55 protein-coding genes and 2 pseudogenes (1 of these 57 running past the window's edge) are annotated in these 57671 nt (G+C 36.4%); 15 read left to right on the top strand and 42 right to left on the bottom strand.

What is annotated here, in order from left to right:
- The 23 genes from mnmG to HT679_RS04495 form a co-directional block, all read right to left on the bottom strand.
- Position 1, bottom strand: a 1-nt sliver of a protein-coding gene (mnmG, locus tag HT679_RS04605; RefSeq protein ID WP_173213258.1) for a tRNA uridine-5-carboxymethylaminomethyl(34) synthesis enzyme MnmG. 1913 nt of this gene lie to the left of the window's left edge; only 1 of the gene's 1914 nt is visible here; its start codon straddles the left edge of the window (only 1 of its three bases is visible, at position 1); the stop codon falls past the left edge of the window.
- A 9-nt stretch (positions 2–10) separates the two neighbouring features.
- Entirely contained in the window at positions 11–469 is a 459-nt protein-coding gene (locus tag HT679_RS04600; protein ID WP_173213256.1) for an NUDIX hydrolase, read from the bottom strand.
- 140 nt (positions 470–609) lie between these two features.
- Positions 610–1731 carry a tRNA 2-thiouridine(34) synthase MnmA gene (mnmA, locus tag HT679_RS04595; protein ID WP_001282946.1) on the bottom strand — a complete coding sequence of 374 codons (1122 nt, stop codon included), beginning with the start codon at positions 1729–1731 and terminating at the stop codon, positions 610–612.
- Positions 1732–2153: 422 nt separating this feature from the next.
- Complete coding sequence (argH, locus tag HT679_RS04590) at positions 2154–3548, bottom strand: argininosuccinate lyase (protein WP_173213254.1); 1395 nt, start codon at positions 3546–3548, stop codon at positions 2154–2156.
- 28 nt (positions 3549–3576) lie between these two features.
- Positions 3577–4773, bottom strand: coding sequence for an argininosuccinate synthase (locus tag HT679_RS04585; RefSeq protein WP_173213252.1), 1197 nt, complete (start codon positions 4771–4773; stop codon positions 3577–3579).
- Positions 4774–4789: 16 nt separating this feature from the next.
- A complete protein-coding gene (locus HT679_RS04580) occupies positions 4790–5596 on the bottom strand; it encodes an ABC transporter substrate-binding protein (RefSeq protein WP_173213250.1) in 807 nt (268 codons plus the stop codon).
- 171 nt (positions 5597–5767) lie between these two features.
- Positions 5768–6573 (bottom strand): IS5 family transposase gene (locus HT679_RS04575; RefSeq protein WP_173213449.1). Its coding sequence is split into 2 segments (ribosomal slippage): positions 5768–6196 and positions 6199–6573, totalling 804 coding nucleotides; the frame shifts between segments, so codons are not numbered across the junction.
- A gap of 32 nt (positions 6574–6605) precedes the next feature.
- Positions 6606–7202 carry a response regulator transcription factor gene (locus HT679_RS04570; RefSeq protein WP_023945190.1) on the bottom strand — a complete coding sequence of 199 codons (597 nt, stop codon included), beginning with the start codon at positions 7200–7202 and terminating at the stop codon, positions 6606–6608.
- Complete coding sequence (locus HT679_RS04565; RefSeq protein ID WP_173213248.1) at positions 7183–8757, bottom strand: ATP-binding protein; 1575 nt, start codon at positions 8755–8757, stop codon at positions 7183–7185. Before HT679_RS04565 ends, HT679_RS04570 begins: the two co-directional genes overlap by 20 nt.
- Before the next feature lie 89 nt (positions 8758–8846).
- Positions 8847–10865, bottom strand: a complete 2019-nt coding sequence (locus HT679_RS04560; protein WP_023945194.1) for an FtsX-like permease family protein — start codon at positions 10863–10865, stop codon at positions 8847–8849.
- Positions 10866–10876: 11 nt separating this feature from the next.
- The gene (locus tag HT679_RS04555; protein ID WP_023945195.1) at positions 10877–11611 is read right to left on the bottom strand and encodes an ABC transporter ATP-binding protein; all 735 of its coding nucleotides are present in this window, start codon (positions 11609–11611) and stop codon (positions 10877–10879) included.
- 263 nt (positions 11612–11874) lie between these two features.
- The gene (gene slmA / locus HT679_RS04550) at positions 11875–12051 is read right to left on the bottom strand and encodes a salivaricin M family lantibiotic (RefSeq protein ID WP_057487960.1); all 177 of its coding nucleotides are present in this window, start codon (positions 12049–12051) and stop codon (positions 11875–11877) included.
- Between the two features lie 93 nt (positions 12052–12144).
- Positions 12145–12327: a salivaricin M family lantibiotic gene (gene slmA, locus HT679_RS04545; RefSeq protein WP_078156164.1), complete on the bottom strand. Its 183-nt coding sequence runs from the start codon at positions 12325–12327 to the stop codon at positions 12145–12147.
- A gap of 80 nt (positions 12328–12407) precedes the next feature.
- Positions 12408–12575, bottom strand: a complete 168-nt coding sequence (gene slmA / locus HT679_RS04540; protein WP_240148716.1) for a salivaricin M family lantibiotic — start codon at positions 12573–12575, stop codon at positions 12408–12410.
- Between the two features lie 30 nt (positions 12576–12605).
- A complete protein-coding gene (slmA, locus tag HT679_RS04535; protein ID WP_240148715.1) occupies positions 12606–12776 on the bottom strand; it encodes a salivaricin M family lantibiotic in 171 nt (56 codons plus the stop codon).
- Between the two features lie 31 nt (positions 12777–12807).
- On the bottom strand, positions 12808–12996 hold the full coding sequence (gene slmA / locus HT679_RS04530) for a salivaricin M family lantibiotic (protein ID WP_057487957.1): 189 nt from the start codon (positions 12994–12996) through the stop codon (positions 12808–12810).
- A 914-nt stretch (positions 12997–13910) separates the two neighbouring features.
- Complete coding sequence (locus HT679_RS04525) at positions 13911–16028, bottom strand: peptidase domain-containing ABC transporter (protein ID WP_078156163.1); 2118 nt, start codon at positions 16026–16028, stop codon at positions 13911–13913.
- An 11-nt stretch (positions 16029–16039) separates the two neighbouring features.
- Positions 16040–18985, bottom strand: a complete 2946-nt coding sequence (gene lanM, locus HT679_RS04520; RefSeq protein ID WP_173213246.1) for a type 2 lanthipeptide synthetase LanM — start codon at positions 18983–18985, stop codon at positions 16040–16042.
- A 313-nt stretch (positions 18986–19298) separates the two neighbouring features.
- On the bottom strand, positions 19299–19940 hold the full coding sequence (locus HT679_RS04515; RefSeq protein WP_173213244.1) for an ABC transporter ATP-binding protein: 642 nt from the start codon (positions 19938–19940) through the stop codon (positions 19299–19301).
- The gene (locus HT679_RS04510; RefSeq protein ID WP_173213242.1) at positions 19937–22045 is read right to left on the bottom strand and encodes a bacteriocin-associated integral membrane family protein; all 2109 of its coding nucleotides are present in this window, start codon (positions 22043–22045) and stop codon (positions 19937–19939) included. The genes HT679_RS04515 and HT679_RS04510 overlap by 4 nt, the downstream gene beginning before the upstream one ends.
- 285 nt (positions 22046–22330) lie before the next feature.
- Positions 22331–22918: a hypothetical protein gene (locus tag HT679_RS04505; protein WP_173213240.1), complete on the bottom strand. Its 588-nt coding sequence runs from the start codon at positions 22916–22918 to the stop codon at positions 22331–22333.
- A 502-nt stretch (positions 22919–23420) separates the two neighbouring features.
- Positions 23421–24149 carry a hypothetical protein gene (locus HT679_RS04500; protein WP_173213238.1) on the bottom strand — a complete coding sequence of 243 codons (729 nt, stop codon included), beginning with the start codon at positions 24147–24149 and terminating at the stop codon, positions 23421–23423.
- Positions 24150–24164: 15 nt separating this feature from the next.
- Entirely contained in the window at positions 24165–25010 is an 846-nt protein-coding gene (locus HT679_RS04495; RefSeq protein ID WP_173213236.1) for an ABC transporter ATP-binding protein, read from the bottom strand.
- Between the two features lie 180 nt (positions 25011–25190).
- Between HT679_RS04495 and HT679_RS04490 the strand changes: the two genes are divergently transcribed.
- On the top strand, positions 25191–26054 hold the full coding sequence (locus HT679_RS04490) for a helix-turn-helix transcriptional regulator (protein ID WP_173213233.1): 864 nt from the start codon (positions 25191–25193) through the stop codon (positions 26052–26054).
- A 50-nt stretch (positions 26055–26104) separates the two neighbouring features.
- Here the strand turns inward: HT679_RS04490 and HT679_RS04485 are convergent, their stop codons facing one another.
- Positions 26105–26725: a LysM domain-containing protein gene (locus tag HT679_RS04485; protein ID WP_173213231.1), complete on the bottom strand. Its 621-nt coding sequence runs from the start codon at positions 26723–26725 to the stop codon at positions 26105–26107.
- 241 nt (positions 26726–26966) lie between these two features.
- Between HT679_RS04485 and sdaAB the strand changes: the two genes are divergently transcribed.
- The 3 genes from sdaAB to HT679_RS04470 are packed head-to-tail and all read left to right on the top strand — an operon-like array spanning position 26967 to position 29173.
- Positions 26967–27638 carry an L-serine ammonia-lyase, iron-sulfur-dependent subunit beta gene (gene sdaAB / locus HT679_RS04480; RefSeq protein ID WP_000838912.1) on the top strand — a complete coding sequence of 224 codons (672 nt, stop codon included), beginning with the start codon at positions 26967–26969 and terminating at the stop codon, positions 27636–27638.
- Positions 27639–27646: 8 nt separating this feature from the next.
- The gene (sdaAA, locus tag HT679_RS04475) at positions 27647–28519 is read left to right on the top strand and encodes an L-serine ammonia-lyase, iron-sulfur-dependent, subunit alpha (RefSeq protein ID WP_173213229.1); all 873 of its coding nucleotides are present in this window, start codon (positions 27647–27649) and stop codon (positions 28517–28519) included.
- A gap of 21 nt (positions 28520–28540) precedes the next feature.
- Positions 28541–29173, top strand: coding sequence for an HAD family hydrolase (locus tag HT679_RS04470; RefSeq protein WP_173213227.1), 633 nt, complete (start codon positions 28541–28543; stop codon positions 29171–29173).
- A gap of 304 nt (positions 29174–29477) precedes the next feature.
- Here the strand turns inward: HT679_RS04470 and HT679_RS04465 are convergent, their stop codons facing one another.
- The 3 genes and pseudogenes from HT679_RS04465 to HT679_RS11655 all read right to left on the bottom strand — a co-directional run.
- Entirely contained in the window at positions 29478–31328 is a 1851-nt protein-coding gene (locus tag HT679_RS04465; protein ID WP_173213225.1) for a nucleoside-diphosphate sugar epimerase/dehydratase, read from the bottom strand.
- 85 nt (positions 31329–31413) lie between these two features.
- Positions 31414–32214, bottom strand: coding sequence for a glycosyltransferase (locus HT679_RS04460; RefSeq protein ID WP_191994093.1), 801 nt, complete (start codon positions 32212–32214; stop codon positions 31414–31416).
- A pseudogene (locus HT679_RS11655) lies at positions 32194–32341 on the bottom strand (glycosyltransferase family 2 protein); the annotation flags it as partial. The gene HT679_RS04460 and the pseudogene HT679_RS11655, both read right to left, overlap by 21 nt.
- Positions 32342–32398: 57 nt before the next feature.
- On the opposite strand from HT679_RS11655, the gene HT679_RS04455 reads away from it, so the two are divergent.
- The 8 genes from HT679_RS04455 (at position 32399) to HT679_RS04420 (ending at position 40036) form a co-directional block, all read left to right on the top strand.
- Positions 32399–33565 (top strand): MFS transporter, encoded by a 1167-nt coding sequence (locus HT679_RS04455; RefSeq protein WP_173213221.1) that lies wholly within the window; start codon positions 32399–32401, stop codon positions 33563–33565.
- 360 nt (positions 33566–33925) lie between these two features.
- Positions 33926–35422 carry a gliding motility protein gene (locus HT679_RS04450; protein WP_173213219.1) on the top strand — a complete coding sequence of 499 codons (1497 nt, stop codon included), beginning with the start codon at positions 33926–33928 and terminating at the stop codon, positions 35420–35422.
- 42 nt (positions 35423–35464) lie between these two features.
- Entirely contained in the window at positions 35465–35890 is a 426-nt protein-coding gene (locus HT679_RS04445; RefSeq protein ID WP_173213217.1) for a hypothetical protein, read from the top strand.
- A gap of 139 nt (positions 35891–36029) precedes the next feature.
- Positions 36030–36830, top strand: a complete 801-nt coding sequence (locus tag HT679_RS04440) for a hypothetical protein (protein WP_173213215.1) — start codon at positions 36030–36032, stop codon at positions 36828–36830.
- A 265-nt stretch (positions 36831–37095) separates the two neighbouring features.
- Entirely contained in the window at positions 37096–37422 is a 327-nt protein-coding gene (locus HT679_RS04435) for a PadR family transcriptional regulator (protein WP_100104776.1), read from the top strand.
- Positions 37409–38002, top strand: coding sequence for a DUF1700 domain-containing protein (locus tag HT679_RS04430; protein WP_173213213.1), 594 nt, complete (start codon positions 37409–37411; stop codon positions 38000–38002). Before HT679_RS04435 ends, HT679_RS04430 begins: the two co-directional genes overlap by 14 nt.
- Positions 37995–38909 (top strand): DUF4097 domain-containing protein, encoded by a 915-nt coding sequence (locus HT679_RS04425; protein WP_173213211.1) that lies wholly within the window; start codon positions 37995–37997, stop codon positions 38907–38909. Before HT679_RS04430 ends, HT679_RS04425 begins: the two co-directional genes overlap by 8 nt.
- A 62-nt stretch (positions 38910–38971) precedes the next feature.
- Positions 38972–40036 (top strand): DUF6574 domain-containing protein, encoded by a 1065-nt coding sequence (locus HT679_RS04420; protein WP_173213209.1) that lies wholly within the window; start codon positions 38972–38974, stop codon positions 40034–40036.
- Between the two features lie 71 nt (positions 40037–40107).
- Here HT679_RS04420 and HT679_RS04415 read toward each other — a convergent pair whose 3' ends face one another.
- From HT679_RS04415 to HT679_RS04385, 7 genes are all read right to left on the bottom strand, one after another.
- Positions 40108–40968 carry a DUF4299 family protein gene (locus tag HT679_RS04415; protein WP_173213207.1) on the bottom strand — a complete coding sequence of 287 codons (861 nt, stop codon included), beginning with the start codon at positions 40966–40968 and terminating at the stop codon, positions 40108–40110.
- A 227-nt stretch (positions 40969–41195) separates the two neighbouring features.
- A complete protein-coding gene (locus tag HT679_RS04410; RefSeq protein ID WP_173213205.1) occupies positions 41196–42182 on the bottom strand; it encodes a rhodanese-related sulfurtransferase in 987 nt (328 codons plus the stop codon).
- 195 nt (positions 42183–42377) lie between these two features.
- Positions 42378–43571, bottom strand: coding sequence for an OFA family MFS transporter (locus tag HT679_RS04405; protein WP_173213203.1), 1194 nt, complete (start codon positions 43569–43571; stop codon positions 42378–42380).
- Between the two features lie 538 nt (positions 43572–44109).
- On the bottom strand, positions 44110–44358 hold the full coding sequence (gene blpZ, locus HT679_RS04400; protein WP_112444786.1) for an immunity protein BlpZ: 249 nt from the start codon (positions 44356–44358) through the stop codon (positions 44110–44112).
- Positions 44359–44437: 79 nt separating this feature from the next.
- On the bottom strand, positions 44438–44656 hold the full coding sequence (locus HT679_RS04395) for a hypothetical protein (RefSeq protein WP_173213201.1): 219 nt from the start codon (positions 44654–44656) through the stop codon (positions 44438–44440).
- Positions 44657–44661: 5 nt separating this feature from the next.
- Complete coding sequence (locus tag HT679_RS04390; protein ID WP_173213199.1) at positions 44662–45036, bottom strand: immunity protein; 375 nt, start codon at positions 45034–45036, stop codon at positions 44662–44664.
- A 51-nt stretch (positions 45037–45087) separates the two neighbouring features.
- A complete protein-coding gene (locus tag HT679_RS04385; protein ID WP_164226314.1) occupies positions 45088–45315 on the bottom strand; it encodes a Blp family class II bacteriocin in 228 nt (75 codons plus the stop codon).
- A gap of 309 nt (positions 45316–45624) precedes the next feature.
- Between HT679_RS04385 and blpA the strand changes: the two genes are divergently transcribed.
- Genes blpA through blpC form a run of 3 tightly spaced genes read left to right on the top strand, consistent with a single transcriptional unit; the run spans position 45625 to position 49347 of the window.
- Positions 45625–47778 (top strand): peptide cleavage/export ABC transporter BlpA, encoded by a 2154-nt coding sequence (gene blpA / locus HT679_RS04380; protein ID WP_173213197.1) that lies wholly within the window; start codon positions 45625–45627, stop codon positions 47776–47778.
- A gap of 10 nt (positions 47779–47788) precedes the next feature.
- Entirely contained in the window at positions 47789–49150 is a 1362-nt protein-coding gene (locus HT679_RS04375) for a bacteriocin secretion accessory protein (RefSeq protein WP_173213195.1), read from the top strand.
- A gap of 56 nt (positions 49151–49206) precedes the next feature.
- Entirely contained in the window at positions 49207–49347 is a 141-nt protein-coding gene (gene blpC / locus HT679_RS04370; RefSeq protein WP_173213192.1) for a quorum-sensing system pheromone BlpC, read from the top strand.
- Between the two features lie 106 nt (positions 49348–49453).
- Here the strand turns inward: blpC and HT679_RS04365 are convergent, their stop codons facing one another.
- The 8 genes and pseudogenes from HT679_RS04365 to HT679_RS11650 all read right to left on the bottom strand — a co-directional run.
- The gene (locus HT679_RS04365) at positions 49454–50788 is read right to left on the bottom strand and encodes a GHKL domain-containing protein (protein ID WP_173213190.1); all 1335 of its coding nucleotides are present in this window, start codon (positions 50786–50788) and stop codon (positions 49454–49456) included.
- A gap of 3 nt (positions 50789–50791) precedes the next feature.
- Entirely contained in the window at positions 50792–51541 is a 750-nt protein-coding gene (locus HT679_RS04360; protein ID WP_164226697.1) for a response regulator transcription factor, read from the bottom strand.
- Positions 51538–51885, bottom strand: a complete 348-nt coding sequence (locus HT679_RS04355) for a LytTR family DNA-binding domain-containing protein (protein WP_112444768.1) — start codon at positions 51883–51885, stop codon at positions 51538–51540. The genes HT679_RS04360 and HT679_RS04355 overlap by 4 nt, the downstream gene beginning before the upstream one ends.
- Before the next feature lie 718 nt (positions 51886–52603).
- Positions 52604–54079 carry an ABC transporter substrate-binding protein gene (locus tag HT679_RS04350; protein WP_050242677.1) on the bottom strand — a complete coding sequence of 492 codons (1476 nt, stop codon included), beginning with the start codon at positions 54077–54079 and terminating at the stop codon, positions 52604–52606.
- Positions 54080–54333: 254 nt separating this feature from the next.
- Positions 54334–55257, bottom strand: a complete 924-nt coding sequence (locus HT679_RS04345; RefSeq protein ID WP_000818348.1) for a carbohydrate ABC transporter permease — start codon at positions 55255–55257, stop codon at positions 54334–54336.
- A 12-nt stretch (positions 55258–55269) separates the two neighbouring features.
- Positions 55270–56199: a sugar ABC transporter permease gene (locus HT679_RS04340; protein WP_007284784.1), complete on the bottom strand. Its 930-nt coding sequence runs from the start codon at positions 56197–56199 to the stop codon at positions 55270–55272.
- Between the two features lie 390 nt (positions 56200–56589).
- A complete protein-coding gene (locus HT679_RS04335; RefSeq protein ID WP_173213447.1) occupies positions 56590–56850 on the bottom strand; it encodes a hypothetical protein in 261 nt (86 codons plus the stop codon).
- An 18-nt stretch (positions 56851–56868) separates the two neighbouring features.
- A pseudogene (locus HT679_RS11650) lies at positions 56869–57117 on the bottom strand (hypothetical protein); the annotation flags it as partial.
- Between the last annotated feature and the right edge of the window lie 554 nt (positions 57118–57671).

The following is a 57671-nucleotide window of genomic DNA, read 5'->3' as shown; positions in this document are numbered from 1 at the left end:
TGTTTCTCTCCTATTCCGCAAGATGAATGTGTCTTAGTTGGCCGTCCCAATCTGGTAGGGCTGTTTTTAGAAAGGCTGGAACTAACTGGAAATCCTCAAGTTTATCCAAATCAATCCATTCACAGGGCTGCCTTTTCTCATCTTCCTGCATGATGGTCAATGGGGCATCTTCAAGCAAATCCACCAGATAATGAAACTCGATATTGTGATAGGAAACACCGTCCTGTTCAAAACGATTTTCAACCACGAAAGCTAGTTGCCCAGCTTGAGCTTTAACACCCAGTTCTTCCCTCACTTCACGAACTACCGCGTCTTCCGTGCTTTCATTGACTTGAATCGCACCGCCAATAGTATAATACTTGCCCTTATCTTTGGTAACTAGGAGCTTACGATTTTGAAGAATCAAGGCTGTCACCCGAACTCCAAAAACTGTATTTCCTGTTTTTGTCCGAAAGTCTTGTTGAATCATTCTTGTCCTTTCCCTTAAACGACACAAAAACAGTCAAAACTCCAAAGAAGTGCAGGACAAAAAAGCCTGCAACATCCATGAGCTTTGACCATCATTTCTATTGCTTTTATTATTGTAGCAAATTGAGAAAATTTGTCAATCTAAATGTACTGACAAACTTGTCCATCGCGGTAAGCATTGTCAATCAAACCACCACCGAGACACTCTTCGCCATCGTAAAAGACAACTGCCTGTCCTGGTGTGATGGCACGCTGAGGTTCCGCAAAGATAACCTCTGCCTTGTCTCCTTTGACATGTACTGTCACCTTAGAGTCGGGCTGACGGTAGCGGAATTTAGCCGTACATTCTAGCGTAAATTCCTCTGGCATCTCACGAGTAAAGTGAACCTGACTGGCCTCTAGGCTGGTTGACATGAGCGAATCATGGTAGAAACCTTGGCCGACATAGAGAATATTCTTGCTTAGGTCTTTTCCGACAACGAACCACGGCGCGTTGTCACCACCGTGTTGCCCACCAATACCGAGACCGCCACGCTGACCAATTGTATAATACATAAGACCTGCATGCTCGCCCATATCGCGTCCATCCACTGTCATCATACGACCAGGTTGAGCTGGCAGGTAGTTGCTGAGGAAGTTTTTAAAGTTCTTTTCTCCGATAAAGCAAATCCCTGTCGAGTCTTTCTTCTTGGCAGTCGCAAGGCCTGCTTCTTCTGCGAGTCTGCGAACTTCAGGTTTTTCCAAATGTCCCAGTGGAAACATGGTTTTTTGAAGTTGTTCTTGCGAAAGTTGGCTGAGGAAATAGGTTTGGTCCTTGCCATTGTCCACGCCACGAAGCATGTGAACGATGCCATCCTCATCACGCGCCACTCGAGCATAATGCCCAGTCGCTACATAGTCTGCCCCCAAGGTCATGGCATAGTCCAAAAAGGCCTTGAACTTAATCTCCTTGTTACACATAACATCTGGATTTGGCGTGCGTCCCGCACGGTATTCCGCTAGGAAATACTCAAAAACGCGGTCCCAGTACTCTTTTTCAAAATTGACAGAGTAGTAAGGAATGCCAATCTGGTCTGCCACCGCAGCCACATCCTTGTAATCTTCGGTCGCCGTACAGACGCCGTTTTCATCTGTGTCGTCCCAGTTCTTCATGAAGATGCCAATCACATCGTAACCCTGCTCCTTGAGAAGAAGAGCCGTCACCGACGAATCAACACCACCACTCATCCCCACGACAACACGTGTTTTAGAGTTATCACTCATGGTAAGTCTCCCATCTATTCGTTTATTTATACCCCTCAAAATTCTATTTACTATGACTTTCAATAGAATTTATTTGAGTATAGTCATTTCGTTTGCTTTTAGTAGTAAAATGGTCTGGGAGACCATTTTAGCCTATCATCTTAAAATGAAAATATGATAGGTAACGAGTCGCAGGCATAACTTGAGTTCGCTCAATCAGTCTGGGAGACTGATTGAGGTTATAAATAAGACAAGCTCAGCTTGCATCTCATTTCGAGTTAACGACGTAATAAAAGATAAACGAAATGACTAGTTCACGATTGAAGGTCGTGTGTGCTTCACGATTGAAGGTCGCTTGAGCAGTATTCATTATAACATGCTTGATTAGAGAAGACAAGAAAGAGGTTGTCAATCGACCAACCTCTTATTCTGAACCTATCAATCTAGCACTTTTTAGCTTCATTCGCTTTCTTAGCAACTGCAATCTGGTATTTCACTTGGTCAAATCCTGTACCTCCCAAGGAATTTCTTCTTTGAACAGCAGTTTTAGGTTGTAAGTAGACATAAATATCCTTGGAAATGAGGGAATGATAGGTTTGCAATTCCTCCAAAGTCCAATCTTGAATATTTTTAGCAGACTTGATAGAGTCTAGCACTAATCTTCCTACAACCTCATGAGCTTCTCTAAATGGCAAACCTTTCCCTGCCAAATAATCTGCTAACTCAGTTGCATTTGAAAAGTCCTTCTCGGTAGATTCTTGCATTTTTTCCTTGTTCACCTGCAAGCTGGATAACATACCTGCCAATACATCGAGGGAATTTAAAATCGTTTCAACCGTATCAAACATCCCTTCCTTATCCTCTTGCAAATCCTTATTATAAGCTAAAGGCAAGGACTTCATGACTGTCAACAGTCCAAACAGATTCCCATAAACTCTACCAGTCTTTCCTCGAATCAACTCAGCCATATCTGGATTTTTCTTTTGGGGCATAATAGAGGAACCTGTTGTAAACGTATCTGACAAGGTAATGAATTGGTACTCAAAACTACACCAATTGATCATTTCTTCGCAAAAACGACTCATATGCATCATGAGTATGCTGGCATTGGATAGAAATTCTAAGATAAAATCACGGTCACTAACAGCATCCAAAGAATTTGTATAAGGCTGCTTAAACTCCAGCAAATCGCTAGACAATTGGCGATCAATGGGGAAAGTCGTTCCTGCCAAAGCTGCCGCACCTAGAGGGCATAGGTCTGTATGCTTCTGGTTAAATTCAAAACGTTCACTGTCTCTCTGAAACATATTGTAATAAGCCATCAGGTGATGGGCAAAACTAATAGGCTGAGCATGTTGCAGATGGGTATAGCCCGGCATGATCGTCTCCACATGATTTTCTGCCAAGTCTAATAAAACACCCTTGAGATGAGCCAGTTTATCTAGGACATGGCCTAGTTGCTCCTTGAGATACAAGTGCATATCTGTCGCAACTTGGTCATTTCGAGAACGAGCTGTATGTAGCTTCCCTGCAAGGGGACCAATTTTTTCTGTCAGTAACACTTCCATATTCATATGAATATCTTCGTTTCCGATATCAAAGTCAAGTTGGCCTGCCTCTAGCTCTTCTAAAAGCTCTTTCAACCCTTCTTGAATCTTTTCTGACTCATTCAAACTCAAAATGCCCGTCTGACCCAACATCTGAACGTGGGCTAAAGAACCAATCACATCAAATTTAGCTAATTTCTGGTCAAAAGATATACTCGCACCAAAGCGCTCTACCCAGTCTTCGACAGTACCTTCAAATCGACCACCCCATAATTTTGTATTCTTAGCCATATCACATCCACCTCTCTATCCAATCGCCCTATTTGGCACTTTTTTGAACCTCAGAATGAACCTTGGTTGGAAGTCCCCACAACTTAATAAAGCCAACAGCCGCATCTTGGTCAAAGGTATCTGCACTAGTATACGTCGCCAAATTTTCATCGTAAAGAGAATTTGGTGATTTCCGAGCCACGACCTGAGCGCTTCCCTTATACAGTTTGACTTTTGCAGTCCCATTGACAACTTTTTGAGTCTCTTTAATATAAGCAATCAAGGCTTGTGTAGCCGGACTAAACCACAAAGCATTATAAATGAGATTTGATAATTCATTTTCTATGATTGGTTTAAAATGAGCCACTTCTCTCACAAGCGTCAAATCCTCAATGTCCTTATGAGCTGTCAGCAGAGTCACTGCCCCTGGGCACTCATAGATTTCTCTTGATTTAATCCCAACCAAGCGATTTTCCACGTGGTCAATCCGTCCGACCCCATGTTTTCCAGCTATTTCATTGAGTTTTTGAATCAAATCTGCCAATTTTAACACTTCTCCATTGAGGGAAACTGGAACACCTTCACTAAACTCAATATCAATGTATTCTGGCATATCTGGAGCTTGCTCTGGAGAAGTTGTGATGCCAAAGGCTTCCTCTGGAGCCTGATTCCATGGATTTTCCAAAATACCACATTCATTGGCACGTCCCCAAAGATTTTGGTCGACAGAGTAGGGATTATCAAGGTCAGCAGGAACAGGTACCCCATTTTCCTTAGCATAATGAATTTCTTCCTCCCGAGACCATTTCCATTCACGAACTGGCGCAATCACTTTTAAATTGGGATCCAAGGCTGCAATCGATACTTCAAAACGCACTTGGTCATTCCCCTTACCAGTACAACCATGAGCAATTGTAGTCGCTCCTGTCTGATGCGCTATTTCAACCAATTTTTTAGAAATAAGAGGGCGGCTCAAGGCAGATACCAAGGGGTACTTTTGTTCATAGTAGGCATGTGACTGGAGAGCCACTAGCACATAATCTGTAGCAAATTCGTCCTTAACATCAATAACATAAGATTCGACTGCCCCAACCTTAAGAGCCTTATTATGGATGAAATCTAAGTCTTTCCCTTCACCCACATCCATACAAACTGCAACAACATCATAATCTTTCTTTAACCAGGTAATAGCAACTGATGTGTCCAAACCGCCAGAATAGGCCAAAATTACTTTTTCTTTACTCATGTTCTTTTCCTTCTTTCTATTTTTCAATGGACGCTTTAAAGGCATCCTCAATGAGTTTGTCTAATTCTCCAGACTCCTTCAACTTTTGAATGGTTTTATCGACTGCTTCTTTCAATTCCTTGCTATCTTTTTTCATGGCAACCGCATAGGAATCATCTTGCTCTTTTTCAAAATTGAGGTCTGCGATTGCTAAATCAGGATTATTTTCCACAAATCCCTTGGCAACTGGTTCTTCAAAGATAACGGCATCCACTTGTCCTGATTTTAAATCTGTGATTAAATTCCCATTTTTAGGCAGAGATACGAGGGAAGAATTTTGTAGCAAATCTTTCGCCATCGTCTCTTGAATCGAACCTTTCTGTGCTCCGACCTTTTTCTGCGCCAAGTCGTTTACAGACTGATAAGTGGCTAAATCAGATTTTTTGACAATGAGCTTATTTTTTGAAGTATAGTAGGGAGTTGAAAAATCGAACACCTTGCCCCGTTCATCTGTCTTAGAAACACCAGATATGGCAAGATCGGCTTTTCCTGATTGAACACTAGCCAGTACATTGTCAAAACTCATGGGAGATAGTTCCAATTCGACACCTAGTTCTGTTGCGATAGCCTTGGCTAATTCGATATCTGAACCCACAATCTGATTTTTCCCATCAACCACTTTTTGGTATTCAAATGGAGCAAAATCTGGATTGAGGGCTACAACCAATTTCCCTTTGGACTTGATGGCTTCAATTCCAGCCGATTGATTGTTACTACAAGCAAATAGTAGGGGGAGCATCACTAAACCAAACATCGTCATCAACACCTTCTTCATCTTATTCATAACAAAGCCTCCTTTATGTTTATTCCTTTTGTTTGTATAAATAATACTCCTATACTCATCATTTGTCAAGCCTAAATTGAAAAAATTTTCAATTTGAAACAAAAAAACCTAGAAATACTACATAAAAATGTCATTCCTAGGCGTATTTATGCTATTAGACTTCCTGCGAAACTAGAATCCTAGTTCACGGTTGATAATTTCAGCAATTAAATTTATTCGTAATCCAAAGCGTTTACGTCGATTTCGATAGGTTGTTGAAAACATTTTAAACGTTTCTACTTTGGCAAAAACATTCTCAACCTTGATTCTCTCTTTAGATAGCACATGATTATAGGATTTATCTTCAAGAGTTAGTGGCTTAAGTTTGCTTGATTTCCTCGGAGTTTGCGCTTGTGAATACATCTTCATGAGCTCTTGACAACCACTGTCAGCCAAGATTTTACCAGTTTGTCCGATATTTCTGCGGCTCATTTTGAACAACTTCATATCGTGGCAATAGTCCACTGCAATATCCAAAGAAACAATTCTCCCTTGGCTTGTGACAATCGCCTGAGCCTTCATAGCATGACATTTCTTTTTACCAGAATAATTGGTTAGTTGATTTTTTTAGGACGATTGATTTTTACCTCTGTTGCATCCACAATCACCGTATCCTCAGCACTAAGATGAGTTTTTAAAATCGTAAAACCACTTTGAAGAAGAGTCACTTCAACCCATTGACTCCGACGGATTAAGTTGCTTTCGTGAATGCCAAAATCAGCCGCAATTTGTTCATAAGTTCGGTATTCTCGCATGTATTGAAGAGTAGCCATGAGGAGGTCTTCTAGGCTTAACTTAGGGGTTCGTCCACCTTTTGCGTGTTTAAGTTGATAAGCTGTTTTTAACACAGCTAACATCTCTTCAAAAGTAGTGCGTTGAACACCAACAAGGCGCTTAAATCGTGCATAACTTAATGGTTTACTTGATTCATAATTCATAGTTTTATGCCAATTTGGCATAAAAGATAATCTTACTCTGGAGAGAAATATCCTAAAAGTTCTGCTTTATGGATTGCCTCCTGCCTATTATTAACACCTAGCTTTGAAAATACATTTGCCAAATGATTCGAAACAGTCCGCTTACTTAAAAATAAGGTTTCACAAACCTCATCAATTGTTAAACCATTTCTAATCGATTCTAACACTTCTATCTCTCGTTCAGACAAGATATCCACGATTTCTTCTACCGAAAAATACTTTTTTCCACTATATATACCTTTTAATTGAGTAAGAAGCTTATCTGGATCGATACTTTTATCAATAAAAGCATAGGCTCCCATCTTCTGAGCTCGATACTCATAAATTTTTTTGCTATACCCTGTTAAGATAACGATTTTAATACCTCGTTCTTTTTTTATCATTTCTTCTGCCAAGGCTAATCCATCTGTTTCATAAATACTAGTCAAATTAATATCTATCAAAATGATATCGTATGGACTATAATCAATATCATCTACTGATTGAAAATTTTCAACTAAATCAACATATTCAATTGTTTCTGATAACTCTAAAATCATTTTTATGCTCTGACTAAACAACTTGTGATCATCAATTAATAAAATTTTCATAGCATAGCTCCTTATCTATTGGTAATTGAATTTCTACTTGAAACATAGCATCCATTGTCTGAATTTCTATTGTTCCACCTAAAACACTAACACGATTTTCTAAATTCTTTAACCCATAACCAAGATGGTTACTAGAAATATCATAATTATTTTTACAAGATAAATAAATAATATCGTCAGATACAGAGAGAGATAACCAAATAGTATGTCCTGATGAATATTTAACAGCATTAGTCACTAATTCTTCAATAAAGCGATAAAGAATCTTATCATACGGTTCCATTAGAAAAAAATCAGACTGAAAATCTGTTTCAACTTCTTTCATAGTCTCATATCTCCTCAATATTCTATCAATTAATGATGTATATTTTTTAGTTAACTCCTCATTGCCACTACTCATTGGTTGATAATAATCCATTCTCTCTCGGATACGTTGAACTAGTTCATCTGAGACATATCCAATCTGAGTTCTAAACTTCTCATCTTCTCCATATTTATTAAAATTTTTAATAGCCATCACACTTTGTAATACTTCGTTATGAAGAAATTCTGCGAATTGTTGCTCTATATCTTCATTAGCTAACAAATTCTTCACCATCTTATTTCTTTTCAAAAATAAAGCTTCTAAATAATCTTTTGCACCCGTTAGCCGCTTACCTCTAAATAATCTAATAAATTCTTCCGTTAGAAATCCAACAATCAGCACAAGTAAATTAAAACAAATAAAACTTTGTTTTAAATCTAGTCTTGCAATAATAAATGTAGCAATTAAAAGGATACTTACCCCCAGTAGTACTTTTAAACTTGCCTCAATATATAATAGTTTCAACTCATCTATCTTTTTTTGAAAACTCATATAAATTGTTTTCAAGTGGAACGAAACAAGTACCAAAAAAATTTCTACATACCATAAAAAATTTAAAATACCAATATCAGCCGTGTTAATATATAAAATGACATAAGTAACGGGTAGAAAAAATGAAAGGAAGGTTAAATTTTTCCTCTGGTAATTTAAAAAAGATTTCAACTCTTTTTTATACATCATTAACAGAACAATAGGTAAGCAAGAAATGAAAAATGATGTAAATATAGATAAGAATAAAAAGAGAGGCTCACTAAAAAAATAAGATATCTCTGTAATAATCGTAACAATAAAAGTTACAAAAAATAGTTCCTCACCTATTTTTTTACCTAACAGAATAATAGATACTGAACTATAAACTAATAGAAAAGAATTAATGGGATGAAGCAGATCTAAAAAATGGAATAATGTGTGTTCAACATTCAAACTCAGAGCCAATTGCCAACTAATTAAAAATAGAGATAGTAATAGCCACAACTTTAATTCACTATATTTAAACTTTAAGAAATTACAAATATAAGTAGAAATAATCAACAAAATAATAAAAACAACTGCAAATTTTTGAGTAAAAGTTGATGAAAAGTCAAATGGAATTTTAAGGTATATATAAACCATTAATATAAAATGATTTATTAAAGTGCTCCACCATAACAATAATGAGTTATCAGAAATATTCTTTAACCACGTCTTCATATTTAAAATTTCCTACTATGATTTTTTGTTATCATTATATCACAAAACCAGAATAAGGATAGCTAATATCCCATTCTGGTTTTCACTCATTAGATCTGATTACTGGCCCTCACACAAATTTTATAGGTAAAATAGATATAAATTGTAAATAAACCAATCATAAACAATAAATATTTTACATCAATTACAACTGTTGTATTTGCAAAATTTTCAAAGTAGCCTAATAAGCTATTACTAAGTGAACAACTCAATGGAATAGCTATTAGCAACGGTATTAGAAAATAGGCGAGAATCTGTTGAAAAATAATTTTTTTATTTTGCATTCTTTGATTTCCTAATAAATAAAGTATATTGTAATCATTAACACTTTCTAATGCATTTGTGGAAGCCTGCAACGACAGAATACTCAATGTGATAACTGTAAAAATAACTCCAACAAAAATTAGAACTAATACAATGACTCCCATAACTCCTAGATATAGTTCTGCTGATCGAACTTTTGTTTGATATACAAAATCAGCTTGATTTCCTTCTTGATCCGTAAAATAATAATTTTCAATCCAGTTCTCTAAAAATGATTCAACATTTCGTTTATCAATCCCTTTTTTATATAAGGCTACATAATGTAAACTGTTAATAGTCAATTTTTTCGCTACTTTATCAGGGACTATCAATGTCCCTCGATCATTATTTTCTACTGTAGTAACAAAATAAACATTTTCCAAAGGACTTTTAGAACTTGACCTTAACTTTACATCGGAAACAGTCAATTCGTTAGTTTTAGAGAGAAATTCCCTAATCTGCTTCCTAGTGCCTTTATAGTTTGCATTTATTAAAAATTCATTGTCTGACAAACTGACTTCTTTTTTCCCTTGAAGTCTTAATAAAGAATTATAATCAGTAAGCGAAACAATATTAACGAACGAGCCTCCTAATTCTTTATCTAAATCCCATAAATTGCTTGTATCAATAATATCTTTATAAGTCAATTCACTTATATAAGTTGGATACTCAAACTCTTTATCAATAATCGAAAAGTCAAAACCATCTTCTTTTAACTTATTCTTTACATCTATATTGTTATGATGGTATTTTTCTCCCTTAAACATCTGCACATCAATATCATAAGGAATAAATTTATTTAAATCATTACTCAATGAACTGTAGGCACTACCACTAAAAATCAATAAGCTAGTTGCTAATGCCAAGGAAAGCGATAATACCGATATGGTCACCGAATTACGATCTGCTTGCTTAGATAGTTGTCTGAGTTTAAATGAATTATATTTCTTGAAATACCAATTTGGCAATGAATAAGTTAAGCGGATCAAAGAATGACTTAATGTACTGTAAAAAATAAATATAACTAGTACAAACAGTGTTATAAGTAACATTCCCCAATTTCTAAGAATTGAAATATGTGTATAGTCTGATAAATAGACACATCCAAAGCAAATAACTAGTGCCGACAAGATAAATAGTAGCAATTGCCATTTTGTTTCTCCTTTCGAAAAAATAGAACTTTTAACACCATTTTCTTGAATAAGAGAAATAATAGCTTGCTTTCTAAAGGTAACTATGTCCATCACACCAATGATTACACTTGTTGCTAAATATGATATTCCTAATAAATTAACTGATTTCATGTCTAGAAAAAACATATTACCAAAATAATTCCCCATAAAAAAATTAGATGCAATATGTGCTAGAACAATCAATACTCCTAACCCTAAGATAAATCCTGCAAGCAAAGCAAACAGATTAACAACCATTGTCTCACAGAAAAGCGTTCCTACAATATGACGTTTTTTCATCCCCAATGTTGCGTATAGACCTAGCTCTTGTTTTCTTCGACCTAATACGAAACCAGTGGAGTAAACAACTAAAAAAGCAATTGTACTCAATACAACATAAGATAATAGTCCCATATATTGTGTCATAATGGTTGTCATCATCTCCTTAGCACCTGATAAACTTTGCATAACAGGATGACTTGGCAAAGCATTAAATGCATAGAGTAGACTATAAATTAACGTTAAACTAAGAAAATAAACTGTGTAGGTCTGTAAATTTCTTTGAACATTTCTGAGAATTAATTTTGGATACATCCTACTTCTCCTTATCGTGTATGTTTATAAATTTTTTGTAAGTATTCTTCATTTGATAAAGAATGGCGGTACATATCTGCTGTAACTTGTCCATCCTTTAATAGAATAATTCGTGATGAATACTTAGCTGCTGCCGGATCATGTGTCACCATTAAAATGGTAATGCCAAAAACTTGATTAATCTCTTGCAGAAGAGCCATTAAATTTTCTGAGTTAGCCGAATCTAAAGCACCTGTTGGTTCATCTGCAATAAGCAGTTTAGATTCATCAATTAGAGCACGTGCGGTGGCAACACGCTGTCTTTGTCCTCCTGATAATTGATTGGGAAATTTATTTCGTAATTGACCAATTGATAATTTTTCTAGGATATTTTCTATTTTTAAATGACAATCAGCAACTTTTTTCCCTTGAATTTGTAATGGTAAGACAATATTCTCATAAACTGTTAAAGTTTCAACTAAATTATAAGATTGAAAGATATAGGAAATATTTTGTGAGCGATAGTTTGCCAATTGATTATCTGTTGCATTGATGATATCAAATCCCTCAAAGGAAATATCACCTGACGTCGGCTTATCGATTGTTGAAATACAGTTTAACAAAGTTGTTTTTCCACTGCCGCTTGCTCCCATAATAGCAAGAAATTCTCCTGTCTTTACAGAGAGATTAACATCCGATAAAGCATGAACTAGGCTATCTCCCTCCCCAAACTCTTTATTTAAATTTTTTACAACTAATTGTGACATAAATATTCCTCCATTTCTATTTTACAAGACTATTATAATCAATCTGAGCTTTAATATCATGAGTAATTCGTGCATAATCTCTCTAAAGACAAGTAAAAAAGCCATAAACTAGTATGGCTTTTTAAATATACATCATTTTCGTTCTTTTCGTTTTTTCATAACGTAGACGATACCAATAATAGATGCTCCTAGAATCAATACGGGAGCATAAAACTCAAGTGTTCCAATAATTCCTTCCATCTTACTCTCCAATCTTGTTCATTCTATCTACAGCGGACATTTGGTGACGTACATTCATAAGAAAGCGTGAAAGCCCACCCACAGCGACCTTGACTAGTCATTCGAATTGCTGTTCTGAGTCCAGCTGCAGAATTACCTGCTAATTCTTGATTGTCAATTTCATGACGCAAGCTATCAACTTCTACATAATTTTCTTCCATTTTGTTTCTCCTATAATTTATCATTTAACTCTATATCTGTCAACTATAACAAGGAAAATTTTCACATCTCAAGAAACATATATACTTCCTAAATTAACAATTAACATTATTACTTGTACATTCATAAGAACATGTGAAACATCGACCGCAGCGACCAGCTAGAGTCATTTTAAATGCTGAATACCAGCCTCCTGCACCAGAAGTTCCTTCCAATTCTTGAGCGCTAATTTCAAAGTCTAAAGTGTCAATTTCTGAATTATATTGCTTGTTTTCCATATTGTCCCTCGCAAAACTTTCCTTGTTTATAATAAATTTAACAAATACTATTTATCAGAATAAAATTTTCTAATCCTTAGTTAACCGCATTTTACATGATTACTAGTACATTCAAATGAACCAGTAAACCATCGACCACAACGACCTGCTAGACTTAATTGAACTGCCGTAAACCAACCTGAACCTGATTTGCCTGAAAGCTCCTGCTCGTTTACCTCAAAATCCAAATTATCAATCTCTGATGACATTTTCTTTTCTTCCATCATTTTCTCCTATTTTTATTTACCACAACTTACGTTGTTACTAGTACATTCAAATGAACCAGTAAACCATCGACCACAACGACCTGCTAGACTTAATTGAACTGCCGTAAACCAACCTGAACCTGATTTACCTGAAAGCTCTTGCTCGTTTACTTCAAAATCCAAATTATCAATCTCTGATGACATTTTCTTTTCTTCCATCATTTTTCCCCCATTTTTATTTACCACAACTTACGTTGTTACTAGTGCATTCAAATGATCCTGTAAACCATCGACCGCAACGACCTGCTAGACTTAATTGAACTGCCGTAAACCAACCTGAACCTGATTTGCCTGAAAGCTCTTGCTCGTTTACTTCAAAATCAAGACTATCAATTTCTTCACATTTATGAATATGTTTAGTCATAAACAACTCTCCTTTCTTTTTTTAAGATAATCATCTTTACACTACTAAGTATACATCGCTAAATAGCTTTAGTAATGAGTAAATCGTGCAATAATATTGAACGATTTAAAAATTAAAAATGGTAATACAGATTGATTAGCTAGATATTCTAATATAGCGATAGACTCCGTGTGAAATATCTTTTTCTATCTATGTCAAGCTAGCTTGAACAATTAAATTGGAACAATCAATTTAGCTCTATGACAATGTATCTATCATAATTCTCACACCTTCAGCATACTGCTAGTAGAAAATAAAGTTGGAGGCTATATTGATGTCACAACGGAGTATTTCTTTGGAAATTCCATAATCTTGTCGTTTTTTTCAGAAAAATAGAAATAATCTGTTCTTAAAGTTCGTATTAGAAAATTAAAACTTACCTTGTTTCAAGCTCTCAATCAAGAAACAATAGAAACCATTTTGAGTAAAGTGTTGATCGGTGGCAATTCGACTAGTCATAACCACCCGTGAAAACGGGTGGCTTGTACACTGGCTATAAGCCGTTTCTCTCCAGCGGCGTCTAAAAACGCTCGCTGAACTTCGTTCAGGTCATGCTATATTATTTGACTAATTTTTCTCACAGAGAAAAACTGGCTTGAAACCACAATTAAAAGGACTGAGTCCTGTGCAATACAGGATTCAATCCTTAGCATAAATTAATAGTTCAACTTTTGAGGTCATTACACCTTGACGAAGTAGAATTCTTTTCAATTTTTACATTTTCCAATATTTTTAGTGAGTGATACTATAAAACTAAACCCCATACTTCTGAGACATAAGTTTATTCTTACTTTTCTTGGAAGTGTGATACAAATGATAAGCATAATCAACTCATTTAATGCAAAATAACTTAAACTTGAAATTTTTTATTAAAATTAATAATTCATTTGATAAAGTTGACTGTATAAACCATCTCTATTATTTAATAGCTCTCTATGCGTCCCTCTCTCAGAAATTTTTCCATTGTCCATAACAAAAATCTGATCAGAGTCAATAATTGTAGATAAACGATGTGCAATCAAGATTATAGTAATATTCTGCTCTTTAAATTTTCTCATTATTTGTTTTTCGTTTACATTATCTAAATAGCTTGTCGCTTCATCTAAGAGCATAATTCGAGGTTTCTTGACTAATGCTCTAGCCAAAATAATTCTTTGACGTTGCCCACCAGACAAATTCAATCCCATCTCCGAAACTAGCGTATGATATCCCATAGGCATATTTTGGATTTCATCGTGAATATTTACTAATTTACAAATTTCCTCTACTTCTTCTTGTGAAATAATATTATCACCTATAATATTTTCAAGAATAGTTTTATTAAAGAGTGTCATATCTTGAGGTACAATTCCAATTTGTTGACGTAAGTATTTTTTCTCAAATTTATCATAATCTATATTATCAAACAATATTTCTCCTGAACTTGCTGGATATAGACCAATTAATAACTTAGATAGAGTGCTTTTCCCAGAACCAGATGATCCGACAATTGCAACCTGCTCTCCTTGTTTTATTTCTAAAGAAATATTTTCTAAAACCTTTTTACTATCTTTTGTATATGAAAATGATACATTTCTTAATTCAATATCGCCTTTTAAATCAAATTTTAATTCTCCATTTTCCTCCATGTCTTCTTCTAAAATTTCAACTATCCTAGCTAAAAACGTTTTACTATTGTAAAATGATACTACTGTTTCAAAAATATTATTAGTTTTACTGAATAAAAGAGTACTTAAAGAATAAAGTGCAAATACACTTCCTATACCAACACTACTATTTGATTGTAAAGCAACAAACAGCAATATAAAAGGTGAAATAAATGTGATAATAGTAAATAACGAATTCACAAATCCTGAAAAAATTTCACTACATTTATATCTATATATATTTTTATCAAATAAACTCTTCCACTGCTTATATGTCTGGTCTTCAAAACCTTCCATTTTAATTCCCATCATAGAATAAACCATTTCAATCTGTTTATTCTGTAAGTCATTTTGAGAAATTATAAATGACTTATTTCTTTGTTCTAAACTCTGTCTGGTCAAGAATAATATAAAAAGATTCAAAAAAAACAATAGAACAGCTAATAAGGATATAATATAATTAAATCTAGCAAAATAGATTAAAATGCAAATAGCAAACCCTATATCTAAAATCCCAAGTATAAACTGATTTGTAAATAACTGTCTGATTCTAGACAAACCATTTATTGAGTAGATTAAATCTCCGCTACTTCTAGTAGAAAAAAATTTATAAGGTAACTTAAAGAGATTACTTATCACATTATTGTTTAGTCGCTCATCAATAGCACTTGTCAATATAATTGCAAAATATCTCTGGCACAACATGATAATAAAATATATGGAGACAAAAACTAAGAATCTAAGTAATAAATCGAATTGTTTAATAAAAACTCCCTTTGAGACTTCGTTTAAAATTTGTTGCATCCATAGAGGAAAAATAAAATTTACTCCATAACTACCTAGTGTTAAAAAAAGCAATGGAATAAAATATGGCCAAGTTTTTAACAACTGTTTATAAACTACTTGAAAGTTTTCTTTACTCTTTCTCCTAGATACTTGTGAACTATCTACTATACTGATTAGATACTCTGAAAAACCTTCTGAAAATTCTTCCAAACTATATCTAATTCTACCAAGTTCTGGATCGACAACCCATACAAATTTTTCGTTTACCTTCTCAATTACTACAAAATGTTTACTTTGCCATAAGGCAATTGCTGGAGTCAAAATTTTAGAGAAATTTTCAATTTGTTCTTTGGGATAACGAAACGACTTAATAGAAAATCCAATATTTTCTAATATATCAATTAAGTTTCCAAAATTTGTTCCATCCCTTCCTGTTTCCTGAATATTACGTAAATCTTTGACAGAAATCTCATGATCAAAATAACTTGATACCATTGCTACACAACATAAACCGCACTCTGTTTTTTGATGCTGTTCTATAAATGGTACTCTTCTCTTCATTACATTCCTCCTTAATTTAATAATAGCAATTCATTAAGACATTTTCTACCCGCCTTATAATTAGCCATCAATATTCCCATTTCACCTGTCAAAACACCCCAATCATCAGTTTCATAGGTCATTTTTTCTAATAAATATTGATTGCTTTCCTGATGTATCTCATTTTCAAATTGATTAGTTTGAACAGGTAAAATTGAATCCAAAATCACCAAATTACCCACATTCCCATGACAAATTGAATTATCCAAATTTAATCCATTAATTAGTATATCTCTGCTGTAATACTCCACTTCTTCCGATAACAACTTATCTGATAACCCATTAATTAACAAATAATGCTTAGCTTTTACAATACCAACAATACCATTACACCAGGAGTAGTATTTAGCATTTTTTCTTACTTTTAGAACTTTATTGAGATTTAGTTCCTCTCTCTCTTTCCTTAAATAGTCTTGTACACACTGAATAATCATTTTTCTAATATTTGAATCTGTACTTAAACTTAAACTATATTTATATAGCTGAACAATTACACCATAATTCCCGTGAGCATACCCTGGATCTTCTGAAATCCATACCCCTTCTTCGGCATATATTTTAAGCAGACGTTGAACAATTAGTTTCATCAACTTATCTGTCAAATTTAATATATCTAAATTTCCTTTAAATGTACTATTGACTTTCAATAAAACACCTAAAATACCAGAAATCCCACCGATAATATCTAAATTATCTAAATTTGAAACTATATCTTTAGTTCTAAAAATGGTTTCAAAGATACATGTTTCAATCTCCAAAGGAATATCTTTATTACTCTCCTTTAATACACACAATGCATATAGATAGCCATAAATTCCGGTAAAAGCTCCAACATTTTGATATGTAATATCAGAACTAAAATCCTTTATGTAGTTAACAGTGTATTTCATTACTCCAGGAAAAAGTTCTTCTAACTCCTTGATTTTTAAACTATTGATTCCAAGTAAAATGCCTGCTGTACCTGAATATAAATCATACTTCATAGGTGATATATCATAATTTTTATCCATAGCTAGCATTGCTAACCAGCTAATTTCGCCATTATGTTCAAACCTACTAGATAATAGTCTTTTTACAAATAATTCTCTTCCAAGATCTTTTCTTTTAGAAGCTTCAATATTTTTTACAAATAATTCGGTCCCCATAAAAGACATATTAATAATTCTCTTCTGACGAACTAAGTTTGAAGTAGATGCTATTTTTATTCTATTTAAAATTTTCTCTACAATACTTTCGCCCTCAAGTGATAAAATATATTCCTTAACTCCATTTGAAATATTATTATTAGATGAATCGGAATAAAAAATTGGGACATCATCATTTTTCAATTGATTAATCTCATCATGAATCATTTTACTATCAAATTCATTGGAAATATCACCATATTCACATAATCTAAGAAAATACATTTCAAAATCATAACGATTTTTTAAGAGTTCTGGGTGATGACTAGTCTCTAGCAACTGTACATATATATTGGTATTTCTATAAATGTATCTCGTTTCACAATTATTAAAATATTTCTTAATCATTTTTGAGATAACTGACTTATTATCAACAAAAATTCTATAAATCTCTTCAAATCCCTGTTGAACTTGAGGTAAATAATTAGAACAAGAGACATTCTCACCCTCGTATCTAACAGTACTGGGAAAGCTTCCAACCTCTTTAAAAACTTTTTCAATTCTGATTTCATCAGTGCCAACATTAGACAGCTGATGTGTTAAATAGGGAGATTCTCTTCTTGCACCAGAATTTAATGCACCTATTTCCATTCCTTTGTTATTATTAATTGAATATAGCGTCATTGGCAAAATACCTGTACTATATACTGAGTTAGCTACAAAGTCATACATTTTATGTATAGATGTATTAATTGTCTCATTTTCACTAAAATGAAGAATTGTTTCATTATCAATCAAATAAGGAAATCTCCCAGATGCTAATACATTTTCTCCATGATAATCTTTGGCACCAAACAAATGTAAAAATGCTAGAATTTTCCCCATATTTTCGAAATATATTTTTACATCTTCTAAAGTAGAACATTCTTGAATTTCAATCATTTCTACATAGCTATATCCTTTCTTAGTTAAAGTCTTAGGGATAAATAATGTATTCGAGATTCCAAATGTCTTTTCAAATTCTTCTGCAAATAATTTTAAATTAACATCCAATATCATATTACGAGGTTTATACACAATATCCTTATCTTTGAAATTTAATATACAAACTGTCTTGCCTTTAGAATGAGTATCACCTGCATTAAAATTAATTTTGGATAATTGTAAATTCGATACTTTAAAATAATTCTGAATATCTTGAATGTCGTCTTCTAAATTATTTAAAATTTCTTGAATATAAAAACTTATATTTTTTAATTTTTGATCTAATACCTCATATAACATTGGATATCTTTTATAAAAATCAACAATATATTCTTTATCTCGTAATAAAGTGTCTATATAGTATTTATATCTATCCTCACTACTCTCCCCCAGAAGTTTTGAATTTCTGCGTAAATCATTAATTTCTAAAACAACTGTACGATAACTAATATTCATACAAATCTCAAAAAAATATGTTTCAATACCTTCTATAAAAGTCTGTTTATCAGAAATATAATTCTTAGTTTCAACAATACTATAAATTTTTTGGACATATTTATAACACAATGGTTTATATAAATCTAACCAATTGATTCTAGTCTTAAGCCTTTGCTGTGGAGTATATAACATCCATTCACCTTGTTCTAGCGCTTCTTCAATAAATAAATCTTTACTTTCATCATAGTCATTATATAGTTGTTCCCATTCATTGAGCCCTTTCCCTGAAACATTCTTTAAAAATGTATCTAACTCCTGAGAATTATTGACATTATTAAATAGTTTTATCCATTTATCTGTAATTGCTGACATAGTAATTCCTCCTTATAATTACTTTAAGATTATCAAATTTTCAAGTAATGGTAATGAGTATTCTATGCACTTTTGAGATTGAGAGACCCAATTTGTAAAATTAAACTAGACAGAAAAAGCCATCTATGTTAGGCTCAGATAAACACCACATTTGTCTGAAAGAAACTAACATAAATGACCTATACTCAATAAATAGAATTCCTAGGAAATCATCGAATTATCAATCACCCTACCAAGTTTTTCTGAGTTACATGAAAAATCTAACTTAATTTGACAATTTAGTATTCACTCAGTCAAAATAAGCAGAACTAACTCATTCCCCCTTGCCCAATTCAATGACGCGATGACATTGTTGGGCTACATAAGCATCGTGGGTCACAATAATGACTGTTTTCCCCTCTCGATTCATCTCTAGGAGAAACTTCAAGACCAAATCTCTATTTTCAGGGTCCAGAGAACCTGTTGGTTCATCGGCTAAAATCAGCTGACTGGGTTTTAAGATGGCTCTAGCAACTGCAATTCGTTGTTGTTCGCCACCAGACAACTCGGAGACCTTTTGGTGCAAAGTAGCTGACAAACCTACTCTCTCTAAAATCTCTTCCACCTTTTTGAGTTTGTCTTTCTTAGACAATTTCACATATTTCAGCGCCAGCATAAGATTGTACTCGACCGTTTCATCATCAATCAGGGCAAAATTTTGAAACAGATAAGAGATATGTTCACGGATTATTGTTTGCGACTTAGCAGAATTAACCGCTAGATTTGTCTGACCAAAAATCTCATACCGTCCGCTATATTCACCATCTATCAAACCTAATAAATTTAACAAGGTCGACTTACCACTACCACTCTTGCCAACAATGGCTACCAAATCCCCCTGATCAATCCTGAGAGATAAGTTATCCAAAATCACTTTTCCCCCAATGGTTTTGGTAATATTTTCCAACTCAATCATAAGATGCCCCCTTTCAATAACTCTACTAGACTTCTTTTCTCCATCCTAGAAGCCAAGCCTAGCACAAATAGTATATCCAAACATGTAAAACCTGCAAAAAGTAGGAGTGGCAAGAGCGCATGGGCAAAGAAAATCAAGACTAGAAGAGGCAGACTATAGCCCAGCAAGAGCAGAACGAGGAGAGGACGGTAGCGATCGACCAGTTTCCACCCCATAAACTTCTTGGTAATGATATCCCTGCGCTTCAACAAGAAAGTAGTAACGAGTAAAAAGTAGGAGACAATCATACTGAGAAGAGCAAATAAGGCAAAAAGAACGTTAAAATTACGAACAGAATCCCGATAGGTATCAACTATCCCCTCTTGAATTGCTTGAATCGATGAAAATTTTAAATAATTTCCATCTGACAATTTCTCAACTAACTCTGTAATCTCTTTTTGATGTTGAACCGTATTTTCAATTTTAATCGGATTATTTAAGCCAGTTGTTGACAGGGAGGCTTTCTCATCCCACATCATATCAGAATCATTGACCAAGCTAATAATTGGATTGGAGAGATTTTCCTTTCGCTTATCACTATATGGGAAAAATGACCAATCTCCTTCATAATAGGCAATCTCGACATCCATCTCCTCTATCGTTCGTTTTTGCTGCTCTTCATACTTCATCGAATGAAAGGCAATTAACTTCCCCAAGAGCTGATTTTTATCTTCTTCACCTTTCGTACTTGCTGGCATCAAAATAACTTTTTTAATACCGGTATCTGGTAGCTTGAATCCCTTGCTCTTTAGAAAATTGCGATTGGCATAGTAAACATCCACCGTATCTGTTAACTGATATTGCTGAATCTGTTCTGATTGGACAAAATTTTTTACAGGAAGACTGCTACTCTGCACATAGCCCGCCTGCGTTTTTTCTACCAAATTCTGATAAAATCGATAGAAATAATCTGTAGATTTCCCTGACCCTGCTAGCTCTTCTTGCCACAGGTTATCATTGAGTTTGAAGGTTTCCAAGGTCAGGTAATTTCCTTGGCTTACCCACTGTTGCTGATAAGCCAATTCTTTGTTTTCTTGTTCTAAACTTCTGCCCACCCCAATCAGTAAGGCCGTCAGTAAAATAGTTGTCCCTATTTTCATCACATAATTGAAAATGAGACCAAGTTTGACAGATGAAAAACCTTTCAACATGGAACTGACTGTCATTTTCTGAATCATCAGGTAGGTCAGCCAACTGATGAACAAATACAACTGTAAAAGTAGAAATTGGGATAAGAGTAAACTTGGGAACAAAAGTTTTGGTCTATAGTCCAGCACTAAAAATAGTCCCAAGTCAATGATAAGACTTCCACCCAAGAGAAGATAAAAATTAGTCTTTACAAAACCAGCTAAAATCGCCCTGCTTTGAAAACCAAGTAACTTTTGAACCCCCACTCGTTTCATCTCCATCATCGGCTGATAAACTGTCATTAAAATCACAAGTAAGATTGCCAAGATAAAGATAATGATAGATAGTAACAACTCTTGATTTAGCACTCCAACCTGACTTCGGTAAGTGGGTTCTAATAAAATCGTCTTATCTATCTGGAAAAAATCACTCCACTTTTGTAGAATGGTATCGCGATCTATCTCTTTGCTGGAGGTAATCATGTAGCGCCCATTTACAGTATGGGATTTATCCTCAATATAGGATTGGAAGGTCTGGAGTCGAATGAGTTTCACCTTTAAAAAGGTGGGAATGGTTCCTAGATTATTGGGAAGATCCTGGTTGCTGTAGACCCCCTTCTCATTCTTTGAAAAATCAAGAGAAGTCAGACCGAACTCCTGATAGGGGAAGGTTTCCTTATTAAAAACACCAGCCTTGACGGCTTCATCGCCATTATCTACTTTGATAATAGAGACCTTGTCTTGATTTGCAACCTCTTCAAAAAATTGGAGAATCGTTTCTGTCGGTTTAGTGACATCTTTCAAGTACAAGTCAAATGAATAGGTTGTCTTGCCCATCTCCTGAATCCGCACTATTTCACGTGTAACATTTACATTCAGGACAAAAAACGTAGTACACAGCAAGAGCAGGAGCATACAAAGATGACTGATTTTTTTCATAGAGATACCTCCCGTGAAGAGACGAAAGCGATATAGGTACAATTGCTTTTTATTTTTTACTAAATTTTAAGTAGGTGTAAATAAATCCTGCACTTATAGCCAGAGTTGTCCACCATTTAAAATCAATATGCAAAAGTGAAAAGATTATAAAACTGATGATTAGCGAGGCTAAAATATAAACAATGATTAAAATTTTATTTTTCATAGGAATTGCCTTTCTGAATGGATTCTAGTATTTACAGCTTATTTGTAAAGTTTACAATAAGCTGTTAGAGCAATTGTCAATCAGAATGTCCTTTTATCTGTCAATAATCCGAGAAAATCTTGTCGTTTCAAGTCTGAGAAATGTTTGGTAGAGAGACTTCCTCTTTGAAGTCCATCATCTCTAACCTGTAAATAATAGCTATGTTGGCTTGTTTTAATTGTCAAAAAATCGCCCAATATAAAAACTTTTTTCCAGTTGCGAATCTCAAATTCTTTTATCTCTGATTTTGGAATGCGGATAAGTCCTTGTCGCAAATCACGATGATGCTCACTTGTGAAAGTCATCCCATTCCCAATATTTCTTATCAGTAGTTCATCTGGAGTCACCATCACCAGCGCTATTTTAGTTAAGAAAATTTCAACTGTTGGTGGTAAAATAGCCAAATCAAACCAAGGATGTAGGTAGCGATACGCTAAGAAATACTGAGGCTCCTCACCCAATCCTAGTTGTTTATATAAGGCCTTGACCTCACTATCTAACCTCGCTTCAAAAGACACATCCGAATGCGCTTCTTCCTTCTTCTGATTAAAATAACGCATCCAGACTAGAAAATATATAAAGACTATAATAAATATTCCTGATAAGAGATATTTTACATTGTAGTTCATCACTTAACCTCCTGATTCACGACTCTGCCTAAAACAGAGGCCTATTTATTTTGAAAATAGTTCCATAACAACTTTAAATAAGACGGGTGTCATTGTATCAAGCTAGAATTCTTTCTTTTCTAGCTGCATCATAATTATTTGCTGAATACAAAGTTAAGGGCGCTGGATTTGTTAACGCTTACACAACTCCTGTTTTACCTGTATTATAAATCAACATATATAACCTGTCAAGCAATTAAAGAAAAATATTAAATATTTTCAAGTAGTTTCAGTCTTGAATACAATCAAGTTGAAAGGAATACCGTGTGGTTTTTGAATTTTTGAAGTTTCATAGGTCAGTTTGTTGGATAATGTTATAAGAAAATTCATGCTCATCAATAGAAGGCTTAATTCCCCTACAATTATCTGTTTACCTCTGTTATACATTCTAATTTTCTTTAGTCAGTGCAACATCTTTTTATTTTTTGCTAGATTTTGAGACGGTAAATAATACTAAACGAAACTAAAATGAATACTCCTTGCTTTTCTTGAGAGTGAAAAAATACAATAAAATGATTGTAGTGATTACCACAAGATACTGACTAATAGACATCGTATTTGAAGCAACAAATACAGGTAAGGAATAAAAAGGAAGAAGTTCAATTGCTTTGATAAACAAATCATTACTAGTATTCATCATAATCGTATTTAATATATTAGGGATAAAGAGTAGTAAAGCTACTAAAATACCAAATACCAAGCCACTTTTCAATTTGTATAAATAGAAAATGTAAGATAATAGAAAATAAAATAGGACTAACAAAATTGTATTGACTACAATGGCTACTATAAAATCTAATCCTAAAGCACCTGGAACACCCAATTTACTTACGATGACTAGTAACACAATACCATTCAAAGCATAAATAATGGAAACTGAGATGGCATATAGAAAATTAGACAAGACGTAAATCATCCGATTTTTCTGTTGATTATAAAATAAACTTATCGTATTGTGGGAAAAATCCCTGCTAATAATTCGGTTAGCATGTATAACAGCCATTAACATACCGAGCATAGCATAAAAGTTTGAAATATGCTTAATACCAAGCGATGTCCCTTGAGTATTTAGAATAAAGAATGTAACCAATATCGGCGGTATAAACGAGATAATCAAACCGAGATATATTACGCCTGATGAATATAAATCCCTTATATTTTCTTTAAGAAAATTCAATTTATTTAATTTCATGATTATAACCTTCCTTTATTTTGAACGATTTAGATAAATATCTTTAAGCGTCTCTTTTTTAGTTTCAAAATCAACTACTTTAATAGAGTTTTCGTTAAAAAATTTAAAAAGCTCACTACTTTGAATATTTCCAGACATAGTAATTCTCAGTCCCTCTTCCTGAACAATATCCCCAAATTCTTGTTTGGTAATGAAAATGTCTCTATCTATAGCTGATGAAAAAGCTATCTCAAACAAGCAATTATGACTATCTTTTCCTACTTTTTGGAATGTCAAAAGCCCGTTCTCCAATAAAAGAACTCTCTCACAAATTTCTTCAATATCTTCTAATTTATGACTCGATATTAAAATTCCCACATTTTCATGTAAAGCTAAATTTTTTAGAACCGCTAAAACTATTTGTGACGATTCAATATCTAAACCATTAGTCGGTTCATCTAAAATCAATATATCAGGTTCCGTAACGAGAGTTAGAAGCAAGGCTAATTTTTGTTTTGTACCCAAAGAATAGGTCTTTACTTTTTTATTAATAGACTGAGTCAAATCTAACTCTTGGATCAAACTTCCAAATCTTTCTTGATTGTAGTCAACACCATATAAATTTGACAAATATTTTAAATTCTCTAAACCTGTTTTAGATAAAAATAATTTTGGTTCTTCGATTAAATACCCAACATTATCACTACTTATAATATTCCCTGAAGTCGGTTGATTATTCTGAACAAGAATTTTCATCAATGTACTCTTACCAACTCCATTTCTCCCTACTAGACCAACAATTTCACCCTTGTTAAGTGCAAAATTTATATCTTTGAGAATGATTGAATGACCATAATGCTTACTTACATTTATAACTTCCATTTTTTATTCCTCCCTGTATTTTGTATCTACAGTATACCTCTTCTTTACTCTGTTTTAAAATTAGTTAACTTTTTTCACACATTATTTTAGTTTTCTTTTTTACTATTCCTGTTACTATGATACAATATTTTTAATTGGATTTTATTATTTGTTAACTTTTTTCACGAAAAGGAGAAAATCATGCGTTATGATTTCGGAAAGGTCTATAAAGAAATACGTGAGTCAAAAGGCTTAACCCAAGAAGAGGTCTGTGGGAATATCCTCTCAAGAACCAGCCTATCAAAGATTGAAAGCGGCAAGGTAACTCCCAAATATGAAAATATGGAGTTTCTTCTCCGGCAAATCAATATGAGTTTTGAAGAGTTTGACTACATCTGCCATCTATATCAACCGAGCCAACGAACAGAAATCATGCAAACCTATCTCAATATGAGCTCAATCCTAGGAACTAGTGAACTCGAAAAACTATTTCAAAAATGCCAAAACTATCTCAATACCCGCCACGACCTGCCTATAGAAGAAATAAGGGATATGCTGGAAATTGTCATTCATATCCGTCAACATGGTACAGAGCAACTGTCAGACCAAGTGAAACAGACTGTCAAAAAACTTTGGGAAAAAATTGAAAAACAAGGTACATGGTATGAAAATGATCTAAAAATCCTCAATACCATCCTTTTCAGCTTTCCTATTGAACACCTCCATCTCATTACTGGAAAAATCTTGCAACGCTTGGAAGTCTATAAAAACTATCAACATTTATATGACTTACGAATGGCAATCCTACTCAATCTGTCCACCATTTACTTATACCATCAAGACAAAAACATGTGCCAACAAATCTGCTATACTTTACTAGAGGATGCCAAGAAAAAGAAGCACTACGATAGGCTTGCTATCTGCTATGTCCGTATCGGAATTTGTAGGGATGATGCTAAATCTATCCAAAAAGGTTTCTCACTTCTAGAGCTGACCGAGGAAACTTCTATGCTGTCTCATCTCAAAAAAGAAGTGGAGAACTATTATCAAGCGAAGGACATATAAAAAGTCGAGGGATTTCCTCGACCTTTTCATATTATTCTGTTCGTTATTTCTTAATACCAGCCGTTATTAAGCCAGAAGTTTTTAGCGGCTGTCCATGAACCGTAACGTCCTGCAACGTAGGCATCTGCTACACGTTCTTGGTTTTCAGCTGAGTAGTCACCGTTCAAGTATGAATCTGTCAATTGGTAACGTCCGATATAACGTCCGTTTGTAGCTGTATAGCTACCACCTGATTCTTTTTGAGCGATCCATTCTTTGGCTTCTGCTTCAGATCCGCTTACAGTTGAAGCAACTGTTTCTTCTGCTACTGTTTCGCTTGCTACTGGAGTTTCCTCCTCTACTTCTGTAGTTTCTGCTGCTGGAACTGAAACAGTTTCATCTTGAGCAGCTGGTGCTGCATAAGTCGTTGAAGCTGGTGCTACTGGAGCTGCTGGACCGTCGATAACCAACTCTTGACCAACATAAATCAAATGAATGTTGTCAATGTGGTTGTTTTCTGCCAATTTTTCAACTGTTGTGTTGTGAGTTTCAGCGATTTCTGAAAGTGTATCACCTTCTTTAACAGTGTAAGTTGATGATTCTTGGGCAGATACAAATGATGGAGCAAATACTGCAAACAAGGCAGCTACTCCTGCAAGAGTTGTTTTAATCTTTTTAGTTGTTGATTTCATATTTGAAAATTCTCCTTCTTTCTATAGTTCTATCATACCCTTTAAATATTACCGTTTCTTGACACTTTTATGTAGAAATATTACAAAATTATTTTTTATTTCCCTAAATAAGGTGTTTTTTGTCATAAAAGATACTATTTTTATGCTATTTGAGGTATTAGAAAGGTTTTCATCCGCAATTAAAGTCAAGACCCTCATTCTTTGATATAATAGAGATAAGAATTTTTATAAGGGGAAACTGATGAAATCACTTCGTTTTCAATCTGTCTTTGATATCATCGGACCAGTTATGATTGGCCCATCTAGTAGCCATACAGCTGGTGCTGTTCGTATTGGGAAGATTGTCTCTTCCATTTTTGATGATACTCCGACAGAAGTCGAATTCCAACTTTTTAACTCATTTGCCAAGACCTATCGTGGTCACGGAACAGACCTAGCCCTTGTTGCAGGTATTTTGGGCATGGATACAGATGATCCTGAAATCCCAAACAGTCTGGAGATTGCCCACAAACGTGGTATCAAGATTGTCTGGACTATTCAAAAAGACAGCAATGCTCCGCATCCTAATACCACTAAAATTACCGTCAAAAATGCTCACAAGACCATCAGTGTGACTGGTATTTCTATCGGTGGCGGTAATATTCAGGTAACCGAACTCAATGGCTTTGCCGTCTCTCTCAATATGAATACACCGACTATCATCATTGTTCATCAAGATATTCCAGGTATGATTGCCCTCGTTACGGAGGCCCTTTCACGCTATGGTATCAATATCGCCCAGATGAATGTCACTCGTGAAAAAGCTGGTGAAAAAGCCATTATGATTATCGAAGTTGACAGTCGCAACTGTGATGAGGCTATCGAAGAAATTCGAAAAATCCCTCATCTCCACAATGTCAATTTCTTTAAATAGGAGGAAGCATGTTTTATTCTATCAAAGAATTGGTCGAGCAAGCTGATCTGGACTTTCAAGGAAATGTCGCAGAACTCATGATTACAACAGAGTTTGAATTGACCGGTCGCGAACGTGAAGAAGTCTTCCTTCTCATGGAACGCAATCTGGAAGTCATGAAAGCATCTGTCCAACTTGGCCTCAATGAAAATAAATCTCGTAGTGGCCTGACAGGTGGAGATGCTGCCAAACTGGATCACTACATAAAAAATGGAAAAACTCTGTCAGATTACACAATTCTCTCTGCTGCCCGAAATGCTATCGCAGTCAATGAACACAATGCTAAAATGGGCTTGGTCTGCGCTACTCCTACCGCAGGAAGTGCCGGTTGTCTCCCTTCCGTTCTCACTGCTGCTATTGAAAAATTAGACCTTAGCCACAAGCAACAGCTGGATTTCCTCTTTGCTGCCGGTGCCTTTGGACTAGTCATCGCAAACAATGCCTCTATCTCAGGTGCTGAGGGTGGGTGTCAAGCTGAGGTTGGTTCGGCCTCTGCTATGAGTGCTGCTGCCTTGACTCTGGCTGCAGGTGGAACACCCTATCAAGCCAGTCAAGCTATTGCCTTTGTCATTAAAAACATGCTGGGCCTCATCTGTGACCCTGTGGCTGGTTTGGTCGAAGTTCCCTGTGTTAAACGCAATGCCATGGGAGCTAGCTTTGCTTTCATTGCAGCAGACATGGCCTTGGCAGGTATCGAATCTAAAATCCCTGTTGATGAAGTGATCGATGCCATGTACCAAGTAGGAGCAAGCATGCCAACTGCCTTTCGTGAAACAGCTGAAGGTGGACTCGCTGCCACCCCTACTGGTCGTCGCCTCCAAAAAGAAATTTTCGGAGAATAAGCTTATCAAATAGGAGAAACCATGACCTCTATCACAGCGATTTTTTTCGATCTGGATGGAACACTCGTCGACAGTTCTATCGGGATTCACAATGCCTTTACTCATACTTTTAAGGAACTGGGGATGCCTAGTCCTGATGCCAAAACGATTCGTGGTTTTATGGGACCGCCTCTCGAAAGTAGTTTTGCGACCTGCCTGTCCAAAGACCAAATTTCTGAAGCCGTGCAGATATATCGTTCTTACTATAAGGCAAAAGGCATCTATGAAGCTCAACTCTTTCCTCAGATTGTAGACTTGCTTGAGAAGTTATCGAGCAATTACCCTCTTTATATCACCACTACAAAGAATACATCTACTGCTCAAGATATGGCAAAAAACTTGGAAATCCATCATTTCTTTGATGGCATTTATGGTTCTAGCCCTGAAGCACCCCATAAGGCAGATGTCATTCACCAAGCCTTGCAGACACATCAACTAGCACCAGAACAAGCCATCATCATCGGAGATACCAAGTTTGATATGCTGGGAGCTCAAGAAACAAGTATTCAGAAATTGGCCGTCACTTGGGGATTTGGAGAGCAAGCAGACTTGCTAAACTATCAACCTGATTATATCGCCCACAAACCCTTAGAGGTTTTAGAGTATTTTCAATAACATAGACTGGGCAACAACTCCATTTCAGAAGAAAATGAAGTAATACTCAATGAAAATCAAATAGCAAACTAGGAAACTAGCTGCGGGCTGCTCAAAACTCTGTTTTAAGGTTGTAGATGGAACTGACGAAGTCAGCTCAAAACACTGTTTTGAGGTTGTGGATAGAACTGACGAAGTCAGTAACCATATCTACGACAAGACGACGTTGACGTGGTTTGAAGAGATTTTCGAAGAGTATAAGTCTCTACATAACAAAACGCATACTACCAAGGTTTCAAGACTTGATAATATGCGTTTTTCTTTTTTATTCAACGTGGGTTGTTTGATTGGCAAAGGCGATAATGGCCTGCTTCAACTCATCTCCACTGAGAGTGCGGAACTCTTCAATCTTTTGATCGATGGATTCTAAAGGCATGACATTAACCTTACCAACGAAAATCTTATCCATAACTTGGTTATCAACAAGTTCGGTTGATACCAAGAGTTCTTCGTAGAGTTTTTCACCTGGGCGGATTCCAACTTCAACGATTGGAATTTCGCTTTCGGTGTGTCCACTTAGAAGGACCATTTTCTTGGCCAAGTCATAAATCTTGACTGGTTTGCCCATATCAAGGATAAAGACTTCTCCATCTTTAGCATAAGCACCAGCGTGAATAACCAAACGGCTAGCTTCTGGAATGGTCATGAAGTAACGGGTCATGCGGAAGTCTGTCACCGTTACAGGACCACCTTCAGCAATCTGGCGTTCAAAGACTGGAATGACACTACCACGGCTACCAAGAACATTTCCAAAACGAACTGCACAGTAGGTTGATTGGCTACGTTGGTTAAAGCCAGTAACAATCAACTCAGCCACGCGCTTGGTTGCTCCCATAACATTTGGTGGATTAACCGCCTTATCTGTCGAAATCATAACCATCTTAGGTACTTTAGCTTCATCAACAGCCTTAGCAACATTGTAAGTTCCACGGATATTGTTTTTGAAGGCTTCTTTTGGATTGCGCTCCATCATAGGAACGTGCTTGTGGGCTGCCGCATGATAAACAATAGCTGGCTTGTACTGCTCAAAGACTTGCAACAGACGATCATAGTCTTGAATATCTGCAATCACTGGCACATAATCAATCCCTTGGAACTTACGAATCAATTCATGATAAACAAGGTAGATTGAGTTTTCCCCATGACCGAGCAAGACGATGCGTTCAGGATTGAAACGACTAACTTGGCGACAGATTTCCGAACCGATTGAACCACCAGCTCCTGTAACCAAGATTGTTTTTCCAGTTAGTTCTGCGCCCAGACGCGATTCGTCAAGACGAATTTCCTGACGCCCCAAAAGGTCTGTAATATCAATCTTCTGGAAGCCTCCACCTGCTTGGTGAAGGCCTTGAACAACGGTTTCAACCTTAGGCATCTTGTAACATTTGACACCCAGCTTATTACACATCTGCAAGATACGCTCATATTCTGACGGGTCAAGTGACGGAATCGCAACGATAACACGCTCGATTTGATGACGTTTGGCTAATTCAGGCAGGTTGTCATAAGAGCCTAAAACAGGGATTCCACCAAGTTTTTGACCCTTTTTCTTAGAATCCTTATCCAAAATACCGACAAGTTCTAATTCACTAGTTGGATGTTGGTAACTATCCATAAAGAGAGCTCCACCATCACCGGCACCAATCAAGAAGGTCCGACGGTGTTCCCCATCACCACTGCCTTTTTTTCGTCTTGAATAGATTAGTTGCCAAGTAATCCGTGGCAATAAAATCAAGAAGGTACTCAACAAGATAAAGAGAATGATGAAACGGATTGAAAAGAGTGGCAAGAAGGCATAGCAGATACTATATGACAAGACGCTGCTGGCAGTCACACCAAAAAAGATTTTCATGAAATCCGTAATCTTGCTGTAACGACTAATACTAGCGTTCAACCCCCAAAATGCAATCATCAATTGATAGAACAAGAAGGCCAAACTCGTATAGATGATGTAGTCAACAGGTGCTGGATTAATCAAGCCGTAAAATAAAATATAAGATACAATGATGGAAACCACCATACTGAAAATATCAAATATTCCCCAGAAAACCTGCTTTTGTTGTTTATTTAAAATTTCCACCAGATCAATCACATAATCTGTTAGTTTTTTATTCATGTCAATCTACTCCTCCTTAAAAGAGCTGGATATTTATATTGTTATTATAACACTTTTTCTAAAGTTTACGATTTGCTACAATCTTTTACTTGCTTTTTCGTAACAGTTTCATAAAAATAAACTGTCGGACAAATCCTGGACAAAGAGCAACAACCATCTGAATGGCAACACTCTTGGCATACTCCATGTAAGAAATCTGCCCTCTCTTCAGCATTCGTTGACGAGCCTGACGATAGAGTTTGAGGTAACGCAGTCCCCCACGACGCTCAAACATCCCTGCTCCGACACGAACCTGACACAAGATTTGATCCAGATTCCCAGTCTTAGCTCCTGCAGCAATCATATTGAGCCAGAGGAGGTCATCTTCCATATAAAGTCCATCCTCATAGTTGCCTGCCTTGAGAACCATGTCCTTCTTGAACATGACAGTCATGTGGTTAAAGGCACTTCTCATCCTTTGATAAGCCACAATATCTGCATGTTGAGTCGGAACACGACGGTAAGAAACAATCTCATCAGGATTATCAATAAACTCTGCAATATGTCCACCTAATAGGTCGAGCTTGTCCTTCTCCATTAGCTGAACCTGTTTTTCAAAACGATCTGGAACAGCTATATCATCTGTATCCATACGAGCGATGATATCATACTGACACTGCAAAACACCCTGTCGAAGAGCCAGACCCAAACCTTGATTCTGCTCAAGAGGATAGCGTTTCACTGGAATATCAGACTCAGCTTCAAGCTGGTCTAATACCTGATAGAGCTCAGGTGTCAAAGGCCCATCCTCAACCAGAACCAATTCGCTCGGTTTCAGGGTCTGATTTTGAACACTCTCAATAGCATCCTTTAAAAATGTCGGATTTTCCTTGATATAGACCGACATCAATACGCTGATTTTTTGCTTTTCAGACACAGTTTTTCTCCAATGTATAGATTTCCTTCCACTATTTTATCATAATTTTCAAGACTTTCCCATTTTTATCTTGAAAGCCAGAAACCTTACTTGACATTATAAGGAAAAAACCTTAAAATAAGCTGTTATTAAAATCAGCTAGAAGAGGTATTATATGAAAAAGCAATCACTCTTTTTTGTTCCAGGTATTATCCTGATTGGTGTTTCCTTGCGGACTCCTTTTACTGTTTTACCCATTATTTTGGGAGATATTTCGCAAGGTCTGGGGGTAGAAGTTAGTTCACTTGGTGTCTTGACCAGCCTTCCTCTCCTCATGTTTACTCTCTTCTCGCTATTTTCTACCCGACTGGCTCAGAAAATTGGCTTGGAGCATCTCTTCACCTACAGCCTCTTCTTCTTGACCATCGGTTCTCTCATTAGACTAATCAATCTGCCTCTGCTCTATCTAGGAACCTTGATGGTTGGGGCAAGTATCGCAGTCATCAATGTTCTGCTTCCTAGTCTTATCCAAGCCAATCAACCAAAGAAAATTGGTTTTCTGACTACCTTATATGTAACCTCTATGGGGATTGCAACGGCTCTGGCCTCCTATCTGGCTGTGCCTATTACACAAGCCAGTTCTTGGAAAGGACTTATCATCCTCCTCACCCTGCTCTGTCTAGCAACTTTTTTGGTCTGGCTCCCAAATCACCGCTATAATCACAGACTAGCTCCACAAACCAAACAAAAAAGCAAAACAAAGGTCATGCATAATAAACAGGTCTGGGCAGTGATTGTCTTTGCAGGTCTTCAATCCTTGCTCTTTTACACCGCTATGACCTGGCTACCTACCATGGCCATCCATGCAGGCCTTTCCAGTCACGAAGCTGGCTTACTGACTTCTATCTTCTCTCTGATTAGCATTCCTTTTTCAATGACCATCCCAAGCCTGACAACCAGCTTGTCAACTCGTAACCGTCAGCTCATGCTCACTCTGGTCTCACTAGCTGGTGTGGTCGGCATTTCCATGCTCTTTTTCCCAGTCGGTAATTTCTTTTACTGGCTTACCATCCATCTCCTCATCGGAACCGCAACCAGCGCCCTCTTCCCTTATCTCATGGTCAATTTTTCACTCAAGACAAGCGCTCCTGAAAAGACAGCCCAATTGTCCGGTCTATCTCAAACAGGAGGCTATATCCTAGCAGCCTTTGGACCAACCCTCTTTGGTTACAGTTTTGACCTTTTCCACTCTTGGGTACCAGCTGTAGCTGCCCTCTTGCTGGTGGATATCCTGATGACTATCTCACTCTTTATAGTAGATCGCGCGGATAAAATTCTTTAATTATTCTAAAATACTTCTCAGATATAAATAATGCAAAGCCAGACTCTGTCTGGTTTTTTAGCTTCATTCCTTTTCAAATAAAGAGAAGTATCCAGCCAACCACTGCCCCTATCTAAAAAAATGGTATAATATTATTAGACAAAGTCCTAGATACAACTTGTTTAGATTAGAACAGTATGGGAACCTAAAAAATTATTACTTTTTGGAATTGAAGTCCGGCATAGTTATTGATAGACCAGAGATCTATCTGAAGTAAAATCTTGAATCAACTTTAACTGTTTCAACGCCATTAAGAAGAGTTAATTTGATAAAAAATCTCAATTGTCCAAGGACTATAAAAACATTTAAGGAGAAATTGATATGTTCGCAAAAGCTGGAGACGTCTATTGCGTTTACAATACCCATCTAAAAAAATACACAGCTTGTCAAATAACGAAGTTAGAAGAGAAAGGAGAAAAGCTAAAGGCTATCCTTCTGTCATTAGACTGGGTAGGAGAACAACCTCTTAAAGAAGAAGAACTATCCTCATTGAAGCCACTCTACAAAGATTTTATGTACTGGGAACGAGGCCTACACCTAAGTTATGTAGATATTAATGTCCCAGCCAATTATATTTTTATCGGAAATAGATCACCTTTAACGACTGAAAGCACCAATGCATATGAGGTTTCTTGGGGAAATGGCTACGACGTTTATAGGCAACTAAAATGGCAAGAAATACCAAAAGAAAAAAGAGACTTCTTTAAAAAGGCGGATAAGAGCAAGGAAAAGGTCCTATTTCTAGGGGAAGAATGTGCTATTTCTAGGCAAAATCTGAATAGTAAACTGACAGAGTTTGATGATGCTCTGGAATTGAAGGTTTTCCCTTGCTTGTCTGAACTGATCTTAAACAAATGGCCTCAAAATTTATACGAGTATCTACAGTTCAATCCATTTTTGAAGGTGATGAAGCTTGAAAACCATGAACAAACAAAGTTAGATTTCTCTCATACATATCTACGTAGACTGACCCTTGATATGACCGGCGTAAAGGAACTTCAATTAAACGATGATTTGGAAGAATTAATTTTAATTGGCGACTTTAACGAAAACTGTCAGATCCAAGCCAAAGAAAATGGAGCTAATTTACGGTTACTGCTTCATAAATCTGTGCCCATAGTCCAGGGATTAAAAGATTTAGGGGCTCTACATTGCTCAGGTATTCTGGAAATCGATTTTGCACAAGTCTTGAGTTGCTATCCTAAACTTAGGGAATTGAGATTGTGGGGAAAACCAGGAAACATCCGTAATTTCTATAAATTATCAGAATTCAAAGAACTAGCCGTTTTTTCAACCGTCGACCTGTTTGGCTTTACCGCAAAAGATATTCCTAGACCAGAAGATTTACCGAAACTAAACATGTTTTGGATGAGTAGCTTACCCGAAGATGCCGCTAAAGTAGCTAAAACATATTATAAAAAACAACAAGAAAAGGGACTAAATCTCTGGATTCAAAAACCTAGAAAATCTGAATGGCTGGCACAAAACTTGAACAATCCATTTCGTTCATGGGATGGGCAAGAGAATATTTCAGCCGCAAACGCAAAAAAGGCAGCTACTCTATATAAAAAGACGAGAGCTGGTATTAGCAAGCTCGTTAAGAGTTCAGCTGACGAAATGATGCAGCAAGTCACTGACTTAGTAAGAGTTTATACCGAAGGCTTTAATAAAATGGACAAGCGTAACTGTTTTATTGAAACAAGCGAACGGGAGGACATCTACGCAGCTCTTGTTGATCTTTTAAATTTGATACCAGCTGAATTCAATATCAATAAAGAAAAACTGTTACAAGTATTTGACGAGCTAAGGGATTTTTAGATTGAAAGTTTGCTTAAGTCAATGTTTAAAATGGAGACTATTATGACTCGCTTTATACAAAATATCACAATAGAAAATCGGCAAGTCGACAGGGAAAATTTGTTTGCAATCGGTTACTGTCCAGAGATTGAAAAGCCTCTGCTGTGTGTTCATATCTCTTGGATTGCAGGCTACGACCGCTATTATGAGTTGGATGAAGGCGATAGGGCTCTCTTTGAAATCAATCGAGAAATATTTCTCAAAAAATATGAAAAAGAAATCAAGGCACATCTGACTGAAAGATTGATTGGTGCTGGGGCGTTGAGGGATTATGATTTTAGATGTTTGCCTGATGACATCCTAGAAAGCTTGGACAAATACCCTCCATTTGAAGGCTATGTCTATCAAGATGGCTTACTCCTCGCCAGAATCAAGATTGAAGACAGGTATTTTAATCTTACGCCGATTTACGATAAAGAGTACAGATAGTAATTGCATCAAGATTCGGATAGAGATACATAAATGTATATAAACAATAAGTGTTGAAACAATTATATCGGTGGTAGTGATGGACTGGAGAATTTCGCCCTTTGTAAAATAACTACCCGAGAATAATCAGGAGGTTGCCATGGCAATAGACGGAGTAAAGATTATAGACAGCGATGATGCTTACGATATTTATAACACCATAGTGGGAAGATATAAAAACGGCGAAAATATTGCTAAGATAATCGAAGATATTTTAAATGATGAAAATAATTTTTGTATAGATGATTTTTATACTGAGATTTATTGGACAGCCTTTGCCTACTCCTTGTGGAAGATTGGACATTTACCAGAAGACATAAAAAATAAAACTCTCAAAATTATCGAAAAAGGAGCGGATAAGTTCTGGCTTGAAATTGACAGCAAAGCATTGAAACAAAGACAGAAAGTACTTGATAAACTAGCTATTCAGCTACAAAGTATCAATCCGAAACCTCTTAAAGTTCCAAAAGCAAAAACAAAGAGGGAGCCGTACTTTAAGGTAGGAGATGTGCTTGTGGTTCAATTTGAAAATGAATACGGAGTCGGTTTTGTTTCAGCTCTCGACCAAAGTACGAGAAAAATAGAATATCACCTAGCCTTTACAAGGTTGCTACAAAAGAATAAGCCCACTATGACGGATTTTTTGAATAGCGAGATTGCTTGCAAGATGAATAATAGACAGTATGCTATTGATACTGACTGTTGGTTTAATCACAAGGATTTGGGGCTTTTACTAGATAAATTTGAGAAGATTGGTAAGATCATATTAGAAGATTATGCTCTGTGGACTTTAGCACCTGCCTGCACCTTGGGTGATATCTATGAAGAAATCACAGCGAGTAAGGGAGCCCGAGGTCTTCGTTTTATGGAGACGTATAAATTGATAAAAGCTATGGAATAAATGAGGAAGATAAGGGTTTAGATGGGAAAGGAATCTGTTTCAAAGCATATCCTAGATTATACATCATGATTCTAGCTTATCTTTAAAATATAAATTTCTGTGAAATAGCTGATGTTAGTTCCTCTAAACTTCTAGTTTTGGCTAGAAGTTTTTTATATATAAAAATTTTACACATTTCTCTTGACAGGGCTTTCTTTTAGATGTACAATGTATGTGTAGAAAAATTATATATAAAATTCTTACACATTAGAAAAGGAGGTTTCCCATGTACTTTCCAACATCCTCTGCCTTGATTGAATTTCTCATCTTGGCCGTACTGGAAAAAGGGGATTCTTATGGTTATGAGATTAGCCAAACCATTAAGCTCATCGCTAATATCAAAGAATCTACACTCTATCCCATTCTCAAAAAATTGGAAGGCAATAGCTTTCTGACAACCTATTCTAGAGAGTTCCAAGGTCGCATGCGCAAATACTACTCCTTGACAAATGGTGGTATAGAACAGCTCGTGACCCTAAAAGATGAATGGACACTCTATACAGACACCATCAATGGCATCATAGAAGGGAGTATCCGCCATGACAAGAACTGAATACCTGACTCAGCTAGAACTTTATCTCAAAAAACTGCCTCAGGCTGACCAAATTGAAGCCATGGACTATTTCAGGGAACTCTTTGACGATGCTGGAGTCGAAGGAGAAGAAGAACTCATCGCTAGTTTGGGAACTCCTAAGGAAGCAGCTCACGAAGTCCTCTCTAATCTTCTCGATAAAAAAATCAATGAGGCACCCGCTCAAAAGAATAACCGACAAATTTTGCATATCGCCTTGTTAGCTCTCCTTGCAGCCCCCATCGGCATTCCTCTAGGAATCGCCATCCTCGTGTCCCTGTTCGCAATCCTTGTGGCAGCCTTGACTGTCATCTTGGCTTTCTTTGCGGTTTCCATACTTGGTATCATCGGCGGATTCCTATTTTTAGTTGAAAGTTTTACTGTCCTAGCCCAAGCCAAATCAGCCTTTATCTTGATTTTCGGTTCTGGTTTACTAGCCATCGGTGCTTCTTCGCTAGTTTTACTAGGCATTTCCTATGTAGCTCGTTTCTTCGGTCTACTCATTGTTCGCTTGGTGCAATTGGTTCTCAAAAAAGGAAAGAGAGGTGACCAGCATGCGTAAATTGACAAAAGGATTTCTCATTTTTGGTGTGGTGACTACCATTATCGGCTTTATCCTGCTCTTTGTAGGGATCCAATCTGACGGGATTAAGAGTCTGCTTGCCATGTCCAAGGAGCCTGTCTATGATAGCCGTACGGAAGAACTAACCTTTGGCAAGGAAGTCGAAAACCTAGAAATCACTCTCCACCAACACGCACTGACCATCACAGACTCTTTCGATGATCAAATCCACATTTCTTACCATCCATCTCTTTCTGCTCACCATGATCTTATCACAAATCAGAACGATAAAACGCTGACCCTCACTGATAAAAAACTGTCTGAAAGTCCATTTCTCTCTTCTGGAATTGGCGGGATTCTCCATATCGCAAGCAGCTACTCTCGTCGTTTTGAAGAAGTTATTCTCCAATTACCAAAAGGGAGAACTCTAAAAGGAATCAACATCTCAGCAAATCGCGGTCAAACCAGTATCACCAATGCCAGCCTTGAAAATGCAACCCTCAATACCAATAATGGCTATCTCCTCCGAATTGAAGGAAGTCGTATCAAAAACAGTAAACTCACAACCCCTAATATCATTAATATCTTTGATACAGACCTTACAGATAGTCAGCTAGAGTCAACAGAACATCACTTCCACGCTGAAAATATCCAAGTCCATGGTAGGGTTGAACTGACTGCCAAATATTATCTCAGAATCATCCTAGACCAGAAAGAGAGCCAACGAATTAACTGGGACATCTCAAGCAACTATGGTTCTATCCACCAATTCACAAGAGAAAAGCCTGAATCAAGAGGCACGGAATTAAGCAACCCTTACAAAACTGAAAAAACTGATGTCAAGGATCAACTCATTGCGAAATCTGATGATGATATTGAACTAATATCCACACCAAGCAGACGTTGACAAAAACGCTTACATCTGCTACTATAGAAGCATATTTATCTAACTAAAAAGGAGGTTCTACCATGAAACAAGAATGGTTTGAAAGTAATGATTTTGTAAAAACAACAAGTAAAAACAAGCCTGAAGAGCAAGCTCAAGAGGTTGCAGACAAGACTGAAGAAATGATAGCCGATCTCGATACACCAATTGAAAAAAATACTCAAGTAGAGGAAGAAGTCTCTCAAGCTGCAGTCGAACTGGAAAGCCAGCAAGAAGAGACAATTGAAACGCCTGAAGACAGTGAAGCGAGAACAGAAATAGAAGAAAAGAAAGCGTCTAATTCTACTGAAGAAGAGCCAGACCTTTCTAAAGAAACAGAAAAAGTCACTATAGCTGAAGAAAGCCAAGAAGCACTTCCTCAGCAAAAAACAATCTTGAAAGAGCCTCTTCTTCTCAGTAAATCTTTAGAAAGTCCTTATATCCCCGACCAAGCTCCAAAATCTACGGATAGATGGAAAGAGCAAGTACTTGATTTTTGGTCTTGGCTAGTGGAGGCTCTCAACTCTCCTACAAGCAAGCTTGAAACAAGTAGCACACACAGCTACACAGCCTTTCTCTTGCTCATTCTGTTTTCTGCATCTTCCTTTTTCTTTAGTATCTACCACATCAAACATGCTTACTATGGACATATAGCAACTATGCATAATCACTTCCCTGAACAATTTGCTTCATTAAATCTCTTTTCGATTATCTCTATCCTAGTAGCGACCACACTCTTCTTCTTTTCATTCCTCTTGGGTAGTTTCGTCGTGAGACGATTTATCTACCAAGAAAAGGACTGGACGCTGGAAAAGATTCTCCAACAATATAGTCAACTCTTGGCAATTCCAATCTTCCTCACTGCTATTGCTAGTTTCTTTGCCTTCTTTGATAGCCTACGATTTACAGCCCTCCTGTGTGTGATTAGCATTGGAATCATTCTGCTTGCTAGCCTCCATATCATTACAAGACCAAGTCAAGCAAGTGAAAGCGACTCCTTCTATCAGTTATTCTTGTCTGTCCTTGTGAACGGAGTTATCATCCTCCTCTTCTTTGTAGCTGAAGTGGCACTGATTGGAGATTATCTTCGTATCTTGGCCTTTCTTTAAAATTCAATCCTGTCATCCTTGGCAGGATTTTTTATATATCAAAAAAGCAAGTCGATTGACCTGCTTCTACTTTACTTTTCTTGTGCTAATGTTTTAAAATCTTTGTCTAAGATGGGTTGTACTTCTAATTGATTGGCATCTAATTGGTGGTAAGATGCTGATGGTAGTGACTCTAGGAATTTTGCATAGTCCAAGCGAGCGATAGCCTCATAGTCTTCTGGTTTAGAGCCATCTCCTGTGATTTGAACCAAGTCAAGCTCCCACTGGACTTCCTTATCCACCAATTGCTCCATATAGGCTACAGGAACAAATGGCTCTCTCGGCAAAACGGTCTTGACGCCTTGAGCCAGATGGTAAACACCATGCACTTGCCCTTCTCCATCCTGATAGAAGGAAACTCTTGCAAAGTAGGCATCTGTCTCTTGAACCGCACGCACACGCGCTTCAAATTGAGCTAAGCCATCTTCCTCTAAAAAGCTTTTCAAGTCCTCATGACTAAAGAAAACAGGATTAAAAATTCCTTGGCAAATCGTAAAACGGGCTGCACTATCAGCCAGATGGGCTTGAATACTTGCTTGGAAATAAGCTTCAAAATCAAAACCATCTAGTCCTTCAATCTCAGTTCCTGTATAAGCAAGCAAGGCATCTAAAAATGCTTTGATAATCTGCCAGTCTGTCTTTGTTAGTAGGTCAGGAAGATCGACACGGTAAGCCTTTTGACCATCAGCATAACTGACGTTAAAAAGAAATTGTGATTGCCCCACTATCGCACACTCTATATACTCGAGACGGTTAAGAGGCTGACGGAGATAGACTGTATCATAACTATGCGACTCCAAGCCATCTACCAAGGCCAAGATAGACTTGGCAGTCAAAATCTCCTGTTCTCCTAAAATGCTCTGTTTATTTGGAATAAAAAATGTTTTCGCCATAACCGGACTCCTTTGAAATCGTTTGCATACAGTATACCTTATTTTTCTGAAAGATACAGAAACAAACTTTATACTCTTCGAAAATCAAATTCAAACCGCGTCAGCTTCGCCTTGCCGTACTCAAGTACAGCCTGCGGCTAGCTTCCTAGTTTGCTCTTTGATTTTCATTGAGTATTAGATTTTTGAGTACAAAGCATAGAAAAACAGCCCCTGAGGACTGTTTGATCTTATACAGTAGCTGCTTGATCCAAGCTTTCACCGATAGCGGCTAGGCGCTCGACAACTTCAGCTTGTGTCAATTCATTTTCTGAAACATAGCGGTTACGTGGGTGAACACGGCACTCGTGTGAGCATCCACGAAGGTACTTGTCTTCATTTTCTTCTGACGTCAGGATGCGACGATTACAGAATGGATTTCCACAGTTGACATAACGTTCACATGGTGTTCCATCAAACCAGTCTTTCCCTACGATAGTTGGGTTGACATGGTTGACATCTACGGCGATACGCTCGTCAAAGACGTACATTTTCCCATCCCAAAGCTCACCTTGGACTTCTGGGTCTTTACCGTAAGTTGCGATTCCTCCGTGCAATTGACCAACATCTTTGTAACCTTCACGAACCATCCAGCCTGAGAATTTCTCACAGCGAACGCCACCTGTACAGTAAACCACGACACGCTTGTCCATGAATTTTTCCTTGTTATCACGAACCCATTGTGGCAATTCACGGAAGTTGCGGATGTCTGGTCGGATAGCCCCACGGAAATGTCCTAGGTCGTACTCATAATCGTTACGTGTGTCAAGGACAACGGTATCTTTATCAAGAAGGGCTTCTTTGAACTCTTTTGGAGACAAGTAAGCACCTGTTGTTTCAAGTGGGTTAATGTCATTGTCAAAGTCGTTGTCTTCCAAACCAAGGTGGACAATCTCTTTCTTGTAGCGAACAAACATCTTCTTGAAAGCTTGTTCACTTTCTTCGTCAATTTTGAACCAGAGGTCTTCCATGCCTGGGATGCTGTGAACGTAGTCCATGTATTTTTGAGTTGTTTCATAGTCACCTGAAACTGTTCCGTTAATTCCCTCGTCAGCGACTAGGATACGGCCTTTAAGGCCGATTGATTTACAGAAAGCCAAGTGGTCTGCAGCAAATTGCTCTGCATTTTCAATTGGAGTATAAAGGTAGTAAAGTAAGACACGAATATCTTTTGCCATAAGATTTGTTCTCTTTTCTATTCTTAAATTTTCTAAATTTTTTATTTATCCATACTAGTATACCTGCTTGAGAAAACGAATGCAATTTATTTGACTGGAAATTGCTATATTTCAATTTAGAAAAAAATTTCTTGTACACTACACTTAGTATCAATCATATTTTAAAAAATCCTTGGATTTTCCAAGGATTCATTTTTAAACTTTTTTAGCTTTAGCCATATAGAACAGTTGGAGTAGAATACCAAGGATAGCCATGCCGATAACGATAAAGAAGGCCATTGTATAATCTCCTTGGTTTTCCTGTGCAAGACGTGCTCCTAACTGAGGACCAGCAATAGCAGCTACGCCATAAGCAGTAAACATCCATCCATAGTTTGTCCCTACGTATGTAACTCCCCAGTTTTCAGCAGTAATTCCTGGGAATGAACCGAGGAAGCCTCCAAATGACAAGGCAACCATCATAATTCCAAGGATGGCCAAGATGCTTCCAGGACCTTTGAATAAGGCTGTGAGCAACAAACCAGTAGCAACCGCTCCAAACATGGCAATAACGGTAGGATAGCGACCAATCTTATCAGATACCGTACCCCAGAAGATACGACCAAATGTATTAGCGATAGATACCAGCATAACGAAGAGTGTAGCTTCTCCTACAAGTTTATACTGGTCAGAAATTGATGCTGCAGTACCGATAATCATCATTCCACCAGTAGCACCGAGAACGTAAATCAACCATAGAAGCCAGTAATTTCCATCACGAAGCATTTCTTTATAAGTTTTACCTTCTGGTTGAGCTGTTCCAGCTGCCGGCGCTGCTGCAGGAGCTTTCTCCATTACCAATGAAGAAGTGCAAATAACAATTAGAAGAATGATACCCAATACTTTGAATGTTGAGTAAACACCCATAGAAGCAATCAAAGCTTTGGCAACTGGACCGATAATGAGCGGGCCTAACCCGAAACCTGTTGCTGTCAAACCACCAGCTAAACCTTTTTTATCTGGGAACCACTTAGTGGCAACTGAAGTAGATGCTCCATAAGCTGAACCAATACCAAGTCCTAGGACAACCCCGTAAGTGAGGTAAAGGACTGGAAGAGAAGTAGCAAATCCAGTAGCAAACATACCAGCACCGAAGAGAATACCACCTAGGAATACAAATTTCTTAGGTCCTGCTGAATCAACCTTAGGACCGAAAATAATCATACCAACAGGTACCATTGCAAAAGAAATACTAAAGGCCAAAGAAGTTTGGGATTGAACCCATCCTTGACTAGAATTGGTTTCTAGCAGCGCCTTTTGAAAAACTGACCAGGCGTAACCAGCACCTAGAGATAGATTCGTTAAAATGGCTGCTGCCAAAATTAACCATCGATTGGGTGTTTTTTTCATTTGAATAACCTCATGTAAAATTTCTTGTTCCTAAAAAGAATAGAGAACAACTTTTATCATTTTTTCACCTACCTCGTTTAAATTGATCATTGTATAAATTTTTAAGTATATAGAACTGTGTAAATGACATACATCTATATACGACTGCTTAAAAATTTGTATCTTTAGATCTCTTAAATCAGAACAAGATGAATTTTCACAATGTTAAGCGCTTTCATCGTACTCTTATTATAAGCTACTTTATTCTAAAAATCTACTTAATAAAAATTAATAAAGATATAAGAAATTTTAATATTTTAATCACCTGTTATCATTTTAATATTGTTTATATCATCTAATTCGGATAATTATCTAAATAAGGTAAAAAATCACTGCCCTCCTCAGACCAACCTGAGGAAAGCAGTGATTCTTATTTTAGGAGTTAGGAATGAATGTAAGGAACTACATTTGACGTTACTATACTAAAAATCAAAAACAAGGTATAATCTTTATTGAAAACGACCATAAAGATAACCACTTAAACACTAAGTACACCTTCCTACAAGTCATCCTTTACCTCCAATCTCTCTAAAACAAACCATTTTAATAACCAAAATCCGACAACATAGCCAGCCCCTAAGAATATAGCTATAAAAGCTAGCATGGGATTCAGGAAAGAAAAAACCACTACAGATACAAAGGTTAGCACAAAAACATTAAATGCAATGGTGTCAGAAGCCAAGACTAGAATATAGGGTGTCAACCAGTCTAAGATTTTTGAATATGGAAAAAATAAGTGTTTATACATGATACGTTCCTATACAGTATAGAGAGTATAAGCGCAAAGAGATACCCAGATTAATAATTCTATATCCTAACTAAATCCTCTAATGTGGCCATAAAACTGAAGCTGCCGCCCCACCAGCTGCACAAATTAAATAAATCTGCGGAGTTGGGAAGGGGATTGTCTGTGCACAAAGCGAAAGCCCCTCAACTGCACCACCTACTCCACTTAAAAATCTGTCTGCAAGTTGTTTATCACCAGCTGTTATCATTGTTAATTTTTCATCGGATAAAATGATAAAATTATTTACTGATTGTTCCATTCTTTTCACACTTTCTTTGTTAAATTAATTTGGCTAGTAGACAAAAGATAAACTAAGGCATTAAAGACAATGAAAATATTTCCATAAAGTAAAATCAGTCTCTCATCCAAACCAAGATAAAGTTTTACCGCCAAAAAGATGAGCAAAAGAATTTGAAACCATAACGTTTTTCCAAAAATAAATTTAAAGCGTTTTTGAATGTCTGATTCCTTGATTTTTACCGCCAAACCTTTATTAGCAAGAAGGAAAACTCCTGCTTCAAATAAGCCACTGTAGAGAACAATCCACCCAATCGATACATTCGAGATTTTCAAAAATGTACCTAAAAGAATATCCAAAACACTACTCAAGAAAATAATAAGAAATAATCTGTATTTCATATAAATCACCTCCTTTTACTACTATTTCCAATCTACTATATCGCTAAAAGTTTAACTTGCTCTAAAAGCTCCCCAAGCCGCTGTACAAAACTGTGCTCCTAAAACCCCGCCGGCAAGAGTTCCCACAACTGGGATAACACTCCCCAGAGCTGCACCTCCTATTGTACAAATTCCTAATGCTTGAACAACTTCTCCAGCCCCTACTTTATCTCCACCTTCAACACGAGCAAGCATTTCATTATCCATAACAGAAAATTGTGACATTGTTTTTGTATTCATGATGAATACCTCCTTTTTATTTTTAATTTTTGTCTTGTTGCAACCTTGACAACATCAATATATCATAATTAACTGATATCATTTCTTTAAAATCATAAAATGTCTTTTTTTCATCACGAAATGTTTTTCATAAATTTTATCAAAGACCAAAACTAATATATACTATCGTCAACTATAAAAATCAATGGTTCATCTTACTTAATAAAAATTACTGTTCATGACAATATAAATACCGTTTACGATTTAGCAAGAAGTTTTTTAGTAAAGTTTGGCATAATAGAGCTATCCACTATATGAAAGGAATTGCCAATGACTTCTTATAAACGTACATTTGTTCCTCAAATAGATGCTAGAGACTGCGGTGTTGCTGCCTTAGCCTCGATTGCTAAATTCTATGGTTCAGATTTTTCTCTAGCTCACTTGAGAGAACTTGCAAAGACCAATAAAGAAGGAACGACTGCTCTTGGCATTGTAAAAGCCGCTGATGAAATGGGCTTTGAAACAAGACCTGTTCAAGCAGATAAAACTCTCTTTGATATGAGTGATGTCCCCTATCCATTTATCGTTCACGTAAACAAAGAAGGAAAACTCCAACATTACTATGTTGTCTATCAAACAAAAAAAGACTATCTGGTTATTGGTGATCCTGACCCTTCTGTAAAAATCACCAAAATGTCAAAAGAACGCTTTTTCTCTGAATGGACTGGAGTAGCTATTTTTCTAGCTCCCAAACCCAGCTATCAACCCCATAAAGATAAAAAGAATGATCTACTAAGCTTCCTTCCTCTGATTTTCAAACAAAAATCTCTCATTGCTTACATCGTTCTCTCAAGTTTATTGGTCACGATTATCAATATAGGTGGTTCTTATTATCTCCAAGGAATCTTAGATGAATACATCCCAAATCAGATGAAATCAACTTTAGGAATCATCTCAGTCGGTCTGGTTATCACCTATATCCTCCAACAAGTCATGAGCTTCTCCAGAGATTATCTCCTAACCGTTCTGAGCCAGAGATTAAGCATTGATGTGATTCTATCCTATATTCGCCATATTTTTGAACTTCCTATGTCTTTCTTTGCGACACGTCGTACAGGAGAAATCATTTCACGGTTCACAGATGCTAACTCTATTATAGATGCCTTGGCTTCTACCATTCTTTCTCTTTTTCTGGATGTTTCTATTCTGATTCTTGTAGGAGGCGTCTTACTGGCACAAAACCCTAATCTCTTCCTTCTTTCTCTTATTTCCATTCCTATATACATGTTCATCATCTTTTCTTTTATGAAGCCTTTCGAAAAAATGAACCATGATGTCATGCAAAGTAATTCTATGGTTAGCTCTGCCATTATCGAAGATATCAACGGGATTGAAACTATAAAGTCGCTCACGAGTGAAGAAAATCGCTATCAAAATATAGACAGCGAATTTGTAGATTATTTGGAAAAATCCTTTAAGCTCAGTAAGTATTCTATTTTACAAACGAGTTTAAAGCAGGGAACAAAATTAGTTCTGAATATCCTTATCCTATGGTTTGGCGCTCAATTAGTCATGTCGAGTAAAATTTCTATTGGTCAGCTGATTACCTTTAACACACTTCTTTCTTACTTTACAACTCCTATGGAAAATATTATCAACCTCCAAACCAAACTCCAATCTGCGAAGGTCGCTAATAACCGCTTGAACGAGGTCTATCTAGTCGAATCTGAATTCCAAGCCCCAGAAAACCCTGTTCATTCACATTTTTTGATGGGCGATATTGAATTTGATGACCTTTCTTATAAGTATGGTTTTGGACGAGATACCTTAACAGATATTAATCTCACGATTAAACAAGGAGATAAGGTTAGCCTAGTTGGAGTCAGTGGTTCTGGTAAAACAACTTTAGCCAAAATGATTGTCAATTTCTTTGAACCCTACAAAGGGCATATTTCCATCAATCATCAGGATATTAAAAACATTGATAAGAAAGTCTTGCGCCGTCATATTAATTACCTGCCCCAACAAGCCTATATCTTTAATGGCTCTATCTTGGAAAACTTAACCTTGGGTGGTAATCATATGATTAGCCAAGAAGATATTCTAAAAGCTTGCGAATTAGCTGAAATTCGTCAAGACATTGAAAGAATGCCTATGGGCTATCAAACTCAGCTCTCTGATGGAGCTGGTCTATCAGGAGGACAAAAGCAACGAATAGCCCTCGCTCGTGCTCTTTTAACTAAAGCTCCTGTTCTAATACTAGATGAAGCTACTAGCGGTCTTGATGTCTTGACTGAGAAAAAGGTTATAGATAATCTTATGTCCCTAACTGATAAAACCATTCTCTTTGTAGCCCATCGTCTCAGTATAGCCGAACGAACTAACCGTGTCATTGTTCTTGACCAGGGGAAAATCATTGAAGTTGGTAGTCACCAAGAGTTAATGCAGGCGCAAGGCTTCTACCATCATCTATTCAATAAATAAGGAGAATGTCATGAATCCTAATCTTTTTAGAAGCGTCGAGTTTTATCAGAGACGTTACCATAACTATGCGACAGTGTTAATTATACCTCTTTCATTACTGTTTACTTTCATCTTGATTTTCTCCCTTGTTGCCACAAAAGAAATTACTGTTACTTCCCAAGGAGAAATCGCCCCTACAAGTGTCATTGCATCCATTCAGTCAACCAGTGATAATCCTATCCTTGCTAATCATTTAGTGGCAAATCAAGTAGTTGAAAAAGGGGACTTACTCATCAAATACTCTGAAACAATGGAAGAAAGTCAGAAAACTGCCTTAGAAACTCAATTACAAAGACTTGAGAAGCAAAAAGAAGGACTTGGAATTTTGAAACAAAGCTTAGAAAAAGCAACTGATCTTTTTTCTGGCGAGGATGAATTTGGCTACCATAATACCTTTATGAATTTTACTAAACAAGCTCATGATATTGAGCTAGGTATCTCAAAGACTAACACCGAAGTTTCAAATCAAGCCAATCTTGCCAATAGCAGTTCATCAGCTATTGAACAAGAAATTTCAAAAGTTCAACAACAAATTGGAGAATATCAAGAGCTGAGAGATGCTATCATAAATAACAGAGCACGCTTACCAACTGGCAATCCGCACCAGTCAATTTTGAATCGTTATCTTGTAGCCTCACAAGGACAAACACAAGGAACTGCAGAGGAGCCATTTTTATCTCAAATTAATCAAAGTATTGCAGGTCTTGAATCATCTATCGCAAGCCTCAAAATTCAGCAAGCTGGTATCGGAAGTGTAGCAACTTATGACAATAGTTTAGCAACCAAAATTGAAGTACTCCGTACTCAATTTTTACAAACAGCCTCACAGCAACAACTAACCGTGGAGAATCAATTAACAGAATTAAAAGTACAACTAGATCAAGCAACGCAGCGCTTAGAAAACAATACCTTAACCACCCCAAGTAAAGGTATCATTCACTTAAACAGTGAATTTGAAGGTAAAAATAGAATTCCAACTGGTACAGAAATTGCTCAAATATTCCCTGTCATCACAGATACAAGAGAAGTACTAATCACTTACTACGTATCTTCTGACTATCTACCTCTACTAGATAAAGGACAAACTGTAAGATTAAAACTGGAGAAAATTGGAAATCACGGCATTACCATCATCGGCCAACTTCAGACAATTGATCAAACTCCTACCAGAACAGAGCAAGGAAATCTCTTTAAATTAACCGCTCTTGCAAAACTATCTAATGAGGATAGTAAACTCATCCAATACGGCTTACAAGGTCGCGTCACTAGTGTAACTGCAAAGAAAACATATTTTGATTATTTCAAAGATAAAATTTTAACCCATTCTGATTAATTTTCAGATAACACTCTATAACTATTTATTATCTTATCAAAAAGGAGAATCATAACATGGATAAGAATCAAAACCTAACCTCATTTCAAGAACTAACAACTACCGAACTCAACCAAATTACAGGTGGAGGATTGTGGGAAGAGCTATATGAAACTATAACAACACCATTAAAATTACGGACTACTTTCAAACCATAAAAAATCTATAGAATTATAAAAACGCATAATATCAGATTTCAAAATGACTGATACTATGCGTTTTATCATGAAAAGATTATAGAAGATACAAGTCACCCATCCCCACCTATACTTCTATCTCTAAGACTTGTTTAAATCTAAAATTAGAACTTGTAGTTTTTAGAATGATATTTGGGTATTTTGTCAAAATACTATTAACATTAGACAAACCAACTCCTCTATTCTGCCCTTTAGACGACATTCCTCTCTCAAATATTTTTGTAACATCAATCTCTCTATCTAGGGTCGGATTTTGGATAATTAAAACTTGCTTATTATTTCTCATATCTTCAAAAAAACAAACACTTAGAGGTTCCTCGACAGTGGCGCTTGCAGCGGCCTCTATCGCGTTATCTAACAATATAGAAACAACTGTTAAAAAATCAATTTCCTCAATCTTTTTGATAACGATTGGTTTTTCTATTTCCAAAGAAACTGGCACTAGTAAACTCTGAGCCTCGGATAATTTTGAGATTAATAAACTCTTCAAGGATAAATCCTCTATATTTCTCAATCTCACTACATCAAATTTTGTATCTTTTAAATTTTTCCCTGAGTCTTTCAAGACACTGTCATAAATTTGAGCAACTAAATCAATATCTTTTCGGTCTATCCCTATCTTTAAACTTGTTAAGATATTTGCATAATCATGCCTAAAGCTTCTAACCTCTTGATAAAGTCCTTCTACTTGTTTACTATAGCTCTTAAGATTTTGAAGTTGAATCTCTTTTTGAAGTACTAAATCTTTTTGCAATTCCTCACGTACATTTCTGTCCAGTATATTAACAAAATAGATAAATAAAAAGAAATAGATTGCAGTTATAGCTCCTTGATAATGATTTACAGATAAATTCAGGCTGTTTTTAATGTAACCAATAAAAGGAATAAGGATAAAATAACCCAACATTGCAGCATTAGCAATCCTCATTATTTGATCCAGATGTTTATCCAACACTTTACTTCTTAAATAGCTAAAATCATACTGAAAAACTTTTATTATAAGCAAAGATAGGAGACTTGCTAAAATTGAGAAAATGGTAGCATCGTAATAAACATATATTTCTGTTAAACTAACAAAATTAGGAATAATAAAATCAACAAAAAAATCATAGATAATTGACCAAAATGTGATAGGAAACAGAGCATAAAAAAGTGTCAATATCAGACTGTACTTCTTTTTATCCAACAAAAATGTGTAGATAATAAAAAAGATGGGATAATCTAGTACTGTAATAACAACAGGGATATAGAACATCTTAATCAAGGTTAAAAGTAAAAACTCTAATAAAAAATAGAAAAACAATAACTCTAAAGATCTCTTTATAGTCAATTGATAGCCATAAATTTTTGCATGAAGAAATAAAAGTATGTAAAAATTCAAAGATACTAACACAAATGACATTTACTACTCCTTACTATCATGTAAATCTTTAACTATATTCAGCAATTCCCTCATTTTTAACCTAGATACTAGGCAACTTGACCCGTTCTTCAAATAGACTAGTTTTTCTTCCTTATCTATTGAAGAGATATTATAAGGATTCACAATAAAAGAACGATGACACTGAACCAATCTGGGTTCTTGTTTCAATATATCAGAAATTTTACCGTAAAATTCTATTCTTTCTCTCATAGAATAAAGAACTAGCTTATGAGGAATCATTGACGTTTCTATATAAAGCAAATCCGAAAATGGAACCTGAACGAGTGCTTTAGAATTTGTAAACACAAAAGAATCTTCAGTCATTAGTTGATGTTTATTCTTGTGAACATAAGCGATTGCCTTTTCCACACGTTCCCTAAAAGCACTTTCAGGTAATTCCTTATCAATAAAATCTAAAGCTGATACTTGATATTGAAAACTAACAGGCATAAATTCTGAATGAGTTGTTACAAAAACAATGACTGCATTTGGATCTCTATCTCTGATTTCCAAAGCAATATCTAACCCTTTTCTAACATCGTTTTTAATTTCAATATCCAAAAAGAAAAGTTGATGACCTCCACGTTCCATCATATCTTCTAACAATTGATTTGGTTTACCATAAACACCACAGTGCTTTACTTCCCAACAATTCTTCTCTAAAATATCATACACCAGATTTTCCATCCTAGTCTGCTGTATAAAATCATCCTCTAATATAAAGATATTCATTTCTCGTCTCCTTTAGTATTTAACCATCTTTCTTTTACAGTTTTAAAATATCTTCTAGAGCAGATAATATCCGATACTCTTTCATCCATAAATAAAATGGTCTTCGTTTCATACTTCAATCCTATTACTTTGGATAAGTTAACAAGAAACTTTCTATGACACCTGAACAATTTCCCCAGACTCATTTCCTCAACTCTAGCTAGGCTCATATACTTCTCAAATACTCCATCAGCTGTAATAAAAATAACAGCATGTGCCTTCGTAGGATGTGTTGTCACATAGTAAACCTTAGAATGAGGCACTTTAACAACTGCTCTGCCTTGGCTTAAAATATATTCTTGCATATTTTTCCTCCTTACTCTCCTATATCATATCAAAACTAGTATCCTATGATGGAAAAAATCTTAAAAGGTATCTGAGTTATCATAAATGGTTATTTTTCAACATTTCATGCTAACAGTTATACAATCTAAGATTTCGACATCTTCTATCGGATGTTTTTGATATGATAGAGCAAGAGGAGAAATATGGATACAATTCAAATTCTACATTTTTCATTATTAGGATATATCATCACAAGTGACATCAATTCTTATATTAAAGAAAACTTATCAACAAAAATGAGAATTATAGTTTCTAGGCGGATCATCTATTCCTATAACACTACTACCTATTTTATCATAAAATCAATGTTTTTATCTTCAGATACAATGTATTCTTATATAGAAGATATACGACTCCGTTCTGAATTTTCCAACATTATTATCATAGGAAGTTACATTGATTATGATAAACTTTTCCGTAATCATTACAGAATATTCGGTGTCATTGATACAGCTAGAAATCATTCTTTATAATCTATACAACAAGAAATTCACTCATATTTAGATAGTATTTATAATAACCTGAAATAAATTAGGTTTGGTAGTCTTTATACATTTCCTCAGCATACATGGCTTCAAAAACTTTCAAAAAATCACTGCCTTCCCCAGACCAACCTGAGGAAAGCAGTGATTCTTATTTTAGGAGTTAGGAATGAATACACGAAATCAATTTAGCTGATTATTTTTTGTTTTTCAAGAATTCATCGTATTGTTTTTGCATTTCGTTCAATACTTTTTCGTAGGCACCTTCAGATTTCAATTTTTCCATCAATTCTGGAATAGCTTTATCTGGGTCTACAGTACCAGTGTTGATAGCTGTATCAAATTGTTGCATTGTGTTAGAAATAGCTGAGATTTCAGATTTCACATTGTCAGTATTGAAGATAAATCCAAGCGCTGGAGATTCTTTAGCTTCTGCCAATTCTTTCTTAGAATTTTCGATTTGTTGGTCTGTAACGTTTTCGTTGATGTAAAGGATCCAGTTGTTACCAGTGTTCCATCCACCCATGTGAGTGTTTCCTTTGTAGCCATCAAGAACGCGAACACGGTTTTCTTTACCTTCAATTTTTTCCCAGTTCTTACCTTCTGGACCGTAAACAAGACCGTTCAAGAGTTCTGGGTTCGTATTCAAGAGGTTCAACACTTCCATTGATTTTTCTTTGTTCTTAGAGTTGTTTGAGATGACAAAGTTAGCAACTTGTGTTGTTTGGTTTTTCTTAATGAAGTTAGTGAATGATTTGATTTGGATATCTTTGTTAGCAACACGTGAAAGCAAGCTGTTACCGTAGTCAGCTGGTCCTACTGTTTCTTCACGAACGAACCAAGTATCTTGTTGAAGGTCAAATGAAGTATCGCTTGTTGCGACATCTTTTGGAATGTATCCAGCTTCATAGAATTTGTGAAGAGTCTTCAAGTGTTCTTTGAAACGAGGAACGTCATAACGGTTTACAATCTTAGTAGTATCCCCTTCAAGGTCGATAACGAATGGAAGACCGTTTGCTACTGGGTAGTCAAAGTTCTCAGAAGGGATGAAGTTCTTAGTAGCTGCAAATGGTACTACGTCTGGAGCTTTTTCTTTAATTTGTTTCAAGACTGGCTCAAGAGTTTCGTAAGAAGTAACACCTGAAATATCGATACCATATTTGGCAAGGAGAGTTCCGTTGAAGGCAAAGTTTTGAGATGATGCAACGTTGGCCGCAACTGGAACAGCGTAAATTTTACCATTTACAGTATTACCCTTGATGTAGGCTGGGTCAAGTGCTTTGTAAAGGTCTTTACCTTCTTTTTTGTACAATTCTGTCAAGTCAGCGTAAGCACCTTTTTGAGCATTTACAATGTAGTTATCTGCAAAGGCAATATCATAGTTTTCACCAGATGATGTGATAACTGACATTTTCTTACCATAGTCACCCCAGCCAAGGTATTGGATATCCAATTTGGCACCAACTTTTTCTTCGATGATTTTGTTGGCATTTGCTAACAATTCATCCAAGTTGTCTGGTTTGTCACCGATTTGGTACATTTTGATAACAGGTTTGTCACCTGAATCAGCAGCTTTTTTGCTGTTACCTGTCAAGTTTCCACAAGCAGCAAGACCTGCAGCCAAAGCGACTACACTAGCAGATGCAAAAGCATATTTTTTCCAGTTTTTCATGATAAAAACTCCTTTTTTTATTTTTAAACTTATAAACAATGTAATGATCTTATACTCAATGAAAATCAAAGAGCAAACTAGGAAACTAGCCGCAGGTTGCTCAAAACACTGTTTTGAGGTTGCAGATAGAACTGACGAAGTCAGTAACATCTATACGGCAAGGCGACGTTGACGCGGTTTGAAGAGATTTTCGAAGAGTATTAACTTCACACAAGGGAAGTTGGGAACTGAAAAATGTTATTTCTCAATAAGCACTATTCTTTCACACCACCGATAGTCAAACCTTTTACAAAGTAGCGTTGGAAGAATGGATACAAAATCGCGATTGGAAGGGTTGCTACCACAACCATGGCCATACGACCTGTTTCTTTCGGTAGAGCAACTCCCAGTTGACCAGTCAAGCCGACCGCTTTGGCAATGTAGTCCATATTTTGTTGGATTTGCATGAGCAAATATTGCAATGGATACAAGTTGTCACTCTTGATGTAAAGAAGGGCGTTGAACCAGTCATTCCAGAAACCAAGAGCTGTCAAAAGCGTGATGGTTGCGATACCTGGTAGTGACAATGGCAAACAGATTTGGAAGAAAATCCGGGCCTCACTGGCACCATCGATACGAGCCGATTCGAGAATGGCTTCTGGAATGGTCTTCTTGAAGAAGGAACGCATCAAGATGATATTGAATGGTGAGAGAAGCATTGGAACAATCAAGGCCCAAACAGTGTCACCAAGCTGAAGTACACGGGTCACCATGATATAACCTGGTACCAAACCAGCGTTGAACAACATACTGAGAAGGACGAAGATGGTAAAAAATCTGCGATACTTAAAGGTTGTCCGTGAAATAGCGTAGGCATAGGTTGTTGTGATAAAGACATTTGTAAATGTCCCAACTACGGTTACAAAGACAGAGATGAAGAGGGCTTGTAAGATTTTATCCTTAAACTGTGCCAAAAACTCAAAACCGTCTAATCCAAATTGGGATGGGAAGAAGCTGTAGCCGTATTGGAGGAGGCTTTTCTCGTCCGTCACTGAAATAATGATAACGAATACAAAAGGTAGGATACAAGAGAGGGCAATCAAACCCGAAATAATACTGAAGAAGATATCTGCTTTCTTACTGAAGGAGTGAATGCCGACATTATCAATTTTTTCTTTTTTAATTTTCTTTTCTGCCATATTCTCCTCCTTTTAGAACAAGGCTGAGTTTGGATCAACTCGTCTTGCCAGTAAGTTTGATAGAACCACCAGAATCAAGCCGACTACTGATTGGTAGAGACCTGCTGCTGAAGCCATCCCGATATCCGCTGTCTGGGTCAATCCATTATATACATATACATCCAAAACGTTGGTTACGTTATAAAGCTGACCAGCATTGTGGGGGATTTGGTAGAATAGACCGAAGTCTGCACGGAAGATATTTCCGACTGCAAGGATGGTCAATACAGTTACCAGCGGTGTCAACTGCGGAATGGTTACGTTGCGAATACGTTGCCATTTGCTGGCTCCGTCCACTGTCGCTGCTTCGTAGTAGGTTGGATCAATTCCCATAATTGTCGCATAGTACATGACACTGCTATATCCAAAACCTTTCCAAATACCTAGGAAAAGTAGGAGATAAGGCCAGATTCCCAAATCAGCGTAGAAATTGACTTCTTTGAGACCAAGACTTTCCAATAGATGATTGAACACCCCTTTATCAATGTTTAGGAAGGCATCTGTAAAGAAACTGATGATAACCCAAGACAAGAAGTAAGGGAACAACATAGAAGTTTGGAAAATCTTCACCATTCTCTTGGAACGGAGTTCACTGAGGATAATGGCAATCCCTACAGATACAACTAAACCTAGAAAGATAAAGCCAAGATTGTAGAGAACCGTATTTCGTGTGATAATAAAGGCGTCTCTTGAACTAAATAAGAATCTGAAATTATCGAGTCCGACCCATTTACTATTTATGATACTATCTATAAATCCATTACTGGTCATGTGGTAGTCTTTGAAGGCAACCACGTTCCCAAATACTGGAATGTAGAAGAATAGAATCAACCAGAGTGCCCCTGGCAAAACCATCAAGAGAAAGATCCAGTTGTCTCTCAAGGTTTTTGAAAACTTATTCATAATTTCCTCCCTTTTTATTTTGATATCCATCTAAAAATTCCTTTTTAGACTTTTGATAACGATTACATTATTAGTATACTCCTATTTGCAGATTAGGTTAAACTCCTAATTATAGAAAAAACTCCACAAATTATGTAGCAGATTTAAAACTTTATCACCACTATCAAACAAATGTCCTAAATCAATTGTTTATTTTATCTCTATTAGCCCAGTGATAGCGTCACTCTGTTATCCTGTGCTAGTCTCTCAAACAAAATTTTAGGACAACTGACGCTAGCTAGTATTTTCAGAAGAAAAGTAACCGTCCAATAACGAAGTATATGGAAAAATCTCCAGACTAGAGAACTTACGGATAGTTCCTAATCTGGAGATTTTTAATATAGCGTGTTATTAGGCGTTTGCTTTCAATTTAGCAAGAACCTCTTTAAGATTATCAATCAACTCTGCTTCAGTATGCTCAGAGCCTTTTTCATCTGCCAAGAAGGAAACTGCATTTTGAAGTTCTTCTTGAGACTTTTTAAGGACATCCTTATCCACTGTTTCAAGGTTTAAGTTCTTAAGAAGTTTACTTAATTCCTTGGTTAATTTCTCGAGTTCTGATTCTTTATTACGACGAGCTAGGAGGAAGAAGAGGAGACCTAATAGAACCAGTATACTTACCACAATAGCTCCTACTGAGATTTGAGTTTGAGCTACAGACTTATCTGCTTCTGGTGCTTCCTCAGAAACTTTTTGTTCTCCAGCCTTCGTTGCTGACTGGCTTTCCTTAATGGACTCTAGGGAAGCAATGGCATCTTTGACTGTTTGCAGGATATGGCGCAACCCTTGCTCTGTCAAACTATCATCTGCAAGAGCTTTCTTAGCCTCTGCCAGAACCAGACGTGCTGAATCTGTGGTAGGATTCGATACACCTGTCAATGTTCTCAAAAGATTTTCTAAGGTTTGAACCTGCTTACTTAGTTCTGACTTGTCTAAAGTTCCTTGACCCTGAGTTGCTGAACGAACAGTATCGTCTTCTCTATTCGCTGTATTTACAGTAGGTTCCGTAGTTGTCACTGGAGCTACAGACGAACGAGCAGTGGTTGTTGAGCCACTGTCAGTGCTTCGTCCATCTTGTCCAGAATTTGCTTGCCCACTATCTGATGGACTTGTTGGAACAGAAGGACTTGCTGGTTCTGTAGTGTTCACATCACCAGCATTTCCAGCTTGATTTCCATCTAAATCACTAGGTACTAGACTATTAGTATTTCCATTGTCTGGCACTGGGATAGGACGAGGAAGTGGAGCCGGTCTATATATAGGCATTTGCGCACTACCTTTACTACTCAAGTCACTGTTGCCACTACGGGCTTGCGCTTCTACAGTTCCTTGCGCTTTCACAGCTTCATGACCTACTGTCACTGTTCCTGTAGCTGGGTCAACCGAAATACCAGCAACTGCCTTATCCGCACTCCATTGGTTGTCCGCTGGCT

The sequence above is a fragment of the Streptococcus sp. 4886 genome (assembly GCF_013276485.1).
Taxonomy (GTDB): domain Bacteria; phylum Bacillota; class Bacilli; order Lactobacillales; family Streptococcaceae; genus Streptococcus.
This window is presented reverse-complemented; position numbering and strand designations above follow the sequence as displayed.

Excerpts from the sequence above, each read along its gene's own strand:
- HT679_RS04525 (WP_078156163.1), bottom strand. The coding sequence starts at position 16,028 with ATGAAGAGAAGAGTACCATTTATAGAACAGCATCAAAAAACAGAGTGC.
- HT679_RS04355 (WP_112444768.1), bottom strand. The coding sequence starts at position 51,885 with ATGCAAGAATATATTTTAAGCCAAGGCAGAGCAGTTGTTAAAGTGCCT.
- blpA (WP_173213197.1), top strand. The coding sequence starts at position 45,625 with ATGACTTCTTATAAACGTACATTTGTTCCTCAAATAGATGCTAGAGAC.
- HT679_RS04410 (WP_173213205.1), bottom strand. The coding sequence starts at position 42,182 with ATGGCAAAAGATATTCGTGTCTTACTTTACTACCTTTATACTCCAATT.
- HT679_RS04345 (WP_000818348.1), bottom strand. The coding sequence starts at position 55,257 with ATGGCAGAAAAGAAAATTAAAAAAGAAAAAATTGATAATGTCGGCATT.
- HT679_RS04440 (WP_173213215.1), top strand. The coding sequence starts at position 36,030 with ATGGCAATAGACGGAGTAAAGATTATAGACAGCGATGATGCTTACGAT.
- HT679_RS04505 (WP_173213240.1), bottom strand. The coding sequence starts at position 22,918 with ATGAACTACAATGTAAAATATCTCTTATCAGGAATATTTATTATAGTC.
- HT679_RS04340 (WP_007284784.1), bottom strand. The coding sequence starts at position 56,199 with ATGAATAAGTTTTCAAAAACCTTGAGAGACAACTGGATCTTTCTCTTG.
- HT679_RS04560 (WP_023945194.1), bottom strand. The coding sequence starts at position 10,865 with ATGTATCCAAAATTAATTCTCAGAAATGTTCAAAGAAATTTACAGACC.
- HT679_RS04450 (WP_173213219.1), top strand. The coding sequence starts at position 33,926 with ATGTTCGCAAAAGCTGGAGACGTCTATTGCGTTTACAATACCCATCTA.
- HT679_RS04470 (WP_173213227.1), top strand. The coding sequence starts at position 28,541 with ATGACCTCTATCACAGCGATTTTTTTCGATCTGGATGGAACACTCGTC.
- HT679_RS04405 (WP_173213203.1), bottom strand. The coding sequence starts at position 43,571 with ATGAAAAAAACACCCAATCGATGGTTAATTTTGGCAGCAGCCATTTTA.
- HT679_RS04485 (WP_173213231.1), bottom strand. The coding sequence starts at position 26,725 with ATGAAATCAACAACTAAAAAGATTAAAACAACTCTTGCAGGAGTAGCT.
- HT679_RS04500 (WP_173213238.1), bottom strand. The coding sequence starts at position 24,149 with ATGAAATTAAATAAATTGAATTTTCTTAAAGAAAATATAAGGGATTTA.
- HT679_RS04565 (WP_173213248.1), bottom strand. The coding sequence starts at position 8,757 with ATGAAGACGTGGTTAAAGAATATTTCTGATAACTCATTATTGTTATGG.
- slmA (WP_078156164.1), bottom strand. The coding sequence starts at position 12,327 with ATGGAAAACAAGCAATATAATTCAGAAATTGACACTTTAGACTTTGAA.
- HT679_RS04455 (WP_173213221.1), top strand. The coding sequence starts at position 32,399 with ATGAAAAAGCAATCACTCTTTTTTGTTCCAGGTATTATCCTGATTGGT.
- HT679_RS04375 (WP_173213195.1), top strand. The coding sequence starts at position 47,789 with ATGAATCCTAATCTTTTTAGAAGCGTCGAGTTTTATCAGAGACGTTAC.
- HT679_RS04460 (WP_191994093.1), bottom strand. The coding sequence starts at position 32,214 with ATGTCGGTCTATATCAAGGAAAATCCGACATTTTTAAAGGATGCTATT.
- HT679_RS04350 (WP_050242677.1), bottom strand. The coding sequence starts at position 54,079 with ATGAAAAACTGGAAAAAATATGCTTTTGCATCTGCTAGTGTAGTCGCT.
- blpZ (WP_112444786.1), bottom strand. The coding sequence starts at position 44,358 with ATGTATAAACACTTATTTTTTCCATATTCAAAAATCTTAGACTGGTTG.
- HT679_RS04385 (WP_164226314.1), bottom strand. The coding sequence starts at position 45,315 with ATGAATACAAAAACAATGTCACAATTTTCTGTTATGGATAATGAAATG.
- HT679_RS04425 (WP_173213211.1), top strand. The coding sequence starts at position 37,995 with ATGCGTAAATTGACAAAAGGATTTCTCATTTTTGGTGTGGTGACTACC.
- HT679_RS04430 (WP_173213213.1), top strand. The coding sequence starts at position 37,409 with ATGACAAGAACTGAATACCTGACTCAGCTAGAACTTTATCTCAAAAAA.
- HT679_RS04465 (WP_173213225.1), bottom strand. The coding sequence starts at position 31,328 with ATGAATAAAAAACTAACAGATTATGTGATTGATCTGGTGGAAATTTTA.
- blpC (WP_173213192.1), top strand. The coding sequence starts at position 49,207 with ATGGATAAGAATCAAAACCTAACCTCATTTCAAGAACTAACAACTACC.
- slmA (WP_057487957.1), bottom strand. The coding sequence starts at position 12,996 with ATGACTAAACATATTCATAAATGTGAAGAAATTGATAGTCTTGATTTT.
- HT679_RS04515 (WP_173213244.1), bottom strand. The coding sequence starts at position 19,940 with ATGATTGAGTTGGAAAATATTACCAAAACCATTGGGGGAAAAGTGATT.
- HT679_RS04580 (WP_173213250.1), bottom strand. The coding sequence starts at position 5,596 with ATGAATAAGATGAAGAAGGTGTTGATGACGATGTTTGGTTTAGTGATG.
- HT679_RS04600 (WP_173213256.1), bottom strand. The coding sequence starts at position 469 with ATGATTCAACAAGACTTTCGGACAAAAACAGGAAATACAGTTTTTGGA.
- slmA (WP_240148715.1), bottom strand. The coding sequence starts at position 12,776 with ATGTCATCAGAGATTGATAATTTGGATTTTGAAGTAAACGAGCAAGAG.
- HT679_RS04570 (WP_023945190.1), bottom strand. The coding sequence starts at position 7,202 with ATGAAAATTTTATTAATTGATGATCACAAGTTGTTTAGTCAGAGCATA.
- slmA (WP_057487960.1), bottom strand. The coding sequence starts at position 12,051 with ATGGAAGAAAATTATGTAGAAGTTGATAGCTTGCGTCATGAAATTGAC.
- HT679_RS04365 (WP_173213190.1), bottom strand. The coding sequence starts at position 50,788 with ATGTCATTTGTGTTAGTATCTTTGAATTTTTACATACTTTTATTTCTT.
- HT679_RS04360 (WP_164226697.1), bottom strand. The coding sequence starts at position 51,541 with ATGAATATCTTTATATTAGAGGATGATTTTATACAGCAGACTAGGATG.
- sdaAA (WP_173213229.1), top strand. The coding sequence starts at position 27,647 with ATGTTTTATTCTATCAAAGAATTGGTCGAGCAAGCTGATCTGGACTTT.
- HT679_RS04420 (WP_173213209.1), top strand. The coding sequence starts at position 38,972 with ATGAAACAAGAATGGTTTGAAAGTAATGATTTTGTAAAAACAACAAGT.
- argH (WP_173213254.1), bottom strand. The coding sequence starts at position 3,548 with ATGGCTAAGAATACAAAATTATGGGGTGGTCGATTTGAAGGTACTGTC.
- HT679_RS04395 (WP_173213201.1), bottom strand. The coding sequence starts at position 44,656 with ATGGAACAATCAGTAAATAATTTTATCATTTTATCCGATGAAAAATTA.
- mnmA (WP_001282946.1), bottom strand. The coding sequence starts at position 1,731 with ATGAGTGATAACTCTAAAACACGTGTTGTCGTGGGGATGAGTGGTGGT.
- HT679_RS04490 (WP_173213233.1), top strand. The coding sequence starts at position 25,191 with ATGCGTTATGATTTCGGAAAGGTCTATAAAGAAATACGTGAGTCAAAA.
- HT679_RS04390 (WP_173213199.1), bottom strand. The coding sequence starts at position 45,036 with ATGAAATACAGATTATTTCTTATTATTTTCTTGAGTAGTGTTTTGGAT.
- lanM (WP_173213246.1), bottom strand. The coding sequence starts at position 18,985 with ATGTCAGCAATTACAGATAAATGGATAAAACTATTTAATAATGTCAAT.
- HT679_RS04445 (WP_173213217.1), top strand. The coding sequence starts at position 35,465 with ATGACTCGCTTTATACAAAATATCACAATAGAAAATCGGCAAGTCGAC.
- sdaAB (WP_000838912.1), top strand. The coding sequence starts at position 26,967 with ATGAAATCACTTCGTTTTCAATCTGTCTTTGATATCATCGGACCAGTT.
- HT679_RS04415 (WP_173213207.1), bottom strand. The coding sequence starts at position 40,968 with ATGGCGAAAACATTTTTTATTCCAAATAAACAGAGCATTTTAGGAGAA.
- HT679_RS04495 (WP_173213236.1), bottom strand. The coding sequence starts at position 25,010 with ATGGAAGTTATAAATGTAAGTAAGCATTATGGTCATTCAATCATTCTC.
- slmA (WP_240148716.1), bottom strand. The coding sequence starts at position 12,575 with ATGTCATCAGAGATTGATAATTTGGATTTTGAGGTAAACGAGCAGGAG.
- HT679_RS04555 (WP_023945195.1), bottom strand. The coding sequence starts at position 11,611 with ATGTCACAATTAGTTGTAAAAAATTTAAATAAAGAGTTTGGGGAGGGA.
- HT679_RS04585 (WP_173213252.1), bottom strand. The coding sequence starts at position 4,773 with ATGAGTAAAGAAAAAGTAATTTTGGCCTATTCTGGCGGTTTGGACACA.
- HT679_RS04510 (WP_173213242.1), bottom strand. The coding sequence starts at position 22,045 with ATGAAAAAAATCAGTCATCTTTGTATGCTCCTGCTCTTGCTGTGTACT.
- HT679_RS04435 (WP_100104776.1), top strand. The coding sequence starts at position 37,096 with ATGTACTTTCCAACATCCTCTGCCTTGATTGAATTTCTCATCTTGGCC.